The sequence below is a fragment of the Pokkaliibacter plantistimulans genome, from assembly GCF_003194385.1.
Taxonomy (GTDB): Bacteria; Pseudomonadota; Gammaproteobacteria; order Pseudomonadales; family Balneatricaceae; genus Pokkaliibacter; species Pokkaliibacter plantistimulans.
On sequence record NZ_LAPT01000005.1, the window covers coordinates 1 to 57,671 of the forward strand.

At 52.3% G+C, this 57,671-nt stretch carries 48 protein-coding genes and 7 tRNA genes; 7 read left to right on the forward strand and 48 right to left on the reverse strand.

Translation table 11 applies throughout. From position 1 onward, the window contains the following. Positions 1-280 precede the first annotated feature (280 nt). From WH50_RS01615 to WH50_RS01650, 8 genes are all read right to left on the reverse strand, one after another. Positions 281-865, reverse strand: coding sequence for a hypothetical protein (locus tag WH50_RS01615; protein ID WP_110185741.1), 585 nt, complete (start codon positions 863-865; stop codon positions 281-283). Further along, the gene (locus WH50_RS26535) at positions 843-2,351 is read right to left on the reverse strand and encodes a hypothetical protein (RefSeq protein WP_207780132.1); all 1,509 of its coding nucleotides are present in this window, start codon (positions 2,349-2,351) and stop codon (positions 843-845) included. Before WH50_RS26535 ends, WH50_RS01615 begins: the two co-directional genes overlap by 23 nt. Before the next feature lie 390 nt (positions 2,352-2,741). Beyond that, a complete protein-coding gene (locus WH50_RS01625) occupies positions 2,742-3,356 on the reverse strand; it encodes a CHAP domain-containing protein (RefSeq protein WP_207780133.1) in 615 nt (204 codons plus the stop codon). A 198-nt stretch (positions 3,357-3,554) separates the two neighbouring features. Beyond that, on the reverse strand, positions 3,555-4,079 hold the full coding sequence (locus WH50_RS01630) for a HEPN domain-containing protein (protein WP_110185742.1): 525 nt from the start codon (positions 4,077-4,079) through the stop codon (positions 3,555-3,557). 4 nt (positions 4,080-4,083) lie between these two features. Next, positions 4,084-5,235: a GmrSD restriction endonuclease domain-containing protein gene (locus WH50_RS01635; RefSeq protein ID WP_110185743.1), complete on the reverse strand. Its 1,152-nt coding sequence runs from the start codon at positions 5,233-5,235 to the stop codon at positions 4,084-4,086. A gap of 402 nt (positions 5,236-5,637) precedes the next feature. Continuing rightward, the gene (locus WH50_RS01640; protein WP_110185744.1) at positions 5,638-6,678 is read right to left on the reverse strand and encodes a DUF4340 domain-containing protein; all 1,041 of its coding nucleotides are present in this window, start codon (positions 6,676-6,678) and stop codon (positions 5,638-5,640) included. Further along, a complete protein-coding gene (locus tag WH50_RS01645) occupies positions 6,675-9,581 on the reverse strand; it encodes a Gldg family protein (protein WP_110185745.1) in 2,907 nt (968 codons plus the stop codon). The genes WH50_RS01640 and WH50_RS01645 overlap by 4 nt, the downstream gene beginning before the upstream one ends. Next, a complete protein-coding gene (locus tag WH50_RS01650; protein WP_110185807.1) occupies positions 9,571-10,533 on the reverse strand; it encodes an ABC transporter ATP-binding protein in 963 nt (320 codons plus the stop codon). Before WH50_RS01650 ends, WH50_RS01645 begins: the two co-directional genes overlap by 11 nt. A 502-nt stretch (positions 10,534-11,035) precedes the next feature. On the opposite strand from WH50_RS01650, the gene WH50_RS01655 reads away from it, so the two are divergent. Both WH50_RS01655 and WH50_RS01660 read left to right on the forward strand, forming a co-directional pair. Continuing rightward, positions 11,036-11,440, forward strand: coding sequence for a hypothetical protein (locus tag WH50_RS01655; protein WP_110185746.1), 405 nt, complete (start codon positions 11,036-11,038; stop codon positions 11,438-11,440). A gap of 124 nt (positions 11,441-11,564) precedes the next feature. Next, a complete protein-coding gene (locus WH50_RS01660; protein ID WP_110185747.1) occupies positions 11,565-12,092 on the forward strand; it encodes a DUF411 domain-containing protein in 528 nt (175 codons plus the stop codon). Between the two features lie 144 nt (positions 12,093-12,236). On the opposite strand, the gene WH50_RS01665 is transcribed toward WH50_RS01660, so the two are convergent. Both WH50_RS01665 and WH50_RS01670 read right to left on the reverse strand, forming a co-directional pair. Then, positions 12,237-13,316 (reverse strand): tartrate dehydrogenase, encoded by a 1,080-nt coding sequence (locus WH50_RS01665; RefSeq protein WP_110185748.1) that lies wholly within the window; start codon positions 13,314-13,316, stop codon positions 12,237-12,239. A gap of 153 nt (positions 13,317-13,469) precedes the next feature. Continuing rightward, the gene (locus WH50_RS01670; RefSeq protein WP_110185749.1) at positions 13,470-14,192 is read right to left on the reverse strand and encodes a GntR family transcriptional regulator; all 723 of its coding nucleotides are present in this window, start codon (positions 14,190-14,192) and stop codon (positions 13,470-13,472) included. Positions 14,193-14,449: 257 nt separating this feature from the next. Between WH50_RS01670 and WH50_RS01675 the strand changes: the two genes are divergently transcribed. Continuing rightward, a complete protein-coding gene (locus WH50_RS01675; protein ID WP_110185750.1) occupies positions 14,450-15,517 on the forward strand; it encodes an aromatic ring-hydroxylating oxygenase subunit alpha in 1,068 nt (355 codons plus the stop codon). An 11-nt stretch (positions 15,518-15,528) separates the two neighbouring features. Beyond that, the gene (locus WH50_RS01680) at positions 15,529-16,482 is read left to right on the forward strand and encodes a PDR/VanB family oxidoreductase (RefSeq protein ID WP_110185751.1); all 954 of its coding nucleotides are present in this window, start codon (positions 15,529-15,531) and stop codon (positions 16,480-16,482) included. A 111-nt stretch (positions 16,483-16,593) separates the two neighbouring features. Here WH50_RS01680 and WH50_RS01685 read toward each other — a convergent pair whose 3' ends face one another. Beyond that, complete coding sequence (locus WH50_RS01685; protein ID WP_110185752.1) at positions 16,594-18,174, reverse strand: response regulator; 1,581 nt, start codon at positions 18,172-18,174, stop codon at positions 16,594-16,596. 226 nt (positions 18,175-18,400) lie between these two features. Here WH50_RS01685 and WH50_RS01690 point away from each other — a divergent pair, with 226 nt between their 5' ends. Next, positions 18,401-19,324 (forward strand): histone deacetylase family protein, encoded by a 924-nt coding sequence (locus WH50_RS01690; RefSeq protein ID WP_110185753.1) that lies wholly within the window; start codon positions 18,401-18,403, stop codon positions 19,322-19,324. An 82-nt stretch (positions 19,325-19,406) separates the two neighbouring features. Here the strand turns inward: WH50_RS01690 and thiI are convergent, their stop codons facing one another. From thiI to WH50_RS01760, 14 genes are all read right to left on the reverse strand, one after another. Beyond that, the gene (gene thiI, locus WH50_RS01695; protein WP_110185754.1) at positions 19,407-20,870 is read right to left on the reverse strand and encodes a tRNA uracil 4-sulfurtransferase ThiI; all 1,464 of its coding nucleotides are present in this window, start codon (positions 20,868-20,870) and stop codon (positions 19,407-19,409) included. Positions 20,871-21,043: 173 nt separating this feature from the next. Then, a tRNA-Arg gene (locus WH50_RS01700) sits at positions 21,044-21,120 on the reverse strand. Between the two features lie 43 nt (positions 21,121-21,163). Beyond that, a tRNA-Arg gene (locus WH50_RS01705) sits at positions 21,164-21,240 on the reverse strand. A 42-nt stretch (positions 21,241-21,282) separates the two neighbouring features. Continuing rightward, positions 21,283-21,359 (reverse strand) — tRNA-Arg (locus tag WH50_RS01710). A gap of 26 nt (positions 21,360-21,385) precedes the next feature. Continuing rightward, a tRNA-Arg gene (locus tag WH50_RS01715) sits at positions 21,386-21,462 on the reverse strand. Positions 21,463-21,489: 27 nt separating this feature from the next. Further along, positions 21,490-21,566: transfer RNA gene (locus WH50_RS01720), tRNA-Arg, on the reverse strand. A 49-nt stretch (positions 21,567-21,615) separates the two neighbouring features. Continuing rightward, a tRNA-Arg gene (locus WH50_RS01725) sits at positions 21,616-21,692 on the reverse strand. A gap of 6 nt (positions 21,693-21,698) precedes the next feature. Further along, positions 21,699-21,788: transfer RNA gene (locus tag WH50_RS01730), tRNA-Ser, on the reverse strand. Between the two features lie 50 nt (positions 21,789-21,838). After that, a complete protein-coding gene (gene csrA / locus WH50_RS01735; RefSeq protein WP_104156280.1) occupies positions 21,839-22,036 on the reverse strand; it encodes a carbon storage regulator CsrA in 198 nt (65 codons plus the stop codon). A 214-nt stretch (positions 22,037-22,250) separates the two neighbouring features. Then, the gene (locus WH50_RS01740; protein WP_104156281.1) at positions 22,251-23,486 is read right to left on the reverse strand and encodes an aspartate kinase; all 1,236 of its coding nucleotides are present in this window, start codon (positions 23,484-23,486) and stop codon (positions 22,251-22,253) included. A 74-nt stretch (positions 23,487-23,560) separates the two neighbouring features. Beyond that, on the reverse strand, positions 23,561-26,194 hold the full coding sequence (gene alaS, locus WH50_RS01745) for an alanine--tRNA ligase (RefSeq protein ID WP_110185755.1): 2,634 nt from the start codon (positions 26,192-26,194) through the stop codon (positions 23,561-23,563). 221 nt (positions 26,195-26,415) lie between these two features. Then, positions 26,416-26,928 carry a regulatory protein RecX gene (locus WH50_RS01750; protein ID WP_165838270.1) on the reverse strand — a complete coding sequence of 171 codons (513 nt, stop codon included), beginning with the start codon at positions 26,926-26,928 and terminating at the stop codon, positions 26,416-26,418. 2 nt (positions 26,929-26,930) lie between these two features. Then, positions 26,931-27,968, reverse strand: a complete 1,038-nt coding sequence (recA, locus tag WH50_RS01755; RefSeq protein WP_104156284.1) for a recombinase RecA — start codon at positions 27,966-27,968, stop codon at positions 26,931-26,933. An 88-nt stretch (positions 27,969-28,056) separates the two neighbouring features. Further along, positions 28,057-28,557: a CinA family protein gene (locus WH50_RS01760; RefSeq protein ID WP_110185757.1), complete on the reverse strand. Its 501-nt coding sequence runs from the start codon at positions 28,555-28,557 to the stop codon at positions 28,057-28,059. Between the two features lie 190 nt (positions 28,558-28,747). On the opposite strand from WH50_RS01760, the gene mutS reads away from it, so the two are divergent. Together mutS and fdxA are read left to right on the forward strand one after the other, a co-directional pair. Further along, entirely contained in the window at positions 28,748-31,333 is a 2,586-nt protein-coding gene (mutS, locus tag WH50_RS01765; RefSeq protein ID WP_110185758.1) for a DNA mismatch repair protein MutS, read from the forward strand. Positions 31,334-31,375: 42 nt separating this feature from the next. After that, a complete protein-coding gene (gene fdxA, locus WH50_RS01770) occupies positions 31,376-31,699 on the forward strand; it encodes a ferredoxin FdxA (protein ID WP_110185759.1) in 324 nt (107 codons plus the stop codon). 148 nt (positions 31,700-31,847) lie between these two features. On the opposite strand, the gene rpoS is transcribed toward fdxA, so the two are convergent. From rpoS to pyrH, 23 genes are all read right to left on the reverse strand, one after another. After that, a complete protein-coding gene (rpoS, locus tag WH50_RS01775) occupies positions 31,848-32,822 on the reverse strand; it encodes an RNA polymerase sigma factor RpoS (protein ID WP_104156288.1) in 975 nt (324 codons plus the stop codon). 87 nt (positions 32,823-32,909) lie between these two features. Next, entirely contained in the window at positions 32,910-33,764 is an 855-nt protein-coding gene (locus WH50_RS01780) for a peptidoglycan DD-metalloendopeptidase family protein (RefSeq protein WP_110185760.1), read from the reverse strand. Further along, positions 33,764-34,690, reverse strand: coding sequence for a polyprenyl-phosphate transporter (locus WH50_RS01785; protein WP_110185761.1), 927 nt, complete (start codon positions 34,688-34,690; stop codon positions 33,764-33,766). The genes WH50_RS01780 and WH50_RS01785 overlap by 1 nt, the downstream gene beginning before the upstream one ends. 26 nt (positions 34,691-34,716) lie before the next feature. Then, entirely contained in the window at positions 34,717-35,382 is a 666-nt protein-coding gene (locus WH50_RS01790) for a protein-L-isoaspartate(D-aspartate) O-methyltransferase (RefSeq protein ID WP_459536949.1), read from the reverse strand. Positions 35,383-35,460: 78 nt separating this feature from the next. Continuing rightward, a complete protein-coding gene (gene truD / locus WH50_RS01795) occupies positions 35,461-36,498 on the reverse strand; it encodes a tRNA pseudouridine(13) synthase TruD (protein ID WP_110185762.1) in 1,038 nt (345 codons plus the stop codon). Then, positions 36,495-36,779 carry a cell division protein FtsB gene (ftsB, locus tag WH50_RS01800; protein ID WP_104156291.1) on the reverse strand — a complete coding sequence of 95 codons (285 nt, stop codon included), beginning with the start codon at positions 36,777-36,779 and terminating at the stop codon, positions 36,495-36,497. The genes truD and ftsB overlap by 4 nt, the downstream gene beginning before the upstream one ends. 210 nt (positions 36,780-36,989) lie before the next feature. Then, entirely contained in the window at positions 36,990-38,285 is a 1,296-nt protein-coding gene (eno, locus tag WH50_RS01805; protein ID WP_110185763.1) for a phosphopyruvate hydratase, read from the reverse strand. A gap of 135 nt (positions 38,286-38,420) precedes the next feature. After that, positions 38,421-40,049, reverse strand: coding sequence for a CTP synthase (locus WH50_RS01810; protein ID WP_110185764.1), 1,629 nt, complete (start codon positions 40,047-40,049; stop codon positions 38,421-38,423). 169 nt (positions 40,050-40,218) lie between these two features. Continuing rightward, entirely contained in the window at positions 40,219-41,568 is a 1,350-nt protein-coding gene (gene tilS / locus WH50_RS01815) for a tRNA lysidine(34) synthetase TilS (protein WP_110185765.1), read from the reverse strand. Between the two features lie 13 nt (positions 41,569-41,581). Beyond that, a complete protein-coding gene (locus WH50_RS01820; protein ID WP_110185766.1) occupies positions 41,582-42,535 on the reverse strand; it encodes an acetyl-CoA carboxylase carboxyltransferase subunit alpha in 954 nt (317 codons plus the stop codon). Between the two features lie 106 nt (positions 42,536-42,641). Further along, the gene (gene dnaE / locus WH50_RS01825) at positions 42,642-46,130 is read right to left on the reverse strand and encodes a DNA polymerase III subunit alpha (RefSeq protein WP_110185767.1); all 3,489 of its coding nucleotides are present in this window, start codon (positions 46,128-46,130) and stop codon (positions 42,642-42,644) included. Positions 46,131-46,206: 76 nt separating this feature from the next. Further along, the gene (rnhB, locus tag WH50_RS01830; RefSeq protein WP_412053240.1) at positions 46,207-46,800 is read right to left on the reverse strand and encodes a ribonuclease HII; all 594 of its coding nucleotides are present in this window, start codon (positions 46,798-46,800) and stop codon (positions 46,207-46,209) included. Beyond that, complete coding sequence (lpxB, locus tag WH50_RS01835; protein ID WP_110185769.1) at positions 46,797-47,951, reverse strand: lipid-A-disaccharide synthase; 1,155 nt, start codon at positions 47,949-47,951, stop codon at positions 46,797-46,799. Before lpxB ends, rnhB begins: the two co-directional genes overlap by 4 nt. Next, a complete protein-coding gene (gene lpxA, locus WH50_RS01840; RefSeq protein WP_110185770.1) occupies positions 47,951-48,721 on the reverse strand; it encodes an acyl-ACP--UDP-N-acetylglucosamine O-acyltransferase in 771 nt (256 codons plus the stop codon). The genes lpxB and lpxA overlap by 1 nt, the downstream gene beginning before the upstream one ends. Before the next feature lie 2 nt (positions 48,722-48,723). Then, complete coding sequence (gene fabZ, locus WH50_RS01845) at positions 48,724-49,182, reverse strand: 3-hydroxyacyl-ACP dehydratase FabZ (protein ID WP_104156300.1); 459 nt, start codon at positions 49,180-49,182, stop codon at positions 48,724-48,726. Further along, positions 49,169-50,230, reverse strand: coding sequence for a UDP-3-O-(3-hydroxymyristoyl)glucosamine N-acyltransferase (gene lpxD / locus WH50_RS01850; RefSeq protein WP_110185771.1), 1,062 nt, complete (start codon positions 50,228-50,230; stop codon positions 49,169-49,171). The genes fabZ and lpxD overlap by 14 nt, the downstream gene beginning before the upstream one ends. Before the next feature lie 12 nt (positions 50,231-50,242). Beyond that, positions 50,243-50,749: an OmpH/Skp family outer membrane protein gene (locus WH50_RS01855; RefSeq protein ID WP_104156302.1), complete on the reverse strand. Its 507-nt coding sequence runs from the start codon at positions 50,747-50,749 to the stop codon at positions 50,243-50,245. 17 nt (positions 50,750-50,766) lie between these two features. Continuing rightward, positions 50,767-53,127, reverse strand: coding sequence for an outer membrane protein assembly factor BamA (gene bamA / locus WH50_RS01860; RefSeq protein ID WP_110185772.1), 2,361 nt, complete (start codon positions 53,125-53,127; stop codon positions 50,767-50,769). Between the two features lie 41 nt (positions 53,128-53,168). Further along, entirely contained in the window at positions 53,169-54,515 is a 1,347-nt protein-coding gene (gene rseP / locus WH50_RS01865; protein ID WP_110185773.1) for an RIP metalloprotease RseP, read from the reverse strand. 148 nt (positions 54,516-54,663) lie between these two features. After that, positions 54,664-55,467: a phosphatidate cytidylyltransferase gene (locus WH50_RS01870; RefSeq protein ID WP_110185774.1), complete on the reverse strand. Its 804-nt coding sequence runs from the start codon at positions 55,465-55,467 to the stop codon at positions 54,664-54,666. Beyond that, entirely contained in the window at positions 55,460-56,236 is a 777-nt protein-coding gene (locus WH50_RS01875; RefSeq protein WP_459536950.1) for an isoprenyl transferase, read from the reverse strand. Before WH50_RS01875 ends, WH50_RS01870 begins: the two co-directional genes overlap by 8 nt. A 48-nt stretch (positions 56,237-56,284) precedes the next feature. Next, positions 56,285-56,842: a ribosome recycling factor gene (frr, locus tag WH50_RS01880; RefSeq protein ID WP_104156307.1), complete on the reverse strand. Its 558-nt coding sequence runs from the start codon at positions 56,840-56,842 to the stop codon at positions 56,285-56,287. 18 nt (positions 56,843-56,860) lie between these two features. Next, on the reverse strand, positions 56,861-57,595 hold the full coding sequence (gene pyrH, locus WH50_RS01885) for a UMP kinase (RefSeq protein ID WP_104156308.1): 735 nt from the start codon (positions 57,593-57,595) through the stop codon (positions 56,861-56,863). Positions 57,596-57,671: the final 76 nt, after the last annotated feature.

A 57,671-nucleotide genomic window follows, 5' to 3' on the forward strand; every position in this document is an offset into this window, starting at 1 on the left:
ACAACGTGGTGGGTTTACACAACTAGGGGGATCAGGCGGGAAGTACTGACATCTTCAGCCTGATGAATACGCACCCTGAACCGGCAGGCAGTTTCCAATCGCTGCCGACCCCAGATGCTGGGTGCCCACCACAGAGGCTAATCACCCTGTGCAGGCAGGCCGGACTTTGGGCCGAAGGGCATCCGCACCCTTCGGCTTTTTCTGCTTTAAAGAGTCAGATTTCGACTCAGACAGAAGTGACCTTTTAGCTACTTATTGTGCTTGAGTACAAAGAGCGGCTTTACTGCGGTACAGAACAGCTGCTGGCGGCTTCTTCCATGGCTTTGGCGTAGTCCACATAAGTGGCGGGGTCATAGGGAAAGGCATTGATGTTGAAGCTGGATGTTCCATCAAACTCGATATCTTGACCTACTCGTATCGCCCATGGCTGCGCCTGATACTGGGTAACCATATCGTACGAGTGAAATGTGAGATCACTATTCTCGTCCAACCCAGAGTAAAGATAACGCAACCCGTTGTACCAGCCGGGTGTGCTCGTGACGGCGTTAATCACTTCTTTCGCGAGGGTAGTATCCCCCTTGTTTGACGAAGACAAGTTAGTACTGAACGAAATGTCCTTGGCTCTAGACAGCTCCAGCAAAGGCACTGGCAGCGGCTCACGACTGATTAAGCGTGAGTATGAACAGTCAAATACCCACTTGCCGCTTCGCACGTAGTCATCTGCATAAATCACCAAACCATTGCCAAAATCAGTGTTGTATACGCTTGTCATGATCTTGTATCCGTAATTACCCACAACCAATAACACAGGAAGCACGAGAGCACTGCCAATCCAGAAACCTTTATTGCGGTAAAAACTCAACATGTCCTCCTGGAATACCAACGGGGGTGCTACCTGAAATAACAGGGTTAATAGCACCTATAATCTGATAGGTATATTTGCCGTCCTTATGAGTGTCTCCTCGCTCCTTCTTTAACTGATTCCACCTTTTACACCACTCCTCTCCCGGCACTCCGTTATCGCTGATCCTGCAAAGATCACCCAAGCGACGATCCTCAAACGAACCCCAGGTATTTTTGTAGTCCGAACGGCGAATAAAGGCATGCACGGGAATGCTCAGATGGTTGGCCAGCAACTGTGCCAGGCTCTCATTGATATGCGGGAAGAACTGCACGGCCTCTTCAATCTTGTAGTCCGGCAGGTTGCCCATCCCCGTTCGGCAAGCGTAGCTGTCGATATGAGCAGAGGGAGAAAAAGCCTGAGGTGAAATCTCGCTGTAGTTCAGCACATCCAGTGATAGCTGACTGTCCACCGACAGGTCGTAGCCAAAGGCAATACGCTGCGGTACGCCGTGGCTGAAAAGAGACAGCTGCTGAATAGGCGCTTGCTGTCGATCCTGCCCGGAGTTCAGGTAGCGAATCAGTTCTGCCGCGCTTGAAACGGTGACAAAGCCCGCTTCATACAACTTTGCAGAGTCGTGGGCTTTAATAAGCATGGATTCATTGTAAGACGGCGTAAACACCACCAGCGTTCGCGTCATGGCAGGTTGATTGCGCTTAAACTCAGCCAGTTCACGTACCGCCTGACCGATAAACATCATCTTGTTGCCTGAGCTGTTGTCGTGCTGGCTACCAGCTACAGCAATCAGTTCAGGCTTGGGCAGCTTGTTGGCCAAATTCAGCACGGCCTGAGCCGCACCCAGCAGGGCATCGCCGAAGTTACCGTTCTTCAATGCTTCGGCAGCCTGAGATAAGCCGCTGATAGCGACACTGCCTTTACTCAGTGCCTGACTATAAGGGCTCAACTGCGTGGCCAGCTCAAGCAGGCTATCAGCGGGATCAACAGAGCTGGAAGACGAAGCAAAAAGCACATTGACGCCATCAACCAGTGTGCTCTGTACCGGCATGGAGCGGCCTGTCATGCCCAGTACTCCCGGCACCGTGCTGATGGCAACGGCTGGCCCCGGCGTCATATCAGGCTCATAGCCACCAATCTTGCTGCTGGCAAAACAGCCCGGCCCCACCATCGTCGGTAGTGGCTTGTCCTTGAGGGTGATAGCGGCATACCCACGGCCATGACCTTTGGGCGCATTACCCGGCGAAAGAAAAAACAGATGTAACTTGCCCTGATCGACCGCTTCGGCAGCAGCCTGCCCCATCTGTACAACATTGCCACTTTGCGCAGCGCGGCTGCCAATATGGCTCAACGCCTGTGACAGGGACTGACCTGCCAGATCAGGCAAGTTCGTCAGGCGCGCCGAGGGGGCGCGAGCCAAGCCGGTAACACGGCTGGGAGAATCGACCAGCACCAGCAATACGCCGGTCCGGTCCTTAAAGGAAATATGCAACATAGGCAGGCATCATCCATGCAGCCAGGGCTATCCATAAAGCGGAATTGGAAGCAGAAAAATAGGGAAGCAGAATGCCGGTCCTTCGGGAAGTGCCGCATCCTGCTGGCAAAACGGCGAGGAGTGTAGGAAGGGAATTGCTTTCGGGTCAAGGGGAAGGCAGCCCTGTGGCGCTGAACTATGAACAGCCTCGAGCATCCACTTCGCGGGACGGATCCACGAGTATGTCGAGCTGTGAATATTGGCTGACACAGAACTATGAACAGCCTCTCGGAATTTCGGCTTCAAATTGAATTTTTCTCCAAGGGAGTTTCCAGTCGATTTTTTCCATACTTCCTCTGAAACTTAACTTTTACTTGTGGGGTTGTGTAGCTATCCAACACCAAGTTTTTGTTATGTTTGGGCTGGAGTAGGAAGTCTTAGCCAGCCCAACACATGCTTTCCATTGATAACCCAACCGCCATTCTGCTTCTCGATTGTAAATACCGCTCTTGAGGATGCGAAGGGTCCCGGGTTTTGTTGGACTATTTGAATAGTGTTGGGAAATACAGATGAAACAATTGCAACATGACCATAAGGGTTAAGCAATGACGGCGCGAACACTATGATGTCATCAACTTGCGGTTTTGAATTAGACCCATTTTTATACTGAAGCAATCCTCTTTGAGGATTGATAACACCATCGTCTATTTTCGCATTGAAATAATCTTTGGCGTTACCCATCGAGTCAGGCATTTTATGGTTAAATCGCTGGTAATAATACCTTTTAATAAATTCAACACATTGATATTTAATACCTAAATTATAGTTGTCAGATGTAAGGTTACGGCCACTAGAATTATTTACACCCCCATTAAAATAGACTTTAACACCGTTGAAGTCGTCGATAATAAACCCAACGGATATATCACTATTGAGATTTGTCTTTGTAACGTAGTAATAAGTCTCACCTGCCAAAATAGAAAGTAAAATTGGCAAAGTGATTAAGTGGCGTTTTATAAAAAGCACAGATAATTTCTCATCGGCATAATATTATGTAATTTTGTGCTCATAGATAATGAACCCCCAAAATAATAACTTGTAAGATTTCACACCCAAAAACATAACGCCCACAGCAGGAGCTGAATGGAGCAGAGCCAATTTGCGGCATAGTGAATACAGCGGACCGCAAATTGGTGGCGCGTAGTTTTCTGCTGCTGGTTATTATTAGCCGTCGAAATTGAATGTCTTCTCGACATAATCAACAAATCCTAGCGAACCTCTGAAGATTTTATAAATATCCTCATGAGTTTCGTCTATTGAAGCCATAGCAAAATTCGAATGAACTAAAACATTTCTCATGCGACCAAGTGTCATGAACATTTTTTCACTTTCTTTTATATCGTTATTTTTAGAAATATCTTCTTTATGTTTCTGCTTAATCCTCTCGCCAAAATGAGAAAAAAATTTGTTAGCGTTATTTTCCTTCCAATCGAACAATGTGTGATATTGCCTATCAAAGGCCTTCATTTTTAGAAGATTGTAGACCTTCTCATTTCCTTGAACAACGGCATCACAATATGTAGACAACACCGAAATTATTCTATCTTCGAAATAACTAGCTCCGGCAAGAACCAAAACTTTTGCAAATCGTCTATCCGCATCTGACTTTAATGAAATTTCTTTGTTATCCATCAAGAAGTCTGATAGAAGTTTATGCTGATTAAAGTAGCTATCGATAATATTATCCATTTCACTACCCTATTATAGCTTTTGCCCTTCTCAACCTGATCTGCACGTTGTTTGTACTTGCAGTATCAGTCTGAGATGCGTCAATGAATTCTTTGTCGGAAAAAACCATCCGTATTTTTTCAGGATTTAGCTTATTGGTAATCAGCCCTTTATTAGCAAATGCCTGACCTGCCGACGCAGAAAATACAGCTTCAAAGAACAAAGTTGCAAATCGATTCCTTGTTCCAAAGAAAATTCTGGCCGGAAGATCGGACGTCGCATCAAGAAACGAGTAGAACAGCTCTTTCAAATATACTATTTTCTCTTCATTAAGCTGTTTGCAGTTGTTTGAGAACTTATTCAAAAACTTAACCATTGATGGCTTATATGTAGATCCCTCTATTAGCATCGCAAAGCTTCTTAATAAGATTTCAACATCTCTAGTATGCAAATCAGCCTCTGGCGAATCTAATAGCTTCCTCCAACGTTCATCATTATTAATCTTAAAAAGCATGTCGTAAAACTTTGAATGGTATAAACTCGCTCTAATTTCTTGCGGCGTAAGATTAACCCCGCCAGAGTTTAACCTGTTGAATATTTCAAAAACAGCTGAACTGTCATCTTCCGGAAGGTTTTGTTTCACAATAACATTCCTGACCGTCCTCATATCAAATCCGAGTTTCAACTCACCTAACGTCGAATAGTTCAACCCGTGAAATCTATTTTTATGACCGGGAGTTGGGTCAGAAAGCGACAAATTGAATTTTCTAAAGTACTGGTCATCCTCAAGTATTTCTGGCGGTATCTGACCATACTCGCCAAAAATTCGCCTTATTTCGACCCTTTTTTCTTTCCTAGGGAACCTCTGCTTAATGAAATAAAAAATGCTCATGAGCCGTTGCTGCCCATCGATTACTAAGAATCGGTTCCTAGACTCCTCATAAAGAAAAATTTGTGGTATTGGCAGCCCAAGCAGGATTGACTCTATTAATTTCGACGCTCTTCCAATATCCCAAACATAATTTCGTTGAAATCCTGGAATTATTAATGCTCCGGACTCAACAAAATCAAATAACGTTTTTAAGTTAAAATCATTTGGCGACGCAGTCACGTCGTATTCTTTAATTGAACTTTCCTCCGAAAGAGTAGTTTCATCATCGTACCAGTCGTTTTCCATTTTAATTCCTTCCAAAACTTAATTCTTAGTAGTAAAACGCCTTGATCGGCTAACAATCTTTTAATAAGCCCTTCAATCTCATAACAGTTATTAAAAGACATTTAAATCGACAACATATCATAAAAAAGGTATACCTTATTCCATAACTTTCAAGGATAAGGTACTAGACATAGTGATGTCTCTCTTCCTCTTATTGTCCAAAACGACATCATAGTACATAGATGCAGTAGACGGGCCGCTGACTCCTAACCGTACCCGATAAAGTCCTTCATCCTATTCCACTAAGCAACACCTTACCTCCCCAAAAGTCATTCAAAACTGATATAAAACAAAGCCCCGCTACATCGATGTAGCGGGGCTTTGTGGTTTTAGCGTCGGTTAAACGCCTGGTCGATCACACCCTCAGTTGGCGCTCTGAGCCGTCGCTCCATTGTCCGGTGGAGTGGCTGCCGGAGCAGCGGGAACCGGCGCGGCTGGTGTGGCGGCAGCCGTTGCCGTACCGCTGCTGTCCGCTGCGGCGGCTTTGGCGGGCGCGGCCTTTTCCAGCTTGCTCAGGTCTGGCTGTTTGAGCAGATTGGCCGGATATGTGCTGACCTTGAACCACTGCGGCATATCATCGCGGCGGGCATACCAGTCATCGCCACTGGGGCGGAACTGGTAGTGATAGGCCTTGTCTTTCACCGCCAGCGTGGCGACAAAGCCTTCCTTGGACTGGTTCAGGGTGGCAGCCAGTTTGTCGTCCGCCAGCCCGATCACCATCAGCTCTTTCAGCTCGTTGACCAGCTCGTCCACTTTAGGATTGTCGAGGCTGACCGCAGGCTGATTGGTGATCTGCCAGTTGCCCTTGAGGAACTCAAGATTCAGCCCCGGCAGTGTCACCATGGTCGGCTGCGCGGTGACTTTCAGCAGGCTCTTGTCCAGCCAGTCATGGGCATCCGCCGGTGCCTGATAGGCATTGAAGCTGATGTTCATGATGTCTTTATCACCTTCACGGCGGCCGTAAATCTGGCCGTAATGGGGCGAGGTGCCGAGGTACACCACGGCCTCGTCGGTATCCCCTTTCTTCAGCTCGACCTTACGCTCGAAGCCCTTTTCCGCCACCTTGAAGCGGGTTGCCGCTTCGTCGGTGGTGGCCGAGGGCCAGGCGGGTTTCTCCGATACCAGCGTGTCGATCACTTCCTGTATCTGATGCTCATCAGCGGGCAGGTTCAGCTCTTTGACGGTCCAGTGTTTGTCTTTCAGCAGCAGATGGGTGCTCTGCTTGCCATCACTGACCACCAGCTGGTCAATATCAGCCGCTTTGAAACTGAGCCAGGGCTTATTGCCTGCGGCGTTGCTGTCTGGCCAGTAGCTGGCCACGACCAGCCCGGCCTGCACCAGCATGACCAGCGCCAGCCCCGGGACCAGCAGACTTCTTTTCGATGAAGAGGCGGTCTGTTTCATGCTTTTCCTCCCAGCAGCAGGGCCTGATGGCGTGCCAGACGACGACGGCTGCGCACCCGAACGATGGCGAAGATGATCACAACACCCGCCAGCGCCAGGAAGTAGTTGAAGTATTCCAGCTCCTGACGACCGGCATCATCCATCGCGGGCAGTGTGTGGCTGTACTGGCTGCGGGCGCGGATGGCCATCAGGCCGTCTTCTTCCACGCTCCAGTCGACTGCGTTCTGCATAGCGTCTACCGAGTTCATGTAGGTGCTGCCATTGGCGGAGCCGAGCAGCTGCATGACCTGATCATCAAGCAGATGGTTGGAGGCGAAGACGATCAGGCGGGCCGACTCGGGCGAGCGGGCAATAATGCCGCTGAACACCGGTTTGTCCTGCTTGTCTTTAGCGTCTTTGCTGGCTGCGTCAGCTGGCGTAGCGGCGGCAGGTTTGGCGGCTGCGGCCTTGTCATCCTGCTTCAGCAGCGGATTGTCCTTGTCGGCATAGTAGGAGTCGAAGCTGCCGGTGATGGCCACCGCCAGATCTTCGCTGCTGCGCTTGCCTTCCGGCGTGAAGGGAATCGCCTGTCCGCCCTGCACCCGTGGCAATACCTGCGTTTTGTCAGACAGCCAGGATTCCGCCGAGCTGTGCGCCAGCACTGCCACCTTGCGGCTCTGGTTGAGCTTGCTGTCGATGCTGATGGGTGATGCCCAGGGGAAGGTCAGCTGCGGCAGGCCTTCGGTGACGGGCACTTTGGCATCCATGGCGCCGGGGCGCACATCGACAAAGTAGGGATAGTTCATCATCACCCATTCCTGCACCTGCACGCCGCCCAGATCACGGTTGACCGGCATGGGGAACGGCGAGTTATGGGGGTCCATGACCAGATTGGGCTGGATGGTGACGCCGTAGTGCTTCAGCCAGTCTTCCAGACCGGACGTATGCTTGCTGGCTTTCAGGCCGCTCTGGTCGATGCTGATCTCATAAGGTGAGGTGGCCAGCATGACGGTGCCGCCCTTCATCAAGTACTGGTCGATGGCGAAACGCTGCTTGTCGGTCAGGCTGTCAGGGGCCATCACCAGCAGGGATTCCGCTTCGCTCGGCACGATACCGTCTTTGAGATCGGTGGGGATGACATTGTAGTTTTCGCTCAGGTGGCTCTGCAGCTGTTCAAAGCTCAGCCCCTGTCCGGTCATCGGGTTCATCGGTGGTGTCACCAGTGCCACGCTGTGCATCAGGCCACTGCCGAAGTGCTTCACACCGGCTTCCAGCATCTGCTTGATGCCCTGATCGTTGAGGTTTTCCGGCAGTTGCAGTGGCATGCCCTGCTTGCCGTCATCCAGCGTCAGGTAAAAGTAGAACGGCGTAGTGTTGAGCAGGCTGGCCATCATCGGCTTGAAACCCCACTGCTGTTCCATTTTCTTCGCCACAGACGGGTCAGAGTTGGGGTCTACCCAGTGAATATTGAGCTTACCGTCGGCTTTCTTGCTGGCGTCCTGCAGCTGCTTCTGCAGATCGGTTTTGAAGCCAGCCAGTTCTTTCGGCAGGGTGTTATCCGCAGAAACATAGGCAGTCAGGTTCAGCGCATGGGGCAGGCTGGAATACAGATCGCCCTTGGTCTGATAGGCAAACAGCACACGCTTGATGGCGCGGGTGATGTCGTACTCAGGGTTACGCAGCTGCACCTGAATATCGCCCTGGCCCTGCTTGATGTCGATCAGATCCTTGTAACTCAGGGTCTGGAACTCGCCACCGTAGCTCACCACCAGATTGAAGTAGGCATTCACCACCGAGGCCTGATAACGCCCTGACACCTGGAAAGGCACCGGCTTGATGCCGTACTGGCTGGCCGCATCATTGGCCGCCTGCTGATCTTCAGTGGGGTCGATGTCCACCACTTTGACCTTGCCCTTACCGGCAATCTGGTATTCGTTCAGCAGGTCTTTGATCTGCGGCACCAGCGGCGCCAGCAACGGATGGGTGTTCTTGCTGAAGTAGGCTTTGATGATCAGCGGCTCGTGCAGGCGTGACAGGTAGTCATAGCTGGCTTTGCCAAGGGAGAAACGCTGGCCCTGAGTGACATCCAGACGCAGTGAGGTCAGCGGTGCCATCCAGATATTGACCAGCAGCAGGTTGATCACCACCAGCGCCGTACCACGACGCCACAGCGCATGATGCTGATAGCTGCCTGTTGCCGCCCAGCGCTCACGCTCCAGCCCCCACAGGTTAAGGCCGAGGAAAATCACGATCAGGCTCAGGTAGTAATACAGATCACGGGCATCCAGCACGCCACGGGCAATGGACTCGAACCGTGAGCCGGTGCCGATGGCCTTGAAGATGCTCGCCAGCGGCTCGCCCACCCAGTCGGTCAGGGTTGGTGTGCCGATCAGATACAACACCCCGCCAATCAGCGCGGTCAGCATCAGGCTGACGATCTGATTCTGGGTGTGAGCACTGATAAACAGACCCAGCGCCAGATAGGTACCGCCCAGCAGCAGCGTCGCCAGATAGGCTGCCCATACCGGGCCCCAGTCGATGGGCGACAGCATATTGACGGTGAGGGGCAGCGGCAGAGTCAGCACCAGTGCCAGCGCCAGCAACAGCAGGCAGGCAAAGAACTTGCCCAGCACAAACTGCCAGTTGGCTACCGGCAGGGTATGCACAAACTCCAGGGTGCCGGTGCGCCGCTCCTCACTCCACATGCGCATGGTCAGGGCGGCTGACAGGAAGATCAGCAGTACCGGCATCCATTCAAACAGCGGCCGTACATCGGCCAGATTGCGGGCAAAGAAGGCTTCACCCCAGAAGAACACAAACAGGGTGACCGCCGCGAACGCGGCCAGAAACAGGTAGGCAATCGGCGAGGCGAAGAACTGCATCAGCTCCTTGCGCACGATGGCCCGAATCGCATTAGGCTGCATGGCTGACCTCCTCCGTCTTGTTCACTTCACGGAACAGGCTTTCCAGATCACGGCGCTCAGGCGTCAGGCCGTAAAGGGCCGCACCCTGCTCCACCAGCCGCTGTGCCACCTGCGCCGCCAGCCCTTCGGCCTGCGATATGGAACTGTGGTGCGTACCGGCAAAAGGCAGACGATAGCGATGATGACCATTGCTCTCGCCCAGATGCTGATCAGCGGCAAACTGCACCCCGCTCAGGGTCTGCTGCTGCCACTGTGCCGGGGCCATGGAGGTGGTCACCAGCAGGGCTGTCGACTGGTGCAGATGAGACAGCTGTTCATCGAGTATCAGCTCACCGCGGCGCATCATCAGCACCCGGTCACAGATGGCTTCGACTTCCTGCATGATGTGGGTCGACAGCACCACGGTGGCATTCTTCGCCAGATTCTTCAGCAGATGGCGCATGGCCTGCGTCTGCTGGGGATCAAGGCCGTTGGTGGGCTCATCCAGAATCAGTAATTTGGGGTTGTGCAGAATGGCCTGCGCCACGCCGACGCGCTGTTTGTATCCGCGTGACAGGGTGTGAATGGGAGCAAGAACCTTGTCTTCAAGCTCAGTATCCCTGATCGCCCGGCGCACCGCGGCGATAGCATCAGCCCCTTCAAGGTGGCGCAGACGCGCGGCATAGAGCAGGTAATCAGCGACGGTCAGATCAGGGTAGACCGGCAGGTTTTCCGGCAGATAGCCGATCTGCGCCTTGGCATGATCGGGTGCGTCGTCAAACGCCTGCTGGTTGAACCAGATCTGACCGTCGGATGGCTCCAGATAGCCGGTGATCATCTTCATGATGGTGGTTTTCCCGGCTCCGTTATGCCCCAGCAAACCGACGATTTCACCATGACCAATTTGGAACGACACATCGTTGACAGCGACAAAGTCGCCATAACGACGTGACAGGTGCTCGACCTTTATCACCACAAAACTCCTTATGACTGAGGCTGTCGGCCTGACTGTCGCTGTCGGTCTGATGACAGCAGTGCGGCCAACTCGTATTTGTTGTTGATCTCTGGTCTGCCCGCATCACCTGAACAGAGGGTGGCAGCAGGCGTTCACGTTGGCTTTAACAGGTCGTTGAAAATCTATCTGCGTTGCCGAATACCGCGTCAAAAACAGGCTCAAAATGCTCATTTAGTCCACTAAACTCCGCTTTTTCGCCTGTTTTTTCCTTGTCTCGGCTGCCTCGATAACGTTTTTCAACAGCCTGTTAGAGAGTGGCCGGAAGGTGCAGTTCCGCAGGGGCAACAGACTGAAAAAAAGGTCAAGAAGCGTCATCAAACTGCGGTGTGAATGGGGGCAGAAGCAGGATTAATTGCATGAAATGAGGACAAATCGTGACCTGGAACAACGAGGAGGAATAGACCTTCTCCACGACCTTGGCTAGATTAGCGGCTGGCGTTTTCAGACAGCGGGCCGTCGGGTGAAAGCAGGTTTTCGTGCATCCATAGCATCATCGGGGCTACTGAGCCTGATCCTGTCGATTGCGCTGTCTTTCGTGCTCTTGGCTACGTCAGCCATGAGCGGCTCAGCACAGGCAACAGCCCTTCCCGGCGGCCACTGCATCGCTGACTGTCACAGCTCCGCTGCAAGTCACAGCACCGCTGATTACCACAGCACGCCGTGCGCCATAGCTGACCGCAGCCCATCACTCTGTGAACATACCGCCCTGACCACAGACTGCTGTGCGCAAGGCCTGATTGCCCTGCCGATGCGCTGGCACGCGGCCCACCTGCCGCTCGATTCTCCCCTTCGCCCTCAGCCGCTGGACGATGCCCGTTCGCTGATACTGGCGGTGCCGCAACGACCACCCACAGCGCTTTCCTGATCAAACAGACGCACTCGCTCTTATCCCCTGCGAAGCATCAGCCAGACAGGGTGAATAACGCCGAGTGCAAAGATTCTCTCTGCAGCCATGAATTTCGCCTTCTTTTTCTGATCAGGAAATGACTATGCTTTCACGCCACACCAGCGCACGCCCCGCAACCTTCGTGCGCCGCACCCTGCAGCGCCTTTCGGTTATCGCGCTCACCAGCCTGCCCGTGATGGCCTGGGCAGAAGCAGTCCAGCTTGAGGTATTCAAGGATCCACAATGTGGTTGCTGTCAGGCCTGGCTTGAACATATTCAGGGCTTCAACACGGTCGACAGCCAGCTCAGCTTTGCGCCCAGGGTAAATACCACCGCTGACCTCTACGCCACCAAGGACAGACTGGCCATTCCTCCGCGCCTGCGTTCCTGCCACACCGCCGTCGAAGCAGAAAGTGGCTATGTGTTTGAAGGGCACGTTCCGGCCCGGCTGATTGCTCGCTTTCTGGCAGAGAAGCCTGACGCCAGAGGGTTGGCGGTCCCCGGCATGCCGTTGGGTAGTCCGGGAATGGAAATGGGTGAGCGCTTTCAGCCCTATGCGGTCTATCTGCTGAAGAACGATGGCAGCACCGAGGTCTATGCCAACGTGGAGTCGGCGGCTCAGCAGTATTAAGTGAGATGACGGAAGCGTCTTTGCGCTGAAGCACCGGCGGGGGCACAGGTATCCAGACAGTTCTGGATACCTGGCACATCGATACAGGGTGCATGCCGCCCATGTTGTTCATGCACCTGCCGGATACCCGGCTCAGGTATTAACTCAGATACGTTCGGCGATGGCTTTACCTACACTGGTGGTGTCGGCGTCACCGCCCATATCAGGCGTACGCGGGCCTTCCACCAGCACCGCTTCGATGGCCTCAATGATGACGTCATGGGCCTGACGGTAACGCTCATCACCATTACCGATAAAGTCCAGCATCATCGCTCCTGACCAGATCATGGCGATGGGGTTGGCGATGTTTTTGCCGAAGATGTCCGGTGCAGAGCCGTGCACAGGCTCAAACAGAGAAGGCAGATTGCGTTCCGGGTTGAGGTTGGCGGAAGCCGCGATACCGATGGTGCCTGCCACTGCCGGGCCCAGATCAGACAGAATGTCACCAAACAGGTTGGAAGCCACCACCACATCAAAGCGCTCGGGGCTGAGGACAAAACGCGCCGCCAGAATATCAACGTGATAGCTGTCCTGACGTACCTCGGGATACTGGCCCGCCATGGCGGCCACGCGCTCATCCCAGTAAGGCATGCTGATGGCCATGCCATTGGATTTGGTCGCAGAGGTCAGGTGTTTCTTCGGACGGCTCTGGGCCAGCTCGAAGGCATACTTGAGAATGCGGTCAACGCCTTTGCGGGTGAAGGTGGACTGCTGAATAACGAACTCACGGTCGGTGCCTTCAAACATGCGACCACCGACGTTGGAATATTCGCCTTCGGTGTTTTCACGCACCACATAAAAGTCGATGTCTTCCGGCTTGCGATTGGCCAGCGGACAGGGCACGCCGGGCAGCAGACGCACCGGGCGCAGGTTGACGTACTGATCAAAGCCACGGCGGAATTTCAGCAGCGAGTCCCACAGGGAGATATTGTCAGGCACGACGTCCGGCCAGCCCACCGCACCGAAGTAAATAGCATCAAAACCGCGCAGCTGCTCGAACCAGTCATCGGGCAGCATCTTGCCGTGAGCCAGATAGTAGTCCGCGCAGGCCCAATCGAAGTGGCTCCACTGCAGCTGAATGTCGAAGCGTGCGGCGACCTTGTCCAGTACGCGCAGCCCTTCGGGCATCACTTCCTTACCGATACCGTCACCGGCAATCACCGCGATCTTGTGCACCTTGCTCATGGATTTACCCCTGATGAATGACTACGAACGGCTGGTGTCAGCATCGCTGCGCGCTCTTCCAGCCAAGTGGCCGCATCATAGAGCAAAGTATCTGAGCGCCACACCCGGGCAGCGCTTATGTGGTCATAAATGACAATTATTGGATCCAATCATTTATTTTTGTTCTTCGCGCTGAATGACCTTGATGCTGTCTGCCATCCCCGCCGTAGACGCAAACACTTCGGCATAACGCAGCGTGGCGTTGGCGTGCTCACGCATGATCGCCTCCGCTCTTGCCCCCTGACGACTGAGCAGCGCATCAAACACCGCATGATGCTGCATATGAGCAAAGTTAAAACGCCGGAATTCCCGACGCATATCATTGCTGTCCACTGCCAGCGCACTGACCGAGGCAAAAGGCAGATGTTCATTACGCGCCAGCGCCATGGAAACAGCCGGATTGCCGCTGGCCTCGATGATCTGCTGGTGAAAGCGCAGGTTCAGATCGTGGTAAACCTCCAGATCCTCCTCGGTGACATAGCCCTTTTCAAACAGCTGATCACCGTCATCCAGACATTGTCGCAATACCGCCACCGATTTAGCAGACAGCCCGCGCTCCGCGGCCTGCCGTGCAGCCAGCCCTTCCAGCACACCGCGTACTTCAACCGCACCGGCAATACTTTCCGGGCTGATTTCGCGCACGGTATAGCCACGCGCCCCTGCCTTGACCAGCAGCCCTTCCTGCTCCAGCGTCCGAAAGGCAATACGCACTGGCATACGCGACACACCCAGCGCCTCGGCAGTGGGAATCTCCGCCACACGCTCACCTGCGGCCAACTCGCCCGATGCAATCATCTTGCGCAGAGTGATCAGTGCATGCTGACCGGCCTTGCTCATCCTCATTCTCCCTTCACCGCAGCCATCCGGCACAGATGCCGTCAGCCTGTTAGCCATAGCAGATGCGCCGCAGTGTAGCACAGCCATTGCCGGCATCCGGGGCACGGATATGCAGGCGACAACTCCCGTCATTCATCACTGCACACTCACAGCGAACATCTTTTGTACAAAAAACATTTGACGCCGCCTAGGCCACAGCCCTAAATTGGATCCAATAAAACCTTAAACATAACTATAACAATCCGAGGACCACCGTGATGTTCCCCAAAAATGCCTGGTATGTTGCCTGCACCCCCGATGAAGTGGCCGACAAACCTCTTGGTCGCACCATCTGCAATGAAGCCATCGTTTTCTATCGTGGCCATGAAGGCAAAATCGCTGCCGTTGAGGATTTCTGCCCGCACCGCGGCGCGCCGCTGTCCCTCGGCTTTGTGCGTGATGGTGAGCTGGTGTGCGGTTACCACGGCCTGGTGATGGGCTGTGATGGCCACACCCAGTCGATGCCCGGCCAGCGCGTCAGAGGTTTCCCCTGCAACAAGGTTTATGCCGTCGAAGAGCGTTATGGATTTATCTGGGTGTGGCCCGGCGAGGCGGCACAGGCCGACCCGGAGCTCATCCCTCACCTGGAATGGGCCGTCAGTCCGCAATGGGCTTACGGTGGCGGCCTGTACCACATCAATTGCGACTATCGCCTGATGATCGACAACCTGATGGACCTGACCCATGAAACCTACGTGCATGCATCCAGCATCGGTCAGAAAGAGATCGATGAAGCTCCGGTCAGCACCAAGGTCGAGGGTGAAATGGTCGTGACCAGCCGCTACATGGAAAACATCATGGCGCCGCCTTTCTGGCGCGCCGCCCTGCGTGGTAACGGACTGGCTGACGACGTACCGGTCGACCGCTGGCAGATCTGCCGCTTCACCCCGCCCAGCCATGTGCTGATTGAAGTCGGTGTGGCTCATGCCGGTAACGGCGGCTACGAGGCCGATGCCCGCTTCAAGGCCAGCAGCATCGTGGTGGACTTCATCACGCCGGAAACCGATACCTCCATCTGGTATTTCTGGGGCATGGCACGCAACTTCAAACCCGGAGATCAGCAGCTGACCGATACCATCCGTGAAGGTCAGGGCAAGATTTTTGCCGAAGATCTGGAGATGCTGGAGCGCCAGCAGCAAAATCTGCTGCGTCACCCAGAGCGCAATCTGCTCAAGCTCAATATTGATGCCGGTGGCGTACAGTCACGCAAGATCATCGACCGCTGGCTGGCAGCCGAGCAGAGTGCGCTGATTGCCACCGACAAAGTAGCAGCAGGTCAGGTTTGAGGAGCAGGATCATGATTGATGTACGCGTGAGTCTCTGCGCCGATGAAGCGGTGGATATCCGTCGCTTTCAGCTGGAGCCCATCAACAGCACCACCCTGCCCGCCTTTACTGCGGGCGCTCATATCGATGTTCACCTGCCCAATGGTTTAGTCAGACAGTATTCGCTGTGCAATGCCGACAGCGAAAACCATCGCTACGTTATCGGCGTACTGAAAGATCCGGCATCCCGCGGTGGCTCCAACGCCATGCATGAGCTGATCAGGCCGGGTGACGTGATCCGCATCAGCGAGCCGCGCAATCTGTTTCCGCTGGCTGAACAGGGCAAGCGCCATCTGTTATTTGCCGGTGGCATTGGCATCACTCCCCTGCTGAGCATGGCCGAGCACCTGCACCGCCATGATCAACCCTTCGAGCTGCACTATTGCGCTCGCGCCAGTGAGCGCATGGCTTTCCGGCAGCAGCTGCAGGAGGCCGACTTTGCCAGCCGGGTGCATCTGCACTTTGATGATGGCGATGCGCAGCAGAAGCTGGATGCCGCACAACTGCTGGCCAGACCGGATGCAGATACCCATCTGTACGTCTGTGGTCCGGGTGGATTCATGGAACATGTACTGAGCACCGCACGTCAGCAGGGCTGGCCAGAAAGCCAGCTGCATCGCGAGTATTTTGCCGCCGCTCCCGTTGATCATGACGCCGAGGGCAGTTTTGAGGTGGTGCTGCAGAGCAGCGGTGTGATCTATCAGATTCCGGCAGAGCGCAGCATCGTGCAGGTGCTGGAAGCAGCTGGCGTTGATGTACCGGTATCGTGCGAGCAGGGCATCTGTGGCACCTGCCTGACCCGTGTATTGTCCGGAGAGCCGGATCATCGGGATATGTTCATGACCGACGAAGAACACGCTGCCAATGACCAGATGACACTGTGCTGTTCTCGCTCACGCAGCGCGCGACTGGTGCTGGACTTGTAATGGCGACTCATCGCGCACGGTCAGGCATCTGACCAGCCTTCACACTCTTCACACCTTAGCCAGATAGCCGCCCAAGCCGGATATCTGGCTTTTTAATGCCTGGCTACCCTGCTAGACCGCCTCCCACAACAGTTCTCCCAGCGATCCCTGGGGATATTCCTCCAGCTGCAGACTGGCCACCTGCTTGAGATAGTCCAGCCGCTCCTGCTGACTGGCTTCCAGCCGTGACTTCTCCACCGTACGCAGAAATTGTCTGGCCATCTGCAGACGTTTGTCACGCTGATAGGAAGAATCGCGAATCGCCTCAAGATACAACTGGGCAGCATTGAGCAAAGCGTCAGTATGATCAGGCTGCTCACGCAGAATTTGGGTGAAATACTGCATCGCCTTACCCAGATGGCCACTCTCATAGGCATGGCAGCCATGCTGCAGATAGGCGTCAATTTTGGGATTAGTCAACAGTATGTTTGGGTCCGAGGGCACATTCTGCAGCCAGCGCATGGGCGTTTCACCGGGCTGCTGCCAGATATCCAGCTGGTTAAGCTGAACCCCCTGCTCATCTGCCAGTACCCGCGCCTCGTCATGGTATTTTTCGGCCAGCTTGGGCTGCTTGGCTCCCTGATAGAAGTTACCGCGCATAAAGGCGGACTCCGCAGGTAACAGCGGGTCTTTGGGGAAAAAGCGACCAGCTTTCTTGAGTGCCAGGTCGACCTCTTTTTCCACTTCCTGCCAGTTCGCTGTGCCTGACTCCACCTTACAGCGCCCGACATCCACCAGCTGCAGAAACGGCCCCTTGGATTCGTACACTGACCCTTTACCCAGATTGATAGCCTTGTTGAGCGCAGGCTCGGCAATTTCCCATTCCTGCCCGAGATAAGCGCAATAGCCCAGACGCTGATAGCGCAGGACGTTGTATGGGCTGAGGGTAGTGGTCTGCTGCAGGATATAACGCGCCTTAAAATAGTCGCCGCGCGCCATCTCGATCTTGATGACCATGTCATAGGCTGCCAGCAACAACGGATTCTGACAGATCAGTTCGCCGAGAAGCTCCAGCGCCTGATCATATTCGCGCTCCTGCAAAAGGCAGAACGCCTGCATAATTACCGCTTCACGGCGGTGATACTGGGCATACACCCGCGAAAAGACCCGGGCAGCCTGAAAGTAGCGCCGATGCGCCATCAGGATTCGCCCCTTCAGCAACTGGGCCGCACAGTAATAGGGATTGGCTGGCTCGAAGTGATCACAGAGATTGAGTGCTTCTTTGACATTCTGCAACCGCAGTTGGTGCCAGATGGGCTTCAGGGCAATCTGCCGGGCATCTAGGGCATCAAGACGGCGCTTCAGTTCCTGCGCCGAGAAAGGTTTGGTAATGATGTCATCAGGGTAGCTGTCGATCGCATGGACGATCAGATCACGCGAGGTGTCGCTGACCAGCAGCACCCAGGCGGTGCTCTCTGGCAGGATACCCTGATAGCGTGCCTCCTCCAGCAGCTGTATGCCGGTCACTTTGTCACTGTCGTTGTGACTGATGATGATGAAGTCGTAGGGCTGGTGCTGAATATGGCTGAGCAGCGCGGCCGTCGGCGCCAGGGTTTCCAGGTGATCGATGCCCAGGCTGCGCAGCATGCTCTTCATGGTGAAGCGCATGTTGCCGCTGCTATCAACAAACAGCACCTTCTTCTTGTCCAGCATCAAATCAACCCCATTCGTGGTCTTCCCATCCTTACTGGCCGTGATTAACCGCGGCCGACATCAGTCAATCTGACACACCATATCGGCGACAAACAGCAGGACTTTGATAAAAGCAGCCGTCTGCTTTCAACAGATGTCATCACTCTGCCGATACCGTGCGACTTAATGGCTAAGGTACGCGGTAGCAAGTTTCGCTACACTGGCAAAAAAAAACAGGGCACGCCCAATGAGTACCGCGTTTATCAGCCATACCGACTGCGAGCTGCACGACCTTGGCCCGGACCACCCGGAGAGCCCGATCAGACTGAAAGCCATCATGCATCAGCTGAATCGCTCAGGCCTGCTTGGCGAGCTACAGACGCATAATGCCGTTCATGTTTTGCCAGAACAGATCCTGCTGGCGCACACACCACTGCACGTGCGCCGACTGGAGCTGAAGCTGCCACAGGAAGGCGTGATCTGGACAGATGATGACACCGCGCTTTGCCCCAAATCCCTGCATGCAGCAAGTTTAGCTGCAGGTGCCAGTATTTTGGCAACCAACCGGGTGCTGTCTGGCAAAAATCGCAACGCTTTTTGCGCCATCCGTCCACCGGGGCACCATGCCGAGCATAATCTGGCGATGGGCTTTTGCTTCTATAACAATATCGCCATCGCCGCACTGCATGCCCTGCAGCACGAAGCAATCAATCGGGTTGCCATCTTTGATTTTGATGTGCATCAGGGCAACGGTACGGTCGACATCTTTAAAGATAATCCTGCCGTGCTGTTTTGCTCCACCTTCCAGCACCCTTTCTATCCGGGCCGTTATAACGACCTTGAACGCCCGAATATCATTAATTGCCCGCTCCCTGCCTTTGCTGATGGCGAGGCATTTCGTCGTGCCTTCTCAGAGCGATGCCTGCCCGCACTGGAGGCCCATGCGCCTGACATGATATTCATTTCTGCGGGCTTTGATGCCCACTGGAATGACCCGATGGCAGATATGCGCCTGAATGAAGAGGACTATCTGTGGATCACACGCCAGCTTATGGCACTGGCCGACAGGTATAGCCAAGGACGCATCGTGTCGATCCTGGAAGGCGGCTACAACCCGACGGCCCTGGCCTACTCTGTACAGGCGCACCTTGAAGGACTGCTCGGCGGTTAATAGACGTCAGAAAGCAGGTATGCACGCAACAGAAACGAAAACGGGAAGCCTGAGCTTCCCGTTCTGAAAACCGGCAGTCGAATTACTTGCTGCCGTAAACCCCTACATTGACGTGACCTGCATCGTGCAGATACAGCGCATGCAGTTTGCTCATGACACCGCGGTCACAATAGAGCAGGTACTGTTGCTCCTGATCCAGTTCAGGAAAACGCGTACTGAGCTGATAGAAAGGAATATGCACCACTTCGGCATCCAGTGTGAGCGGAGATTTCTCCTGCTCGGTCGGATGGCGAATATCGATCACCACCGCATCTTCTTTTGCCTCGAACTGATCCAGTTCAGCCTGAGGTTTGAGATCCTTCAGCACCTGATCGATTTTCAGCACCTGCGAACGCTCAATGGCCCGGCGGATCACTTCCATATCCAGCTTAGCCTCTTCCTCCAGCACCTTGTCAGGACGTGCCTTCACAGTAGGCCGGTCTGAAATGACACCGCAGTACTCCGGCATGGAAGCCGCCATATCAAAGGTGCCAATAGCCTTGGCCTGATTGATGATGTCCTGCTTGTCAGACACGATCAGCGGACGCACCACCAGACGCTCACTGGCATTGTCGATGATATTGAGGTTAGTCAGGGTCTGACTGGAGACCTGCGCAATGCTCTCACCTGTGACCAGGGTGTTAACGTGCAAACGAGAAGCCACACGATTACCGGCCCGCATCATCATGCGCTTGAGAATAACCCCCATCAGCGAATGATTGACCTTGGTCAGAATCTCAGCCACCACCTCATCAAAGGGAACAGAGACAAAGTAAACCTTGGCCACGGAACCGTATTGCTTCCAGATATGATGCGCAATCTGTCGCACACCGATCTCGTGTGCTGAGCCGCCCAGATTAAAGAAGCAGAAATGCGTCTTGCAGCCACGCTTCATGGTCAGGTAGGTTGCCACCGCAGAGTCGAAGCCGCCGGACATCAACGACACCACATCTTCCTGCGATCCCAGTGGGTAGCCACCCATGCCGGGCTCACGCTCGGTCTCGATAAAGACTTTCTGGTGGCGCACTTCCAGACGCACCTGCACGTCAGGACGACGCAAATCAACAGAACGCGCCTCGGTTAACTGCATCAGTGCACCACCCAGATGCCGCTCCCAGTCCAGCGAGGAGAAATCATGCTGACCCACGCGACGCACTCGCATGGCGAAGCTCTTCCCCTTCAGGCGCTCGCTGTTTGCAGCAACCAGATGGGGAATAATCTCCTCTGCGGTGGTCAGGGGGAACTCCAGCACCTGCTGGAAATAGGCAATACCGGGATTGCGACGCAGGACATCCCGTGCATCCTCAGCAGTGATGGCCGGGTTGTGAATCAGTATCTCAATATAGTCCCAGTGGCTGAGCACTTCCGTCCCGGCACCTTGAGCGACCTGCTCGCCAAGATCCTTGAACTGAATACGCAGATTGGAAGCCAGTCGTTTGCAGAAACGCTGACGCACAGAGCGACTTTTGATGGTGATCTCAGGGAACAGCTTGACGATGAACTTCATGGTATCGAGGCAGTATCTGGTTAAAAAAGCGGCACATTGTATCAGGCTTGAACGCACCTGGCAGCCAAAATTACCGGGATCTGACGATAACCAAAAAGAAGAAACATAAGACAACCAGCTACGAATCAGCTGAAGTCTATAAGTTAGATAAACAGGGAGGATATAAAAAGGAGTGGCGCGCTCGAGAGGATTCGAACCTCTGACCGCCTGGTTCGTAGCCAGGTACTCTATCCAGCTGAGCTACGAGCGCGCAACGTATAACGATGTACAACAGACGGATCACGATGATGAAGTGGCGCGCTCGAGAGGATTCGAACCTCTGACCGCCTGGTTCGTAGCCAGGTACTCTATCCAGCTGAGCTACGAGCGCACAACGATATCATATTGATGTAACACTACACATTCACACTGTTGGCGCGCTCGAGAGGATTCGAACCTCTGACCGCCTGGTTCGTAGCCAGGTACTCTATCCAGCTGAGCTACGAGCGCGCTGCAGTGTAAAACGTTTTCAGTTATGGCGCGCTCGAGAGGATTCGAACCTCTGACCGCCTGGTTCGTAGCCAGGTACTCTATCCAGCTGAGCTACGAGCGCAACACGATAACTGAGACTTGTTTGAGATGGCGCGCTCGAGAGGATTCGAACCTCTGACCGCCTGGTTCGTAGCCAGGTACTCTATCCAGCTGAGCTACGAGCGCTTCAAACTCAAACAAAAAAGGTTTGCTTAACTTCTGCAAACCTTGCACATGGCGCGCCCGAGAGGATTCGAACCTCTGACCGCCTGGTTCGTAGCCAGGTACTCTATCCAGCTGAGCTACGGGCGCTTTGTGTGGCGGAGAGTGAGGGATTCGAACCCTCGATAGAGTTTCCCCTATACACCCTTAGCAGGGGTGCGCCTTCAGCCACTCGGCCAACTCTCCAAACAACGCGGCGAATATTACCGCATTGATTTTAAAAAGAAAAGAAAATTTTACGATTCAGAGGAGCCAGATTCCTGATCCTGTTTTTCTTTCTGAATACGTTGATAAATCTCTTCTCGATGAACAGACACATCCTTAGGTGCATTGACGCCAATGCGCACTTGGTTGCCTTTTACGCCCAATACGGTAACGGTGACATCATCACCAACCATCAGGGTCTCACCTACGCGACGGGTAAGAATCAGCATCTCCGTTCTCCTTACTTGTTTCCTCTGCCATGCGGCTTAGCTCCAGCTCCCGCATTGATTAGACTTAGCTATCGATCCAGACAACTTCAAGCCTAGATGCGGGCATGGAATTGTATGCAGGCCACGCTGACACTGTGAAGTAAAAAACCCCACATTTTTGTAGTGCAGCGTTAACCTGCGTAACGAAAATGCTGACTCGTGATAACAAAAAGTATTATTCAGCGATGGTATCGACTTTATCCAGCTCAAAGGCTGAGTGCAGTGCGCGAACCGCCAGCTCCAGATACTTCTCGGCGATAACAACCGAGACCTTGATCTCAGAGGTGGAAATCATCTGGATATTGATCCCTTCATGAGCCAGTGCAGCAAACATCTTGCTGGCTACACCTGCATGAGAGCGCATACCTACGCCGACGATAGATACCTTAGCGATCTTGTTGTTACCGCTCACTTCTCGAGCACCCAATTCAGCACAAATACGCTGCAGGATATCTTTGGTCTTGTCGAAGTCGTTGCGGTGAACAGTGAAGGTAAAATCGGTGGTCTGATCGGCGGCCACGTTCTGCACGATCATGTCGACTTCAATATTGGCATCGCTCACGGGCCCGAGAATCTTGTAGGCCACACCGGGGATATCAGGCACACCCAGAACAGTCAACTTGGCCTCATCACGGTTAAAGGCAATACCGGAAATGATAGGCTTTTCCACAGTGTCTTCTTCCTCTAAGGTAATCAGGGTGCCAGGGCCATCCGCAAAACTGGAAAGCACACGTAGCGGTACATTGTATTTGCCGGCGAACTCAACGGAACGAATCTGCAGCACTTTCGAGCCGAGACTGGCCATTTCCAGCATTTCTTCGAAGGTAATCTTGTCCAGACGACGGGCTGTATCCACTACACGGGGATCGGTTGTATATACACCGTCAACATCAGTATAGATCTGGCACTCATCAGCCTTGAGCGCAGCAGCCAGAGCAACACCGGTCGTATCGGAACCGCCACGCCCCAGCGTGGTGATACTGCCGTTGTCGTCCACACCCTGGAAGCCAGCAACGATGACAACTCGACCTTCCGCCAGATCCTGACGAATACGCTGATCATCAATATGCTGGATTCGCGCTTTGCCATAGGCACTGTCGGTGCGGATTGAAACCTGGGCGCCGGTGTAGGAGCGGGCAGGCACACCACGCTTCTCCAACGCAATAGCCAGCAAGCCAATAGTGACCTGCTCGCCGGTCGACATAATCACATCCATCTCACGAGTACTGGGCTCGTCGGTAATCGACTTGGCCAGTTGAATCAGACGGTTGGTTTCACCAGACATGGCCGAGACAACGATTACCAGATCATGTCCCTGCTCACGGAATCCTTTTACCTTTTCGGCAACTGCCTCGATGCGCTCCACTGAGCCCACCGAAGTGCCGCCGTACTTCTGCACATACAATGCCATTTTTTTAGTTTTCCCCAACAGGAATGGCCGGAATAAATTCCGGCCTTTTCTTCACAGTTCTAGCAATCGCAACCTCAAAGCTGCGATTCAATCCATTGGGCCGCGTCAATCAGCGCCGCAGGCAAGGCATCAACCTGAGTACCACCACCCTGAGCCATGTCAGGACGGCCACCACCTTTGCCCCCTACCTGCTCAGCAACACGGCGAATCAGGTCACCAGCTTTAACCTTTGCGGTCAGCTCCTTGGTCACCCCAGCTACCAGACTGACCTTGTCATCTTCAACGACAGCCAGCAGCACCACTCCATTACCCAATTTATTTTTCAGCTGATCCAGCAGATCGCGCAGGGATTTGGACTCAACGCCTTCAACCTGGGTAACCAGCACTTTGGCACCCTTGATCTCACGTGCACTGTCCAGCAGCTCATTCCCTGCGTTCGCAGCCAGACGACGTTTGAGTTGGTCCAACTCACGCTCAAGCTGACGATTGCGCTCCACCAGGGCTTCAACCTTATCCAGCACAGCGTCACGGCTGCCTTTCAGCATGGAGCCCAGCCTGCGCAGAGTTTCTTCACCTTCTTCCACGTAACGCAGAGCTTCTTCACCAGTGACAGCTTCAATACGGCGCACACCTGCAGCAACACCGCCCTCCGACAGAATACGGAAAACAGCGATGTCACCTGTACGTTTGACGTGCGTGCCGCCACATAGCTCAAGAGAGAATCGCTCCTCACCTTCACCCATGCTGACAACCCGAACCTCGTCATCGTATTTCTCACCAAACAAGGCCATCGCACCCGCGGCTTTTGCCTCATCGATGTTCATCAGGCGAGTCTGCACCTCTGCATTGGCACGCACCTCAGCGTTAACCAAATCCTCGATACGACGCAGCTCTTCAGGCTTGACCGCTTCAAAGTGACTGAAGTCAAAGCGCAAGCGGTCAGGAGCAACCAGAGAACCTTTCTGCTGCACATGCTCACCCAGCACTTTGCGCAGAGCGGAGTGCATCAGGTGTGTCGCGGAGTGATTCAGCGCTACAGCCTGACGACGTGCTGCATTGACATGGGTAACAACCTTGCCACCTACAGCCAGACGCCCTTCGACCAGCACACCATGATGAAGGAAGAGTTTGCCTTCCTTGGTCGTATCCTTGACCTCAAAACGACCATTTGACCAGGCCAGATAGCCAGCATCACCGACCTGACCGCCGGACTCTGCGTAGAAAGCAGTGTTGTCCAGCACCACAACGCCAGACATTCCTGACTCCAGCGCATCAACGGATTCGCCGGCTGCCAGCAAGGTCACCACATTGCCTTCATCAACCAGCTGGGTATAACCATTGAAATGCGTTTCACCTTCCAGCTTCAGCGCCTGATTATAGTCAACACCAAACTGGCTGGCGGCACGAGCGCGCTCACGCTGAGCTTCCATTTGCTGCTCGAAGCCATCCATATCCAGATCGTAACCACGCTCACGGGCAACATCCGCAGTCAGGTCAACAGGGAAACCATAGGTGTCATATAGACGGAAAATAGTTTCGCCCGGAATCACTGCACCTTCCAGACCCTCGATGGCCTGTTCAAGTAAGCGCATACCCTGGTCTAGCGTCTTGGCAAACTGCTGCTCTTCCTTGAAAATCAGCTGTTCAACATGAGCCTGCGCCTTGGCAAGCTCCGGATAGGCAGAGCCCATTTCCGCAACCAAAGGCGCAACCAGCTTGTGGAAGAAAGGCTCAACGGCACCGAGCTTGTGTCCATGACGGATAGCCCGGCGCATGATACGCCGCAACACATAACCGCGACCTTCGTTGGAGGGCACAACACCATCAACAATCAGGAAGGAACAAGAACGGATATGATCTGCAATCACTTTCAATGAGTGACTCTTGGTGTCCGTAGTACCTGTTACCTGCTCGACAGCAGCCAGAAGGTTCTGGAACAGGTCAATCTCGTAGTTTGAGTGAACATGCTGCATAACGGCAGAAACACGTTCCAGACCCATGCCAGTGTCTACGGATGGGCGAGGCAATGGATGCATCACACCATCAGCAGTACGGTTGTACTGCATGAATACCACGTTCCAGATCTCAATGTAGCGATCACCATCTTCCTCGGGGCTACCGGGAGGACCTCCTGCCACATCAGCGCCATGATCATAGAAAATCTCAGTGCAAGGGCCACATGGACCAGTGTCACCCATAGCCCAGAAGTTATCTGAAGCATAGGCAGCGCCCTTGTTATCACCAATACGTACAATCCGCTCGACGGGAACACCGACCTGCTTGGACCAGATCTCATACGCTTCGTCGTCACTGGCATAGACTGTTACCCAAAGCTTTTCCTTGGGCAGATTCATCCATTCAGGGGCAGTCAGAAACTCCCAGGCAAAATGAATGGCGTCCTGCTTGAAATAGTCACCAAAGCTGAAGTTACCCAGCATTTCAAAGAAGGTATGGTGACGCGCGGTATAGCCTACGTTTTCCAGATCATTGTGCTTTCCACCGGCACGTACGCAGCGTTGCGAAGTGGTAGCACGAGAGTATGAACGGGGATCAGTACCCAGGAACACGTCCTTAAACTGAACCATACCCGCGTTGGTAAACAACAAAGTAGGGTCATTAGCGGGAATAAGTGAACTGCTAGGGACAATTTCATGCCCCTTACTCTTGAAATACTCAAGAAATGCTTGGCGGATTTCTGCGCTCTTCATATATCTGCCTAAAAGAGAAACATCGGCTATCAGTGATCAGCCAGCATCATGACGGCGTTGAGGCCGCCTCACCATCCTGCTTTGGTTGGCCTAGTGCGCTGGGCGGTACTTAGCGGGTTAGTATATCGAGGTAGATCAGGATTAAAACAGCTGGAGCGGAAATAGGAGGAGTTTTTAAAAACGGTGCTAAACAGGGCCAGATATGAGCATAAGCATATTACTCACTCATCCCACTCGTTGATTTTTAGTGCCTGTAACGCTTGCTGCTGCGTAAAGCCACGATAGAGCAGAAAGCGTAACTGCCTGGCCTTTTCTTTAGGTGTATCAGGTAATGCGTCACCAAAGCGACGTGACCTTACTTGACGGGCTTGAGCAAACCAGTCCAGCTCATCTTCCACTTCATGTAAGACATCGGTAGAGAGCACTTTGTGCTTCAGTTCGGCCTTGATACGTTGCGGCCCCTGGCCTTTGGCAATGCCCACCCTGACCGTCGATGCAGATACCCGGTCGTCATTGAGATAACCGAGTTCCTCTAGCCGAGTCAGCACCGCCGTAATCTGCTCCGCGTGCTTCTGAACATCCTCTTCATGGCCGAAGCTTTCTGAAGAAGTATCTTGATGCTCACGCAAGAGTTTGCGCAGAAAACTCTGTAGCCGCCGCTGCAACTCGGCGCGACTATAGTCACGCCGAGACAGCAGAGAAACAGCTTTTTCCAGCAAAGAAGAGGCTTGCACGATCACGCTTCGTCTTCAGCACTTACCTCAAAATCAGCACCTGCATTATTAGGTACGTTCAGCAGACGCTCGCGCAACAGCGCTTCCAGTTCCTGTGCAATTTGTGGATTGTCTTCCAGGTACTTGCACGCATTGGCCTTACCCTGCCCGATCTTGTTGCCCTGATAGGCATACCACGCGCCAGACTTCTCAACCAATCCCTGCTGCACGCCCAGATCGACAACCTCACCCATACGATAAATGCCTTTACCGTATAGAATCTGGAAATCTGCCTGACGGAAAGGCGGTGAAACTTTGTTCTTAACGATTTTCACCCGGGTTTCGTTGCCTACAACTTCATCGCCCTGCTTGATAGAACCCGTACGGCGAATATCCAGACGAACAGAGGCATAGAACTTCAAAGCGTTACCGCCCGTTGTAGTCTCAGGGTTACCGAACATAACACCAATTTTCATACGAATCTGGTTGATGAACACCACCAGGCAATTAGCGTTCTTGATGTTTCCGGTGATTTTACGCAGCGCCTGAGACATCAGACGGGCCTGCAGCCCCATGTGAGAGTCGCCCATCTCTCCTTCAATCTCAGCCTTGGGAACCAAGGCTGCGACAGAGTCAATGATGATCACATCAACTGCGTTAGAGCGAACCAGCATGTCAGCAATTTCAAGTGCCTGCTCACCTGTATCAGGCTGGGAAACCAACAGATCATCAACATTAACGCCGAGTTTTTCTGCATAGATAGGATCAAGCGCATGCTCAGCATCAATAAAAGCACAGGTCTTGCCCTGACGCTGTGCCTGAGCAATGACAGACAGCGTCAGCGTGGTCTTACCAGAGCTTTCAGGGCCGTATATTTCGACAATGCGACCATACGGCAAACCACCGATCCCCAGTGCGATATCCAGCCCCAGCGACCCTGTTGAAACTGCAGGGATCGCCTCACGTGGCTGATCGCCCATACGCATAATGGCACCTTTGCCGAATTGGCGCTCAATCTGTCCTAACGCCGCCGTCAGTGCACGCTGCTTGTTCTCGTTCATTACGTTTTCACCCGGAAAGTACTGTATATATAGTCAGCATTATTCCACACTTTTCTCAAAGCGCAAGCCAGAATTCTCTTCCCTGGTATCACGCCCCATCCAAATGCTCTACCAGACCACGCAACGCGAATTCTACCGTTTGCTGACGTACCTGCCGTCGATCACCGGGGAACATGTAAACCTCAGCCCAGTGCTGCTCACCATCAGCCCATGCAATCCACACCGTACCCACTGGTTTTTCGTCACTACCACCATCGGGCCCGGCGACACCACTGACAGCCACGGCATAACGCGCACCACTACGCACCTGCGCGCCTTTGACCATAGCCAAAACGGTCTGTTCACTGACAGCTCCCTCATGCTCCAGTACCGCAGAAGGAACAGCCAGAAGCTGCTCCTTAGCCGCATTGGCATACGTTACCCACCCAAAGCCAAACCAGCGTGAACTGCCGGGCAACTCCGTCATGGCTTGAGCAATACCGCCACCGGTACATGACTCCGCCGTAGCCACAAAAGCTCCCTGCGCTAAAAGCCGTAACGCTAGCTGCTCAACCAATAGCTCGGTTGGTAAATACTGAGAACCTGACATGGCGCCTACTCCTGACATTACTTGGTTATGCCTGAACATGGCGTAATCTCGCCTAAAAACAAGGAGGAACAGATACTTGCCCTAATTGCCTCAGGATCAAAGTAGAGGTCAGCAGTTCATTTAAGTAGAATCTCGCAGTTCGACATTTCCCTTTTTGGGTAACAACCAGAGACCACAGCCTGCCAACACTATGACTGCACAGAACTCTACAGCTCAGCACACCCCCATGATGCAGCAATATTTACGCATAAAAGCAGAGCACCCTAATGAGCTACTGTTTTATCGCATGGGTGACTTCTATGAGCTGTTTTACGATGATGCCCGCCGCGCAGCCAGGTTGTTGGACATTACGTTAACTGCACGCGGCCAGTCCGCTGGCGAGCCTATTCCAATGGCAGGCATTCCCTACCATGCCGCTGAAGGCTATGTCGCCCGCTTGGTACGTATGGGCCAGTCCGTTGTGATCTGTGAACAGGTAGGCGACCCTGCCACCAGCAAAGGGCCTGTAGAGCGCCAAGTTGCTCGTATTGTCACCCCAGGCACTCTTTCAGATGAAGCTTTTCTGGAAGATCGCCGCGACAATTTATTGGTAGCAGTGTTCAGCCACGATGGCCGATATGGCATTGCCGTCCTGGACGTGAGCAGTGGTCGTTTCAGTGTTATCGAGGTAACTGGAGAGGAGGCACTGCAAGGGGAAATGGAGCGCCTCAATCCCGCAGAGCTGCTCTTGTCTGAGGATCAAAGCTGGCCAGAATGGCTGAGCAAAAGACGTGGCGTGCGCAAAATGCCGCCCTGGCACTTCGAGCTTGATACGGCTTTGCGCCTGCTCAATACCCAGTTTGGCACTCGAAACCTGGAGGGCTTTGGCTGTGCTGATCTGACTTTGGCTCTCGCAGCGGCAGGTTGCCTGCTGCAGTACGCCCGAGACACCCAGCGAACCGCCCTCCCTCATATTCGCGCCATCTCCGCTGAAAACCGCGAAGAGAGCGTTATTCTGGATGCATCGACGCGGAAAAATCTGGAGCTGGAGCGCAATCTCAACGGTGGCAACGAGAACACCTTAGCCAGCATTATTGATCAATGCTGCACGCCTATGGGAAGCCGCATGCTAAGGCGCTGGCTACATCGACCGTTACGAGACCTTGGCCGCCTGACTGCAAGACAAGAGTCTATTCAACTGCTGCTGGATACCTGTTTATGGCAGGTAATCCAGGACATTCTGCGCCCGATTGGTGATATGGAGCGCATTCTGGCAAGGGTCGCATTACGCAGCGCCCGCCCGCGCGATCTTGAAAAGCTCAAGATGAGCCTCGCACAACTGCCGATACTGCAGCATGAACTTTCTCAGGTGGAGAGCGGACTGCTGCATCAACTGGCGTCCGCCATTGGCACCTTCCCTGATCTGGAGAAGTTGCTGCAGCAAGCCGTCATTGAAAATCCACCAGTAGTCATCCGTGATGGTGGCGTCATCGCCCCCGGTTATGACAGTGAACTGGATGAGCTAAGAGCACTGAGTGAACACGCCGGGGATTTTCTGCTCAAACTGGAACAGCAAGAGCGTGATCGCACCGGTATCAATACCTTAAAGGTGGGTTATAACCGGGTTCATGGATACTACATCGAGATTGGCCGTTCACAGTCGGACGATGTTCCAGCCAACTACATACGTCGCCAGACGCTGAAAAACGCCGAACGCTTTATCACACCCGAGCTTAAAGCATTCGAGGACAAAGCCCTCAGCGCCCGAAGCCGCGCACTTGCCAGAGAGAAGGACCTCTATGACCAGCTGCTGGAGACGCTGAATGAGGATCTGGGCCAGCTGCAGGATGCAGCCATGTCACTGGCCGAGCTGGACACCCTGACCAATCTGGCTGAGCGTGCAGAAAGCCTGAATTACTGCCGCCCCAACCTTAGCCATGACAGTCGCTTGCACATCATTGCTGGTCGTCATCCGGTAGTGGAGAGCGTTTCCTCAACGCCTTTTGTTGCCAACGACCTACGTCTAGATGAACAACGGCGAATGCTGATCATCACCGGCCCCAATATGGGGGGTAAGTCTACCTATATGCGCCAGACTGCCTTGATTGTACTTCTCTCCCACATTGGCAGTTTTGTTCCGGCGCAGCAGGCTGAGATTGGTCTTGTTGACCGGATATTCACCCGCATGGGTTCATCGGATGATCTGGCTGGTGGCCGCTCTACCTTCATGGTTGAAATGACAGAAACAGCCAACATTCTCCACAACGCCACCCGCTCCAGCCTGGTACTGATGGATGAAGTTGGCCGTGGCACAAGCACCTTCGATGGCTTGTCACTGGCCTGGGCAGCAGCAGAGTGGCTGGCCAACCGTCAGGTACTCACCCTCTTTGCCACGCACTATTTTGAGCTAACTGCCATGGCTGATGACTTCGATCATGTTGCCAATGTGCACTTAACTGCAACCGAACACCATGACAGCATCATCTTTCTGCACAGCGTGCAGGAAGGTCCGGCTAGCCAGAGCTACGGAATTCAGGTCGCCAAACTAGCTGGGGTACCAGAGCCCGTCATCCGTCAGGCCAGAGAAAAGCTACTGGCTCTTGAAGGCTTGCAAAAACCAACATTGATCAGCATGACTCCAACGAAAGCTGCTGATCATCCGCTACAGGGCGACATGTTCGCAGCCCTGCCAAGCATAGTGGAAGATGCTGTTGCCAAGCTGGATCCTGATGCGCTGACACCTCGTCAGGCACTGGAGCAGCTATACCAATTAAAGGCCCTACTAACCTCAGGTTAACCACTAGAAGACCAGATTACTGAACCGTTAGCGAGACTGACCATGACCTATGTCGTCACAGAAAACTGCATAAAGTGCAAATACACGGACTGCGTTGATGTCTGTCCAGTAGATTGTTTCTATGAAGGGCCAAATTTTCTGGTAATACATCCTGATGAATGTATTGACTGCGGCCTGTGTGAACCTGAATGCCCTGCAGATGCTATTTTTTCTGAAGATGATCTTCCAAAAGACCAGCTCGCCTTTGTCGATCTAAATGCCGAGCTGGCAGAGGTCTGGCCAAATATCTCTGCCCAGAAAGAGCCCCTGGCAGATGCCGATGAATGGAAAGGGAAGCCTGGAAAGCGTGACTTACTTGAACGTTGAAAATGTCGATAGCTGACAGTCAGCAATTAGCAATAAAGGCGGTTGTCTGGCACTAAAAATCTTGACAATCATTCCTGCGCATTTAAGTAAACAGGAAGGCCGCATAAGCGGCCTTCCTGTTTACTCATGACTAACCTTACGTATGGCTTCAGGCGAACAGATCATCTCCGTGCAGACCCTGACGCTCAACGATATCTCTTAGCCGACGCAGCGCCTCAACTTGAATCTGACGTACCCGCTCACGGGTAAGCCCTATCTCTTTACCTACCTCTTCCAGAGTACTCATTTCATAGCCACGAAGCCCGAATCGACGTGCCAGCACTTCACTCTGCTTTTCAGGCAACAGCGACAACCACGTTTCGATAGAACCATGCAGGTCTTTCTGCTGCAACCACGACTCAGGATCAGCAGCCTCCTGGTCAGCCAACGTATCCAACAAGGGCTTATCTGAGTCTGGCGCCATAGTAGAGTCGACTGAAGTGACTTTCTCATTCCAGCCCAGCATTCGCTCCACATCCTCAACAGGCTTGTCGAGATGCACTGCAATCTCTTCGGCTGTGGGTTCATGGTCTAACTGATGAGCCAGTTCACGGGCAGTACGCAGATAGATGTTGAGTTCTTTTACGACGTGGATAGGCAGGCGGATTGTGCGGGTCTGATTCATGATCGCCCGTTCTATCGTCTGGCGAATCCACCAGGTTGCATAGGTAGAGAAGCGGAAGCCCCGCTCTGGATCAAACTTTTCGACAGCCCTGATTAACCCCAGATTGCCCTCTTCAATAAGATCCAGCAATGTCAGGCCACGGTTCAGGTAACGCCGAGCAATCTTCACGACAAGACGTAAGTTGCTCTCGATCATGCGCTTGCGCGAAGCTTCACACCCCCGCAGCGCTTTACGGGAGAAAAATACCTCCTGCTCAGCGGTCAGCAAGGGCGCAAAACCAATTTCGTTCAGGTATAGCTGGGTAGCATCGAGTTGCTTCTTGCTACTACGAGAAGTACTGAGCTCTGGGGGTAAACCCAATCCAGAATACTCTTCTCCGCTATCCACATCGTCCGTCAGCGCTTCCAGCTCCATTTCCTGGACATCTAATATGTCCATTTCCAGATCTTTCTCGATCATCGGCTGCCACCTTGGAGTTGTTATTATTGGCCCCTGAGCATCAGGATGGATAGCGAAAGACTAACAGCTGTAGAAAAAATAGCCAGCCTAACGTTTGGGCAAGTAACTCAGTGGATTCACCGGTTGCCCATCCTGCCTGATTTCAAAATAAAGCATGCCTGACTTAGCTTCTGACTGCCCCATTTCAGCAATCACATCACCACGTTTGACCTTCTGCTGTTCACGCACAAGGACTTTCTGGTTATGTGCATACGCGCTCAGGAACTCCTGATTATGATTAATAATTACCAGATTGACGTACCCTCTGAGCCCGTTACCCGCGTACACAACCACCCCATCTGCAGCGGCACGCACCGGACTCCCCACAATTCCTGCAATATTTATACCCTTGTCGCTATTACGATTTTGTGAAAAGGTGCTGACCACCTTACCAGACACAGGCCATTGCCACGTGAGACCGCTCTTGCTGGTCGCGGTTGGACGGTCATCACCGGCAGCCACGCTGACGGCACGTGAGGGTGACGTTTTACTGCTACCAACCGTACTTCCCTTGCTACTTTTCTCCACATCTTTGCTACTGCTGGTTGATCCTGAAATACCTGTGGAGGTTGAGGCTAGCGGCCGAACGGTAGTGCTTTGCACTCGACCGCCTGACTCTGCACTCACCAGCGTTGACCTGCTCAACTGTAACGTCTGTCCAGGATAGATAGTGTACGGTGCCGGTATGCTGTTCTGACGTGCCAGCTCCTTGTAATCACGACCATAGCGATAGGCGATTGAGTACAGAGTCTCGCCAGTCTTGACCACATGTTTACCGGCAACATCACCCGCATGAGCACGGGCAGAAAGATCGCTGACTGGTGCATATTTGCTGTTGCTAGAGCAGCCTGCAAGCAGCATCAACATCACCAGTACAAAACCTCTTATTGCTATGTTAGACATCAACCACGCGCCTCCTGAACAGAAGCAGCTCTGGACAATCCCAAAACAACCATCACTCCCAGTAACATCAGAGCCACCACCGCGAACGTCATAGGAGCCTGGCCAGTCAATCCTTGATAAGAGTGAGGCAATACACTGTCTTGTAACAAAGGCACAGACTGACCATGACTATCGAGCCGATAGGCTCGGGTAATCTTCCATGGCCACACTTTCCCTAACGAACCCACCATAAAGCCCGTCAAAATCGCCAGAGTCATTGCACGATAATGTTGTAAGCACCAGCTGAGCACACGTGAAAAAACCATTAACCCGGTAACGCACCCACAGACAAAGATCAGGAGCGTCGAGAACTGGAGCTGTTTAACCGCGGACAGGACGGGTTGATAGAGTCCCAAAATAAGCAGTATGAAACTGCCAGAAATGCCGGGCAGGATCATCGCGCAGATGGCTATTGCTCCACCGATAAACAAATTGAAAGATGTTGGAGACAAAGAAAATGCAAAACCCTGAGTTAATATCCAGCCCAGCAGTACACCCAGCACGAGACTCAACAGCGTGTCAGTCCGCCAACGTTCAACTTGACGTGCAATCAGCAAGCAAGATGCCATGACCAGACCAAAGAAAAATCCCCAGATCAATAGAGGATAAAACTCGAGCAGCCAGCTAATACCTTTGGCCAGAGTCAGAATACTGGTCAGTATTCCCGCTAGCAGTACTGCCAGAAATGAACCATTCGCCTCTCGCCAGGTAGCCGGCAAGCCTTTGCGAAATAGTGAGAAAAACAAACGCGGATGGATATTGCGAATGGTCAGCAGTAGCTCTTCATAGATACCGGAAATAAAGGCAATCGTTCCACCAGAAACACCGGGAACAACATCTGCCGCCCCCATAGCCATGCCCTTGAGAAAAAGAAAAATACGTTCCATAAAAGGGATTCATTCCATTAGATCAATTAGCGTAGACGGCCCTTGAGCAGAGGCACAAATCGAACAGGTTCCAGCACTTCTTCATGATATTGGTCTTGTTGACGACGGATACGCCGCAGTGACTGCGCCTCCTGCCCTCCAACCGGAATAACCAGTACGCCACCTTCCGCCAGCTGAGCCAGAAGCTCGTGCGGCACCTGCTCGGCGGCGGCAGTCACCAGAATTGCATCGTAGGGGCCTTTTTCTGGCCATCCGACAGTACCGTCCGAGTAGCGGGGAAACACATTATAAACTTTCAACTGTTGCAGACGCTTGCGGGTCCGCTCATGTAAAGGCCGAATGCGCTCAAGAGTGTATACATGCTCTGCCAGAGCAGCCAACACGGCACTCTGATAGCCTGACCCGGTTCCGACTTCCAGCACCCTTTCTATTCTTCTGGCCCCCAGAATAAGCTCTGTCATTCTGGCGACCACATAAGGCTGGGATAAAGTCTGCTGATAGCCAATTGGCAGTGCGGTATCTTCATAGGCACGATGTGCCAAAGCCTCATCGACAAAAAGGTGCCGTGGGATGCGAAGCATCACATCTAACACCTCCTGGTCGCATATCCCCTGCTCCAGCAAGCGAGCAATCATTCGCTCGCGAGTTCTGGCAGAGGTCATACCGATACCATCCAACTGGAAATCAGTCACTCCTACTCCTGAATACAGATCATTGGGCCCAACTACAGACATCTTTGCCAGCATTCATACCGAGAATGCCCGAGAAAATTATCCAGCATCCGACTGATTATGAACAACGCACAATTCACGTATCACCGAGGTAGCAAATCCACCACGGGGCAAGCTGAAAGACAGACTCAGGCTGTCCTCCCTCAAATCAGACTGAATGTTAACCGGACGTAACTGTAACGCTCGTCGCTCATGGTGAAGGCCGAAAGACTCAAGACCGGTACACCAGGCTAGCCATGGCGATATGACGTTCTGCTCAAATGACTCACAGACACTGCGGCAACCGTATCCCTTACCCCATAGCGGCCCCGTCGGCTCCACTTGCCCCATTGCACACGCACTCAGTAGCTCCTCACTGACCTGCTCGACAATGGATACCGAATTACTCGCTTGATTATAAACTGCCTCCCCCGGCAACAGCGTAGTCCAGGTGCCGAGGGCTATGCGCTCGCTCAGCACTTGATTGAAAATAAAACTCCGCGCCGTAGATAGAAACAACCCACGCTTATAAGGTGATAATCGATCCAGCTCCCCCGCAAATAACCGCTCAACCATCTGCAGGTTATAGCCCTCTCGCCCAAAGCGCTGCTCACCAAAATAATTCGGAACACCTTCAAGGCCAATGCGTTGCAAGCGCTCTGGTAAAGAGCCCAACTCACCTCTCAACTGATGCAGGTGAATCTCAAAATGATTGCGTAGATGCATACCACGTTTCAGCTTGCGACTGTGACGTACACAGCGAAGGATACGCATATTCTCGTGCTGAAAGCCCGCTATATCTGGCATGCTTTTGCCAGGCAGATGAAGACTGAACCACTGACTAGTCCGAGCATTACGATCCTTCATGCCTGAATAGCTGACAGCACGCAGCGGCAACTTGAGCCACTTGGCTAATACTCGTGCAGCATCATCTGTATTGAGTTCCCGTTTTTCAACCCAGACATAAAGGTGTTCGCCCTGCCCTTCAGGCTCAAACCCCAGCTCCTCAATAACTACAAAGTCCTCAGGAGAAACTTTAAGCTGCCCCTGCACTGCTGGCATCGATACGGCATAGCGCCAATCAGGTAACAAACTCATGGCTGCTTTTCTGGCTCCAACAACAAATAATAGGTCTCACCTTCCCGAATCATGCCCAACTCACTGCGTGCCCGCTCTTCAATTGCAGCCATACCTTGCTTGAGATCATCCACTTCAGCTTCGAGTAAATTGTTACGATGCTCCAAACGCTCGTTAAGTTGCCGCTGCTGCTGTATAGAGTCTTTCAGAGCCCAGAGGTCCGGCAAACTCCCCTCTCCCCACCAGAGTCGATATTGCAATCCTGCACAGAGCAGCAACAGGACAAGTACCAGACGCTTCATTTGTTTCGCTTCCCACCGTGTTCATTAGCGCTACGAACACTTCATGCCGCCCTTTATTCAAGCCTGAACAAAGAAGCAGGACAAAATAAAGCCTTATGCTAACCAACCCCCAACCGTCAGGGAAGTAAGTTCCCACTATCAAGTTGCAGGTAACCGTTTTGAAAAAGCAAAAAAAGGGGAGCTCAGCTCCCCTTTTCAATTCAGTCAAACTTATGCCTGACCTTTGATCTCTGAACGACCGCGATAAACAGCTTTGTCGCCCAGCTCTTCCTCGATACGCAGAAGACGGTTGTACTTGGATACACGATCAGAACGGCACAGAGAACCTGTCTTGATCTGCCCGGCCGCGGTACCTACTGCCAGATCGGCAATAGTGGTGTCTTCAGTCTCACCGGAACGGTGAGAGATTACTGCGGTGTAGCCAGCCTCTTTGGCCATTTTGATCGCATCAAGCGTTTCAGACAGCGAACCGATCTGGTTGAACTTGATCAGAATGGAGTTGCCGATACTCTTCTCAATACCTTCTTTCAGGATCTTGGTATTGGTCACAAACAGGTCGTCACCAACCAGCTGAACGCGGGTACCAATCTGCTTGGTCAAAATCGCCCAACCTGCCCAGTCCGACTCATCCAGACCGTCTTCGATAGAAACGATAGGATATTTCTGCGACAGATCGTCCAGATAGTTCACGAAGCCAGCAGAATCAAAGGCCTTACCTTCGCCAGAAAGCTGATACTGACCATCTTTGTAGAATTCAGAAGAGGCACAGTCCAGCGCCAAGGTGATGTTGTCACCCAGCTGATACCCAGCGCGGGCCACCGCTTCCTGAATGACAACCAGTGCTTCTTCGTTGGAGCCCAGATTAGGTGCAAATCCACCCTCGTCACCAACCGCAGTATTCAGGCCGCGCTCAGACAAGACCTTTTTCAGGTTGTGGAAAATTTCTGCACCGTAGCGCAATGCTTCAGCAAAACTTGGAGCGCCTACAGGCTGTACCATGAACTCCTGAATGTCCACGTTGTTGTCAGCATGCTCTCCACCATTGAGGATGTTCATCATAGGCACAGGCATGGAGTACACACCGGGGGTACCGTTGATGTCGGCGATATGCTGATACAGCGGGATATTCCTGGCGGCAGCCGCTGCTTTGGCACATGCCAGAGAAACAGCCAGAATTGCATTGGCGCCAAGGCGGGCTTTGTTCTCGGTACCATCAAGGGCCAGCATGATGTTATCGATTTCACGCTGATTCACCGCATCCTTGCCCAGCAAGGCTGCACGAATTTCAGTGTTGATACCTTTCACTGCGGTAAGAACACCTTTGCCTAGATACCGGCTCTTATCGCCATCACGCAGCTCAAGCGCCTCGCGCGAACCAGTCGATGCGCCAGACGGGGCACAGGCACTGCCAACAGTACCACAAGACAGAATTACATCCGCTTCGACAGTAGGGTTGCCGCGGGAATCCAAAACTTCACGTGCTTTGATATCGACGATTTGAGTCATACCAATGTCTGCTCCCTGTTAAAAGGTGGCTGATAAAATCCGGGGGATACTCACTATGAGTTCCCGGCAAAGTTGTCGAACCAGTCCGATACAGCCAACTCCAGAGGTATTGCCCCTGGAGAGCCCGTTAGTATTTTATTGTTTATCCGAATAGTCCACCGCTGCCTGGATGAAACCTGTAAACAGCGGATGACCATCACGAGGAGTAGAGGTGAATTCAGGGTGGAATTGGCAGGCCACAAACCAGGGATGATCTGGCACTTCAACCACTTCGACCAATGCACCATCCATTGAGCGACCGGAGATGGTCAGACCTGCATCGGTCAAACGCCCCAGATAGTTATTGTTAAATTCGTAACGATGACGGTGACGCTCACGAATGACATCACTACCGTAACATTTGTAAGCGTGAGTACCTTCCTGCAGACGGCACTCCTGCCCCCCCAGACGCATGGTTCCGCCCAAATCAGAGCCCTCGTCACGCACCTCGACTGAACCGTCTTCTGCCACCCACTCTGTAATCAGAGCAACAACGGGATGCGAGCCTTTGGGTTTGAATTCGGTGCTGTTGGCGCCTTCGAGCTTGGCAACGTTACGAGCGAACTCGATGACCGCCACCTGCATTCCTAGGCAGATGCCAAGATAGGGAATACGGTTTTCGCGAGCATACTGCACAGTACGAATCTTCCCTTCCACACCACGCTCACCAAACCCACCGGGAACCAGAATCGCAGAAACACCTTCCAGACAGGATGTGCCTTCACGCTCCACCTGTTCAGAGTCGATATATTTGATGGTGACTTTGGTATTCGCATGCAGTCCAGCGTGCTTGATTGCTTCAATCAGGGACTTGTATGCGTCCAGCAGATCCATGTACTTACCCACCATCGCGATGGTGACCTGATGGGCTGGATTTTGTTCACGATCCACTACCCAATCCCATTCACGCAGATCTGCTTCACCACAGTCCAAGCGGAACTTATCAACCACAATCTGATCAAGCTTCTGCTCATGCAGCATGCGCGGAATAGCATAAATGCTGTTGGCATCAGGCAGACTGATAACAGCTCGTTCTTCGACGTTAGTGAACAAAGCAATCTTACGACGCTCAGGTGCTTGAATAGTCACCTCAGAACGGCATACCAGAATATCTGGCTGAATGCCGATTGAGCGTAACTCTTTCACCGAGTGCTGAGTCGGTTTGGTTTTAGTTTCGCCTGCGGTGGCGATATAAGGCACCAAGGTCAGGTGCATGAAAAGTGCTCGCTCGCTACCCAGCTCCACACGCAGTTGGCGAACGGCTTCCAAAAATGGCAGAGACTCGATATCACCGACCGTACCACCAATTTCCACCAGCGCCACATCGGCCCCTTCAGCACCATCAATAACCCGGCGTTTGATTTCATCGGTAATGTGAGGAATAACTTGAACTGTCCCCCCCAGATAATCACCGCGACGTTCTTTACGCAGCACGTGCTCATATACACGCCCTGTGGTGAAGTTGTTCCGTTGCGTCATATGGGTGCGGATAAAACGCTCATAATGACCAAGATCCAGGTCAGTTTCCGCACCGTCGTCGGTGACAAATACTTCACCGTGCTGGAAGGGGCTCATGGTACCTGGGTCCACGTTGATGTATGGATCCAGTTTGAGCATGGTCACCTTGAGACCTCGAGCTTCTAGAATCGCGGCCAAAGAGGCAGAGGCAATGCCTTTCCCCAATGAGGACACGACGCCGCCCGTGACGAAAATATAGCGCGTCATTGAAAACCTGTACGTTTCTGCGTTGTGGGAATAGAGAGGTGACGATGATGTCATCAAGATGGGACGTCAGGATAACAGAACTACCTCATCCCAACAATGGCAGAATCCCGTCAGACTGAAGCACAATCGAGATGATCAGCACCTTTATGGTGCAAATATAGGCAGCAACTCAGGTGTGTTCACGCTGCCACGTCAACCACCAGCCGCACTCGTCTGCCTGAGCGACCCAACCCTGAGCCGGATGCGTTGCTACTGCCACCAGCTCATTATCACAATACAGCAAAGGTATAAGTGCCCTTTCCCAGGGAGGAATACCACGCCCCTGCAAATAATGCTTCAGGCTTACTTTATGCGCGGCGCCCGCCGGTTGCCATGACTCTCCCCCCTGACGGAAGCGCACTTCCCAGCAAGCCTGAGGATCAGCCCGCACACCACAGCCCTTCACGTCACTAACGATTAACTCGCCGTAAGGTAAGAGAGTTCTGGTTTGCAGCACACGACTTTGCGGAAGAGAAATATTTCCCAGCCATTCGGGAACAAAATAAAGACGCTGCCGATATCGGCGTAATTGCCAGCCTTCCCAGCTCAGCTGCGGCTGTCGATCATCAGCGGCTTCAACAAACTGTGATAGCTTCGCTTTGACAGAGACTGGGGGCGGCAAGGCACCACGGGCCAAAAACCAACAGCGCAGCACATTGAATTGCCTGGACTGACTCAACGCAGCCCATGCAGGTAGCGCTAACGATAAATCAGACGCCAGCCAGTCACACTGACGCATGTCCAACTCCGCCAACTCCTGCAGCAAGGATGAAGCCTCATCACAGGCTTCTATCGAACGCCGTAAACGAGCGTTCAAAGATGGCCAGCGTTGCGCCAAACGAGGCATAATCTGATGGCGCAGATAATTACGGTCATATACCTCTAAGGCATTGCTCGGATCCTCAATGGGCTCCAGCTGCCACTGACAGGCATACTCTTCAAGCTGCCGGCGCTCAATATGCAACATCGGCCGCACCCAATACACCCCATCACTAGTACGCACTTCAGCCATAGCCGCCAGCCCCGTCGGGCCGCTACCACGCATCAGTCTCAGCATCAGCGTTTCACTCTGGTCATCGGCATGCTGCCCTAAAAGCAACACATCACCGGATTTGGCGTGAGCGCTAAAAGCCGCATAGCGTGCATCACGAGCACCGGCCTCAACGTTTGCTGTGGAAACCGCAACGCGAAAAGCACGATAGACAAATCCATAGCCAGCGGCCAAGCGCGCTACCTGAGCCTGCCAAGTGGAAGCTCCTGCCTGCAGACCGTGATTGACATGCCAGACCTCGACAGGGCAATACAGGCAACCACTGCTGACAAGGCGCCAGGTTAGATGCAGCAACACTTGTGAATCCAGGCCACCGCTAACCGCTATTACCAGCCTGCGAGGGGCCAGATGCTTTAGCCCCACCAGAAGCCCTTGCGGTTCAACGGTCTGCCAAGATGAAAAAAGCCGGGTAGACCCGGCTTTTTTCATGGAGGTAAGAAGATTATTCGAAAGAGCCAAAATTCATCAGCCGCTCATAGCGCTGCTCCAGTAGCTCTTCCTGCGTCAGACCGCGTAACTCGTCCAAGGTTTCCTGCAAGGCCAGCTTTAGATTAGCGGCCATCAAGCGAGGATTACGGTGACTGCCACCCAGTGGCTCATCAATCAGACGATCAACGAAACCCAACTCCTGAAGGCGACCCGCTGTCATTCCCATTGCTTTTGCGGCTTCCGAAGCTTTCTCTGAACTTTTCCACAAGATAGAAGCACAGCCTTCAGGAGAGATAACTGAATAGACTGAATACTCCAGCATCAGAAGGCGGTCACACACACCAATAGCCAGAGCACCACCAGAACCACCCTCGCCAATGACAGTAGAAATGATAGGGGTCTTGAGGCGCGACATCACCGCAAGATTGAAGGCAATGGCCTCACTCTGCCCGCGCTCTTCTGCATCAATGCCAGGCCAGGCTCCGGGCGTGTCAATGAAGGTCAGGATGGGCAGGTTAAACCGTTCCGCCATTTCCATCAGGCGCAATGCTTTGCGATATCCTTCAGGGCGAGGCATGCCGAAGTTGCGGCGTACTTTTTCACGTACGTCACGGCCTTTCTGTTGGCCAATGATCATTACCGGCTCGTCGTCCAATCGTGCAATGCCACCAACAATCGCAGCATCGTCAGCGAAGTGACGGTCACCATGCAGCTCATCAAAATCAGTAAAGATGTTCTTGATGTAGTCCAGCGTGTAGGGACGCAGAGGATGCCGTGATAACTGGGTTATCTGCCAGTCACTCAGGTTGGAAAATACCTGCTCTGTCAGGCTGGCGCTCTTTTCTTCCAGCTTGGCAATCTCTTCTGTGATGTTGAAGTCATTGCTGCTGCTCACCAGACGCAGTTCGTCGATTTTAGCCTGAAGATCAGCAATAGGCTGTTCAAAATCCAGATAGTTTGGGTTCATTACTCGTTTCCGCTAATGCAGCCAGCCCCTTGGGGCGTCAATAATGGCTGCCTACCATACGCTTTTCTTGCCTGGGAGTCGAGACACCCCGACCCGCTCAAAATGTTCAACGATAGACCAGTTTCACTGACTGTTTACCCAGCTGAGAAGTCAGGGATAACAGCAGTTCATCCGCTACTTTTACTCGCCAGCTCTCACCACAAACCACAAAAGCCTCAGCCTCCTGCTGCTTGTAATGGATACGAATCTGGTTGCCTTCCTGATCCCGATAGGGAGCAAGCATGGCTTGAATCGCTTGTATCTCGCGAGCCTGCAGTCCTTCACAGGACAGCTTGAGCTCAAGATGCTTGGCATGTCGGGCCCGTGCCTCCTCGATAGAGAGCAAACGCTTGGCACGAACACGCAAACCGCCACTGAAGTCATCCTGACTGACATCACCTTCAATCAGAATGACAGCATCCTTACCTAACACTTCACGATGCTGATGATAGAGCTCACCAAACACCGATACCTCTACCCTGCCAGTACGATCATCCAATGTAACAAATGCAAGGGTCTCCCCCTTTTTGCTTTTCATTGTTCGAACCCCTACCACCAGCCCGGCAAGCAACTGACTTTCACGACTAGGTTTCAGGTCTGCCAGACGCACCTTGACCATGCCTTTGAGCTCATGCTCATAAGCATCGATAGGATGCCCTGTTACGAATAGCCCCAACGTATCTTTTTCACCATTGAGGCGTTCCTTGTCGGGCCACTCCTCCAATGACAAATAGCTGGAGTACAGGGTGTTGTGATCATTGGCCGCAATAACATCACCAAACAGATCAAAGACACCACTGTCAGAGTTACGTGCCTGCTGATCAGCAGCCTGCAGAGCATCACCAATGGCAGCCCAGAGCACCGCTCTGCTCGGACCAAGCTTGTCCAGCGCCCCGGAGCGAATCAACGCTTCAAGCACTCGCTTGTTGAGCTTTTTCGCTCCGACGCGCTCACAGAAGTCAAACAGGTCAGTGAAAGCCCCTCCATTCCGGCGCGCCTCCACGATGGCTTCGATAGGTCCTTCACCCACCCCTTTGATCGCACCCAATCCATAGACGACTTCACCCTTGTCATTCACGGTAAACATGAAGTCGGAAGCATTCACGTCGGGCAATACCAACGCCAGCTTCATGTTGCGGCACTCCTCTATGAGGATGACCACCTTATCCAGGTTATGCATATCCGCAGACAACACCGCGGCCATAAAAGGTGCGGGGTAATGACGCTTTAACCAGGCAGTCTGGTATGACACTAATGCATATGCGGCAGAGTGAGACTTGTTAAAGCCGTAACCAGCAAACTTTTCCACAAGATCGAAGATATTACCCGCCAGATCCAGGCTTATATTGTTGCTGGCACAACCATCAAGAAATACCGAGCGTTGCTTGGCCATTTCCTCCGGCTTTTTCTTACCCATCGCACGACGCAGAAGATCCGCACCACCGAGGGTGTATCCCGCCATCACCTGCGGGATCTGCATCACCTGCTCCTGATAGAGGATGATGCCGTACGTTGGTTCAAGGATGGGTTTCAGCGATTCCAGCTGGTAGTCAGGATGAGGCCAGGCCAGCTCTGCCCGTCCATGCTTACGGTTGATGAAGTCATCCACCATGCCTGATTGCAGCGGCCCCGGGCGGAACAGCGCCACCAAGGCGATGATATCTTCAAAACAGCTGGGGAGCAGGCGCTTGATCAGCTCCTTCATCCCTCGCGACTCCAACTGGAATACTGCTGTGGTGTCGCCTCGTTGCATCAGCTTGTAGGTTTCGCCGTCTTCCAGATCTATACGGGCAATATCCAGAGGTGCCTTGCCCTGCTTGGCATGAATGGCATTGATCGTCTCCAGTGCCCAGTTGATGATGGTCAGGGTACGCAGACCAAGAAAGTCAAACTTGACCAGCCCCGCCTCCTCAACATCACCTTTGTCATATTGGGTGACGAGCCCTGAGCCATCAGCTTCACAGTAAAGTGGGGCAAAATCCGACAACTTGGTGGGCGCTATAACCACCCCACCAGCATGCTTACCAACATTTCGGGTAATACCTTCCAGCTTGTAAGCCATTTCCATTATTTCTTGCGCTTCTTCGTCACCATTGACAAAGTCACGCAGCGCTTCTTCCTGCTCCCAAGCCTTCTTCAGTGTCATCCCCACTTCGAAAGGAATGAGCTTGGACAGTTTATCACCCAGACTAAATGGTCGCCCCTGCACACGAGCAACATCTCGCACCACCGCTTTGGCTGCCATAGTGCCGAAGGTAATAATCTGCGATACCGCATTACGTCCATAACGATTGGCAACGTAGTCGATAACCCGGTCTCGATTATCCATACAGAAATCGATATCGAAGTCAGGCATGGAGACACGCTCAGGGTTGAGAAAACGCTCGAATAGCAGATCGTATTTCAACGGATCAAGATCAGTAATTTTCAATGCATAGGCAACCAGAGAACCTGCACCCGAGCCGCGGCCAGGCCCTACTGGAATGCCGTTGTCCTTAGCCCATTGAATAAAATCCATAACAATCAGAAAGTAACCGGGAAACCCCATCTGATTGATGGTATTGAGCTCAAAATCCAACCGCTCGACGTAAAGCTGCTTTTTCTGTGCGTACTCTGGGTCATTGGCATCCAACAGACTCTGAAGGCGCCACTCCAGACCTTCGTGAGAGATTCGGGAGAAGAAGGAGTTGATTGTCTCGCCTTCAGGGATCGGGTAGTCCGGCAGGAAGTAAGTACCGAGTTGAATGTCAATGCTACATCGACGAGCAATGGCCACACTGTTCTCCAACGCCTCCGGCAAATCGGCAAACAACTCGGCCATTTCATCTGCACTGCGCAGATACTGTTGCTGTGAGTACAACTTTGGTCGCCGCGGGTCGGCCAGCGTCATGCTCTGGTTGATGCTAACGCGCGCTTCATGCGCCTCAAAGTCATCTTCCTTGATAAACACCACATCATTGGTAGCCACCAACGGCACCCGGAATTTTTCGGCCAGCGCAACACAGGCGTGTAAGCAGTTTTCCTCCCCCTTACGTCCAGTACGCTGCACTTCCAGATAGAAGCGATCAGCAAATATGCCTAACCAGAACTGCAACATGCGCTCCGCATCAGCCTGCTTGCCAGCGTTCAAAGCGATACCGATTTCGCCGTATGCACCTGCCGATAACGCAATCAGACCCGCGTTCTTCTCTGTCAGCCATTCGCGCTTGACCACTGCAATCCCATTCTGCTGGTTAAGTTGGAAGCTCTGAGAAATCAACTCCAGCAGATTAGCGTAACCTTGCTTATTTTGGATCAATAACAACATACGAGCGGGAGGCTCACCAGCCACCTCGGCCTCAAGCCAAATATCACAACCACAAATCGGCTTAATTCCCGCCCCCTTGGCAGCTTTATAGAATTTGACGAAAGCGCAGCCATTGGAACGATCAGTCAAGGCAACAGCAGGCATCCCCTTGTCCTTGGAGGCGTTAACCAGATCCTTGACCCTGACCAAACCGTCAACAAGGGAAAATTCAGAGTGGACACGCAGATGCACAAATGCCGGTGTAGTCATGACTAGCCTTGATTATGTTCTGAGTAAAAAGAAGAAGAGTATATCGCTGAAACAGTGCGGCAAGCCTAATTGGCCTCTACGACAGCGTATCCGACAAGAGTTTTTTCACGGGAGCAAAGCTGCGCCGATGTAAAGGCGTAGGGCCGAGGGCTCTTAACGCCTGTAAATGACTGACTGTAGGGTAACCCTTATGCTGTTCAAGCCCATAGCCAGGGTAGATCAAGGCCCACGTTTTCATCGCTCGGTCGCGACTGACTTTTGCCAGAATAGAGGCAGCACTGATCGCTTCGACCTTGGCATCACCACCGACGACAGCCTCACAGGGAATATTCAGTTGAGGGCAGCGATTGCCATCAACCATGACATAATCAGGCTTGATGTGCAGAGCTGCAATCGCACGCTGCATGGCGAGCATGGTGGCATTGAGGATATTCAACTCATCAATTTCTGCAACCGATGCAGAAGCGATAGCGTAGCTTATCGCGTCGACACAAATCTGCTCATAAAGCCGCTCGCGTCGACTTTCACTCAGTTTTTTTGAATCTGCTAATCCAGCAATTGGCTTGTTGGGATCAAGAATCACTGCGGCAGTCACTACATCACCAAATAAAGGACCACGCCCTACTTCATCAATACCGGCAACCAAACCACCAGCAAAGATCATGCTCATCTGCATAACGTGCCTCGCTCGATCAGTAGTCTCTCAATCGTGTCTGCAGCGGTCTCGCCCCCTCCCGCTCGCAACAGATGATGCAAAGCGGTGAACTCCTCTATCAGCGGACCAGAGAAAGGTTCTCTAAGCATGGGTAAAAGCTGCTGTGCGACACGATCAGGAGTCACCTCATCCTGAATCAACTCTGGCACCAGACGTTTACCGGCCAGCAGATTAGGCAAACCGATGTGTGCAACCTTGACCATTCTGCGGGCAATACGATAAGTCAGTGCAGCTAGGCGGTAGGCGATTACCATAGGTCGTTTGTAAAGGGCAGCCTCCAGAGTCACTGTCCCGGATGCCACCAGAAGGGCATTGGATGCAGCCATGCACTGTGAGGCCTGCGCCGTTGCACAGATCCACTGGCCAGGAAAGCCAATGGCGCGCAGCTCTGCCTCGCGTTTCTCATTGGCAGGCACCAATACGACTTGCAACTCCGGCAGTTGTTGCTGACAGAGCTTGGCAGCCTGAATGAAGATCTCACCCAAGCGCTTCACTTCACCACCACGGCTGCCTGGCAGTACACCCAATACAGGTCGATCCGCATTCAACCCAAGCAAGAGACGTGATGATGCCTGCTCTACGGTCAAGGGAATCTGCTCTGCCAATGGATGGCCCACATAGGTAACGGGAATACCTGAACGTTTGTAAAAATCCGCCTCGAAAGGCAGAAGTGTCAGCATGTGATCAACAGCTCTGGCAATTTTCTTCAGCCGCCATTGTTTCCATGCCCATACTGAAGGGCTGACATAATGAACCGTGAGAATTCCCGCCTTGCGCAGCACAACCTCCAGACCGAGATTGAAATCAGGAGCATCGATACCCACAAAGACATCTGGCGGATTTGCCAGCCAATGGTCACGTAGGCGATTTCGCGCCCGAACCAGGCTGAAAAGATGTGGTAACACCTCAATCAGCCCCATAATACTCAGAGCTTCCTGAGGATAGAGGCTTTTAAGACCGGCACTGAGCATTCGCGGACCACCGATACCTTCGAACTCGGCATCAGGAAAGCGCTTGAGAAGAGCTGACATCAAGTCAGCTCCGAGAATATCACCCGATAACTCGCCCGCCAGAATGGCAACGCGCAAAGGTCGAGACACCGACATCAACGAGCAATGCCGCGACTTGCCTGTTGTAATGAATCCAGCAGAAGCTGTATTTCAGGGCAGTCAGCAGTCATTGACTGCAACTCGTCCATGGCCTTATCGAGTGTATTACCTTGGCGATAGACGATTTTGTAAGCCTTGCGCAGAGTCTTCAGCGCGTCGTCCGAAAACTTACGCCGCTTCAAGCCTTCCACATTGATGCCATGAGGCTGCAACGGATTTCCGCTTGCCATGACATAAGCAGGCACATCTTTCAGTACCAGTGAGCAACCACCGATCATGGCATGGGCGCCAATACTACAGAACTGATGCACTCCCGCCATTCCACCCAGAATCGCCCAGTCACCGACCTTCACATGCCCGGCCAGCCCCACCGTGTTAGCCAGGATAATATTGCTTCCTAACCGACAATCATGTGCTACATGCACGTAGGCCATCAAAAGATTGTCATTTCCCAGTTCGGTCAATCCTTCGTCCTGAACGGTACCACGATGCAGCGTACACCCCTCACGAATGACATTGCGGTCACCGATGATCAATCGAGTTGGTTCACCCCGATACTTCTTGTCCTGGCATTCCTCACCAACAGACGAGAATTGAAAGATCTTGTTATCCTTGCCGATGTGACATGGCCCCTTGATAACAACATGTGAGTGAATAACTGTACCTGAGTCTATGGTGACATCAGGCCCGATATAAGACCAAGGACCGACCTCCACATCGGAAGCCAACTGCGCCTTTGGATCAACGATGGCTTGAGGGTGAATCAAAATCAGACTTCCCTTACCGCGCAAGTAATAACAGTAGAAGCAACTTCTTTGCCTTCTACCAGTGCAAAACACTCAAACTTCCAGATATTACGCTTCACCGATAACACTGAAGCATTGAGCTCCAGACGGTCCCCTGGCACCACCGGTCTCTTCAAACGCAGCTTTTCGGTTCCGACAAAATAATAGATCGCACCATCCTCAGGTCGCTTATCAATCATTTTGAAACCGAGAATGCCAGCCGCCTGCGCCATTGCTTCAATGATCAGTACCCCGGGCATAATGGGGTGATCTGGAAAATGGCCATTAAAGAAAGGCTCATTGATGGTTACATTCTTATAGGCACTAATGCGGCTGCCAACAAGTTCACCATCTTCAGAGGGAATAATTTCAACCACTCTATCCACCAAAAGGAAGGGATAGCGATGGGGGAGAAACTCCCGAATTTCGTTAATTTCCATCATCGAGTGAACCTTTATCTTCAGAATTAGAATGCAGCTTTTTTTCCAGCTGCTTAACCCGCTTGGCAATATCATCCAGATTACGGAACCGTGCTACGTTCTTGCGCCATTGCGCATTTGTAGTCAATGCAGTACCGGATGAATACACGCCAGGCTCACGTATCGATGCACTGACAAGGCTCATCCCGGTGATATGTACGTTATCACCAATTTCCAGATGCCCTGCGACACCCACTCCACCGCCAAGGGTACAGTGCTTTCCAATAATGGCACTGCCAGCTATCCCAACGCATCCGGCGATGGCAGTGAAGTCACCAATCTGAACGTTGTGCGCAACCTGGACCTGATTGTCAATCTTGACACCATTACCCAACCGAGTTGGCTCAAGAGCACCGCTATCAATAGTAGTATTGGCGCCAATTTCCACATCATCGCCAATCTCAACACCGCCCAGTTGAGCAATCTTGATCCAACGCCCCTGATGGGGTGCAAAGCCAAAACCATCAGAACCGATGACTGCACCACTGTGAACGAGAACGCCATTACCCAGTCTTACATTGGAATAAAGAGTGACTCGTGCCATCAGATGGCACCCATCACCAATGATGCTTGCAGTCCCCACGGAGCATCCTGCCCCGATGATGGTGTTCGCACCAACCATCACAGCTTCGCCAATAACGACGTTAGCGCCTATCGATGCGCTAGGGTCAATACTTGCACTGCTAGCAATCACCGCACTGGGATGAATACCGGCAGGAGGATTAATATCCGTGACAAACCAGTGAGAAATACGTGCGTAACCAAGGTAAGGATTGGCCAGAACCAGGGCATTGGTTGGACATTTTCCTAACAGATCCTGTCCAATAATGACGGCACCAGCGTGGGTATCCTGCAGATCTTTGGCGTATTTGGAGTTAGCTAGAAAGCTGAGCTGGTCAGCTTTAGCGTTACGGAGAGTAGCCAGCCCCCGAATCGGGAGCTGGCCGTCACCATGAAGATCAGCCCCAAGATGGCTGGCGATCTCACCAAGAGTGAATGTTTTTGAAATCAAACGCAGGTCCCGTTATTTGGACTTATTCAGCAGATCAACCAAGGTCTTAGTCATGTCTGCATCAGGTGCAACATAAACAGTGCCCTGTTTGTTAAGAATGACCTTGATATTCTTCTGATCAATCATCTGACGAATGAGTTTATCCAGCAAAGCCCGGTTATTATCCAAAAACTCCTGCTGGCGATCTGCACGGCCGGACTGAACCTTCTGCTGCAGGAACCGATACTCAGAGACCTTATCCTGCAACGACTGCTCCATTTTGCGGCGGTCAGTGTCTTTCATCACTGAACCATCCTTCTGCAGCTGCTGCTGACCAGACTGAATATCACGAGCCAATCTTTCCAAGCGTCCTTCGCTGTCAGAAAACTCTTTATCCAACCCTTTCATGAATGTCTTGGCACGCTCGGAACTGAATAATGCCTGAGGCACGTCCAGTACAACCACATCAATTGCATGCGCAACAGATGCCAGAGACAGACCCATACCTACGAGCATGGCACTCGCCCAGGTCTTCATCATTTCACTCCTTTAAAAAATCAGAATGTTTGCCCCAGAGAGAACTGGAAGCTTTGCTTACGGTCACCGTCTTGCGCATTCAATGGTTGGGCAATGACAAATGACAGAGGCGCAAATCGCGTGAGCCACACAACCCCAACACCTGTTGAGTAACGAATATCGCCCAGATCAATATTCCGGCTGCAGCTGGAATCAATGCTGCGATCACACTTCGTATCGTAGACGTTACCTGCATCAAGGAAGAACAGACTACGGATAGAGCTCTTATCTTCAAAGTAAGGAACAGGGAAAATGAATTCTGCGGTACCAGCCACTTTCACGTTACCGCCTACAGCATTACTGCTGGTATCGGAGCCATCACATGGAGAATCCGTTCCTTCGATACATGGGGTCCCCTTGGGCCCAACCGATCCAGTCTTAAAGCCACGCAATGAGCTGATACCGCCCAGATAGTAGTTCTCATAGAATGGCAGCTTGGTCTCTCCACCATAGCCATCGCCGTAACCCAAGTTGGTGCCCAAGTGTACGGCATAGCCTTTCTGACCGATGGGCCAATAAATGTCACCCTTGTAGCCAAGTTTGTAATAGTCGAGCGTACTACCAGGCAGAGCCACATCAAGACCAGCACGTTGGTAAGTACCATCTGTAGGCATCAGGGTGTTGTTCAGGCGGTTACGATTCCAAGCGACGCTGCCCAAGAATTCGTTATAGCTGTCACCGTAATTATCCACGTACTTGATAATTTCACGGATCGGAGAAGATCCAAGATCAATACCTACTTTTTCATAGCCAATGGTGCCAGAAATGTTGGAGTCTTCGTCCAGAGGATAACCCAGTGTCATATTGGCGCCGACCTTACTCATCTGGTAATCACTGACATCTTCCTGGTCATAGTCAGTCTTACGATAGTAAACACTGAAGCCTCGCGACACTCCATCGACGGTATAGTAGGGATCTAGATAGTCGATACTATAGTCAGTGCGCACTGAAGAACGGGTCAGAGAAAAGCTTACTTGATTACCTGAACCCAGGAAGTTTTTCTGCGATACATCAAAGCCAAAGATAAGCCCTTCTCCCTGCGCAAAGCCAATAGAGGCTGACAGAGATCCTGATGCCTGCTCTACCACAGAATAGTTCAGGTCGACCTGATCCGAAGTATTGGGAACGGGCGCCATATCAAGGTTAACCTCAGAGAAATAACCAAGGCGTTCAAGGCGCTTCTTCGACTTGTCAACCAGATCAGTATTGACCGGGGCCGCTTCCATTTGCCGCATTTCACGACGCAGCACTTCGTCAGCAGTTACGGTATTACCTGTAAAGTTGATACGTCTTACATAAGTACGGGTCTGAGGATCAATGAAATAGGTGACGTCGACCGTTTTGCTATCGTCATGCACTACCGGCACAGGGTTAACGTTTGCGAATGCAAAACCATCATGCCCCAAACGGCCCTTTAAACGATCCACGTCTTCAGTAATAGTTTTCCGGGAGAACAACTCACCGGACTTAACTTCTACCTGCTTCTCCAGCTCAGCCTGACCCAGGCTCAAATCACCCTCAAGTGACACCTTGCCAATGTTGTACTGATCACCTTCATGAACATTGATAGTGATAAAAACACTCTTTTTGTCAGGACTAATGGAAACCTGAGTAGATTCGATATTGAAATTTACAAAGCCACGATCCTGATAGTAGGAACGTAAGCGCTCCAAGTCGCCTGAAAGCTTCTCCCTTGAGTACTTATCATCATCAGTAAAAAAGGACAGCCAGTTACTAGTACTTAACTGGAACTGCTTAAACAGTTCGTCTTTACTAAAGTGTTTGTTTCCCACGATATTGATGTGAGAAATCTTCGAGACGCTACCTTCCTTGATCTTGATATTAATTTTGACACGGTTATTGGGAGCATCTTCAACGGAAGCGGTTACCTTCGCTCCATATCGACCTTGAGCAAGATACTGCCGCTCTAATTCAGCCTGAATTCTGTCTAGCGTTGCACGCTGAAAAATTTCACCTTCTGCCAGACCCTGTTTCTTCAGACCATCCTTCAATGCATCTGTCTTGAGGACCTTGTTACCTTCTATATCGAGCAAACTGATGGCTGGACGCTCTTTTACGGATACAAAAAGAACGTTGTTTTGGCGTGATATATCAACATCCTGATAGTTGCCAGTAGCAAAGAGACTACGGATCGCAGAAGCCACCCGGCTATCATCTATCGTGTCACCGACGCTGATGCCCATAGCAGAAAAAACGTTGCCCGGGGCGAGGCGCTGCAGCCCTTCGAGCTTGATGTCTTGAACTTTGAATGTGTCAGCCCACAACGCTGTAGACACCCCTAAACAGGCGCCGAAAACCAAAGTGTGTACTAGTCGCTTCATGCTAATCCAGGGCTTCATTGCTCAATTAAATGAGCGCCATATTACAAACGCATCAAATCATTGTACAGAGCCAGCAACATGACACCGCCGAGCACCACCATACCAAAGCGTAAAGAAATCATCTGCACGGTGTCAGATACAGGCTTACCCTTGACCATTTCTGCCAGAAAAAACAGCAGATGACCGCCATCCAGCATAGGAATCGGCAACAGGTTCAGTACACCGAGACTAATACTCAGATAGGCAAGGAAGGAAACAAAACTCTCCAGCCCTGAAGATGCAGATGCCCCCGCAACCTTAGCGATAGTAATCGGCCCACCAAGACTTTCTACGGACATCAAGCCTGAAACCAGCTTACCTACCGATGCAACCATCAGACTGACCATTTCTGATGTCTTGTGAAGCGCCTCGGCAAATGCATCCACGGCACCGTAATGAATGGTTCGCTTCATGGCATCAGGCCAGACAGGCACCTGTGGAGCAGCGCCAATGTAACCAATCACCCGACCATCGACGTCACTGTTCTTACTATGAGGTGTCAATGTCAAACCAAGCTGCTGTGCACCTCTCATCAGGGCAACTTGCATTGACTGGCCGGGATGCCTCTGCACGATATCCACCCACTGACTCCAGCTGGATATTGCAACACCATCAACGCCCAGGATTTTGTCTCCCGCCTTCAGGCCTGCTGCCTCAGCAGCTTGCCCCGGCACCACCTCACCAATAATGGAGTCCCAATGCGGCCGCCAAGGTAACATGCCGATACCATTTAAAAGATCCGGCTCAGCCTCTTTTGCCAGCCATTGTTCAATAGGCAGCTGATAGTGAATACTCTTGCCATCGTTCGCTTTTACATCCAGAGCTACACTGGTAGTTTCCCCGATCAGCGCAGCTAACCGGGTATTTACCTCTTCCCAGCTTCTGACAGCATGCCCATCAATAGCAGTTATTTCTGCATTCACTGGCACCTGCACCAATGCTGCAGGCGAACCCGGAACCACTTCCCCAATCACTGGCACAATAGTCTGAACACCGATGACGAACAGCCACCAGTACACCAGTACTGCAAAGATGATATTGATCATTGGCCCGGCAGCCACAATGGCAAAACGCTGAAAAACAGTCTTGGTGTTAAAGGCAAACGCACGCTCAGACTCCGCGACCTCTCCTTCCCGCTCGTCCAGCATACGCACATAGCCACCCAAGGGAATGACAGCAATACAAAATTCAGTACCATGACGATCATGCCAGCTAAGTAAAGGCTTTCCGAACCCAACCGAGAAGCGCAGCACTCTGACTCCACAGCGACGAGCAACCCAGAAGTGTCCATATTCGTGAATTGTCACCAGGATACCCAAGGTGACGATCAGGGCGATCAGATTCGTCATCGCTCAACCTTTAAGAACCATTACCTACCAGACAGATTTGAGCACCAAATACTGCAATTGGGCAAAAACCGACGAAAAACATCAAACCACCATCCATCGGACTTCATTGAAGTGAGACAAGCTTCAAGCTTACCTGTGCAGTAAAAGATTAAACCCATCCAAGCATCCAGATAGCAAAGACATAGCATGGCAAAGCGGCACACAAACTATCAATACGATCCAGAATACCGCCATGACCAGGCAACAACTTGCCGCTGTCTTTCACTCCCACTGCTCGTTTGCACATGCTTTCAAGCAGATCGCCCAGTATAGATACCAGCACAATCGGCATACTCAGCACCCACAACGAAGCAAAAGACAGAGGCAATATAGACAAGGAAGAAAACACGACAGCTAGCAGACTAACTGTCAGAAAAGCACCGGCAGCGCCCTCAAGGGTCTTACCGGGGCTAACCTGAGGTGCAAGTTTGGTCTTCCCGAAACGTTTCCCGGCAAGATAAGCGCCGGTATCAGCACCCCAAACCAAAAACAACAAATAGATCAGCCAGGAAGCAAAATTGGCTACCGCATTAAGCCAGACCATAGCTACCCATAGCGGAACAAGCACCCACCAACCGATCAGGGTCATGAATCGCCTGGTATGCCAGCCTTGGGCTTGCGGATAACGAACAACCCAGTAAGCCGCAATCAACCAGAACAATACACCAGGGAGCAACAACCATACTTGTACACTCGACAACAGACTTAGCAGTACGAGGCTCCCGCCAATCACTGCTACGTAAGCACAACGGTCGCGCAAATCGCGCATACCCGCCAAAGAACTCCACTCCCAAGCACCGAGTACAACAACCAAACCGGTGAATAACTGAAAGCTCAAGCCATGTAAAAAAAACAATCCCCAGAAGACGATTGGGATCAGACACAGCGCAGTGATTAAACGAGTCTTAAACACCTTTCATGGCCTCTACTTGCTCAGTAGTATGACCAAAGCGCCGCTGGCGCCCAGAGAAGTCAGCAACCGCTTCCAGCAGCTGCTTCTCACGAAAGTCAGGCCAGAGCGTTGGTGTAAAGTAGAATTCCGTATAAGCCATCTGCCACAACAAAAAGTTGCTGATGCGCTTTTCACCACCCGTACGAATGCACAAATCCGGGGCTGGCAGATCCCCCAAACTCACAGCTGCGTTAAAAATATCTTCTGATATATCGTCACACGCCAACTCGCCAGCCTGAACCTGAGCGACTAATTTCTTGCATGCATTAACGACATCCCATTGACCGCCATAGTTGGCAGCCACAGCAAGAACCAGCCCAGTGTTATTGCAGGTTAATGCCTCTGCGCTATCAATCAGCTTGTTAAGCTGCACACCTAAGCGCTCACGCTCACCTACAACCCTGAGTTTGACGTTACTCTTGTGTAATTTTTTGACCTCACGCTCAAGCACATACACAAAGAGTGACATTAACGCATTAACTTCATCTTCTGGCCGTCGCCAGTTTTCACTGCTAAAAGCAAACAGCGTCAGTACCTCGATACCATGCTTGATGCAGGTATCAATGACTGCACGAACTGACTTTACTCCTGCCTTATGACCTGCCACTCCCGGCAGAAAGCGTTTTTTTGCCCAACGATTGTTTCCATCCATGATTATGGCTACATGACGAGGGACTGTACTCAGGGCAACTTCCTTAGACATAGAGAATACGACACTCATGCACTGCATCGTTTGCAGCGTTATGGGTTTGGGGCCAAGCGAGCTCGGCCCTCACCATCAGATCGCCATCAGATCCGCTTCTTTCGACTCGAGATGCTTATCAACATCAGCAATGTATTTGTCGGTCACTTTCTGGATAGCTTCCTCAGCACGACGCTGATCGTCTTCGGAGATTTCTTTCTCCTTGAGCAGATCCTTGATCATCCCATTGGCATCACGACGCACATTACGGATGGCGACACGTGCATTCTCTGCCTCCTGACGCGCCTGCTTGATGTAAGTCTTGCGCGTCTCTTCAGTCAATGGAGGCATAGGTACACGAATAACGTCACCCGTAGTATTCGGATTCAGCCCCAAATCGGAACGATAGATCGCCTTCTCGATTTCCGGGACCAGCTTTTTCTCCCATGGAGAGATCAGAAGGGTACGGGCATCTTCTACAATGACGTTAGCCACCTGGCTCAACGGGGTATCAACTCCGTAGTAACTGACTCGTACCACATCCAGAATCGCAGGTGTTGCACGCCCAGTGCGAATCTTGTTGAACTGGCCTTCTAACGACTCGATACTTTTCTGCATGCGCTGCTCAGCATCGCGTTTGATATCTTCAATCATTATGGTCTCCCGACTTGGTTAACGCGCCACACTGATAAGGGTGCCTTCAGGCCCCCCTGTCACAATGCTGGCCAACGCTCCAGGCTTGTTCATGTTAAATACCCGAACAGGCATGTTGTGATCGCGCGTCAAACAGATAGCTGTAAGATCCATCACGCCTAACTGACGCTCAAGAACTTCATCATAGGTGAGAAAATCGTATTTAGTAGCAGCTGGGTCTTTTACCGGATCAGCAGTATAGACACCATCAACCTTGGTTGCCTTCAATACCACATCTGCCTCAATTTCAATGCCACGTAAACAGGCAGCAGAGTCAGTGGTAAAAAACGGATTACCTGTACCAGCGGCAAATATAACCACATCTCCCTGTTTGAGGGCACGAATCGCGCCACGGCGATCATAATGATCGACCACACCACTCATAGGAATTGCAGACATGACTCGAGTAGCTATATTTGAACGCTCCAGGGCATCGCGCAGAGCCAGGGCATTCATCACTGTTGCCAGCATCCCCATATGATCACCGGTCACACGATCCATTCCGGCAGCATCCAATGCCGCACCACGGAACAAATTCCCGCCACCTACCACTAAGCCTACCTGAACGCCGATCCCGATTAACTGGCCAACTTCCAGCGCCATGCGATTAAGCACTTTAGGATCAATACCAAAGCTCTCATCCCCCATCAGGGCTTCTCCGGAAAGCTTCAGCAGAATACGTTTATATTTGGCTTGATTCTTTTCGGTGGCCATAAGGTCGAGCTCCAGAATACAGATATGTGGTATACACCATATAGACAAAACCGCCGACAACAGTCGGCGGTTTAAA

Coding starts and splice junctions, on each gene's coding strand:
- ftsB (WP_104156291.1), bottom strand. CDS start 36,779: ATGAAGCGTCTGGTACTTGTCCTGTTGCTGCTCTGTGCAGGATTGCAA.
- tilS (WP_110185765.1), bottom strand. CDS start 41,568: ATGAAAAAAGCCGGGTCTACCCGGCTTTTTTCATCTTGGCAGACCGTT.
- WH50_RS01645 (WP_110185745.1), bottom strand. CDS start 9,581: ATGCAGCCTAATGCGATTCGGGCCATCGTGCGCAAGGAGCTGATGCAG.
- WH50_RS01785 (WP_110185761.1), bottom strand. CDS start 34,690: ATGGAACGTATTTTTCTTTTTCTCAAGGGCATGGCTATGGGGGCGGCA.
- WH50_RS26535 (WP_207780132.1), bottom strand. CDS start 2,351: ATGTTGCATATTTCCTTTAAGGACCGGACCGGCGTATTGCTGGTGCTG.
- eno (WP_110185763.1), bottom strand. CDS start 38,285: ATGACTCAAATCGTCGATATCAAAGCACGTGAAGTTTTGGATTCCCGC.
- WH50_RS01875 (WP_459536950.1), bottom strand. CDS start 56,236: ATGCAGTGCATGAGTGTCGTATTCTCTATGTCTAAGGAAGTTGCCCTG.
- WH50_RS01635 (WP_110185743.1), bottom strand. CDS start 5,235: ATGGAAAACGACTGGTACGATGATGAAACTACTCTTTCGGAGGAAAGT.
- dnaE (WP_110185767.1), bottom strand. CDS start 46,130: ATGACTACACCGGCATTTGTGCATCTGCGTGTCCACTCTGAATTTTCC.
- WH50_RS01660 (WP_110185747.1), top strand. CDS start 11,565: ATGCTTTCACGCCACACCAGCGCACGCCCCGCAACCTTCGTGCGCCGC.
- WH50_RS01855 (WP_104156302.1), bottom strand. CDS start 50,749: ATGATGAAGACCTGGGCGAGTGCCATGCTCGTAGGTATGGGTCTGTCT.
- WH50_RS01630 (WP_110185742.1), bottom strand. CDS start 4,079: ATGGATAATATTATCGATAGCTACTTTAATCAGCATAAACTTCTATCA.
- WH50_RS01680 (WP_110185751.1), top strand. CDS start 15,529: ATGATTGATGTACGCGTGAGTCTCTGCGCCGATGAAGCGGTGGATATC.
- WH50_RS01675 (WP_110185750.1), top strand. CDS start 14,450: ATGTTCCCCAAAAATGCCTGGTATGTTGCCTGCACCCCCGATGAAGTG.
- WH50_RS01615 (WP_110185741.1), bottom strand. CDS start 865: ATGTTGAGTTTTTACCGCAATAAAGGTTTCTGGATTGGCAGTGCTCTC.
- truD (WP_110185762.1), bottom strand. CDS start 36,498: ATGAGTTTGTTACCTGATTGGCGCTATGCCGTATCGATGCCAGCAGTG.
- WH50_RS01670 (WP_110185749.1), bottom strand. CDS start 14,192: ATGAGCAAGGCCGGTCAGCATGCACTGATCACTCTGCGCAAGATGATT.
- rnhB (WP_412053240.1), bottom strand. CDS start 46,800: ATGAGCATGATCTTTGCTGGTGGTTTGGTTGCCGGTATTGATGAAGTA.
- fabZ (WP_104156300.1), bottom strand. CDS start 49,182: ATGATGGAAATTAACGAAATTCGGGAGTTTCTCCCCCATCGCTATCCC.
- rpoS (WP_104156288.1), bottom strand. CDS start 32,822: ATGATCGAGAAAGATCTGGAAATGGACATATTAGATGTCCAGGAAATG.
- WH50_RS01780 (WP_110185760.1), bottom strand. CDS start 33,764: ATGTCTAACATAGCAATAAGAGGTTTTGTACTGGTGATGTTGATGCTG.
- rseP (WP_110185773.1), bottom strand. CDS start 54,515: ATGACGAATCTGATCGCCCTGATCGTCACCTTGGGTATCCTGGTGACA.
- WH50_RS01740 (WP_104156281.1), bottom strand. CDS start 23,486: ATGGCATTGTATGTGCAGAAGTACGGCGGCACTTCGGTGGGCTCAGTG.
- WH50_RS01810 (WP_110185764.1), bottom strand. CDS start 40,049: ATGACGCGCTATATTTTCGTCACGGGCGGCGTCGTGTCCTCATTGGGG.
- WH50_RS01685 (WP_110185752.1), bottom strand. CDS start 18,174: ATGCTGGACAAGAAGAAGGTGCTGTTTGTTGATAGCAGCGGCAACATG.
- WH50_RS01820 (WP_110185766.1), bottom strand. CDS start 42,535: ATGAACCCAAACTATCTGGATTTTGAACAGCCTATTGCTGATCTTCAG.
- frr (WP_104156307.1), bottom strand. CDS start 56,842: ATGATTGAAGATATCAAACGCGATGCTGAGCAGCGCATGCAGAAAAGT.
- bamA (WP_110185772.1), bottom strand. CDS start 53,127: ATGAAGCGACTAGTACACACTTTGGTTTTCGGCGCCTGTTTAGGGGTG.
- WH50_RS01665 (WP_110185748.1), bottom strand. CDS start 13,316: ATGAGCAAGGTGCACAAGATCGCGGTGATTGCCGGTGACGGTATCGGT.
- WH50_RS01640 (WP_110185744.1), bottom strand. CDS start 6,678: ATGAAACAGACCGCCTCTTCATCGAAAAGAAGTCTGCTGGTCCCGGGG.
- recA (WP_104156284.1), bottom strand. CDS start 27,968: ATGAACGAGAACAAGCAGCGTGCACTGACGGCGGCGTTAGGACAGATT.
- csrA (WP_104156280.1), bottom strand. CDS start 22,036: ATGCTGATTCTTACCCGTCGCGTAGGTGAGACCCTGATGGTTGGTGAT.
- mutS (WP_110185758.1), top strand. CDS start 28,748: ATGACTGCACAGAACTCTACAGCTCAGCACACCCCCATGATGCAGCAA.
- WH50_RS01760 (WP_110185757.1), bottom strand. CDS start 28,557: ATGTCAGGTTCTCAGTATTTACCAACCGAGCTATTGGTTGAGCAGCTA.
- WH50_RS01690 (WP_110185753.1), top strand. CDS start 18,401: ATGAGTACCGCGTTTATCAGCCATACCGACTGCGAGCTGCACGACCTT.
- pyrH (WP_104156308.1), bottom strand. CDS start 57,595: ATGGCCACCGAAAAGAATCAAGCCAAATATAAACGTATTCTGCTGAAG.
- thiI (WP_110185754.1), bottom strand. CDS start 20,870: ATGAAGTTCATCGTCAAGCTGTTCCCTGAGATCACCATCAAAAGTCGC.
- lpxB (WP_110185769.1), bottom strand. CDS start 47,951: ATGTCGGTGTCTCGACCTTTGCGCGTTGCCATTCTGGCGGGCGAGTTA.
- fdxA (WP_110185759.1), top strand. CDS start 31,376: ATGACCTATGTCGTCACAGAAAACTGCATAAAGTGCAAATACACGGAC.
- alaS (WP_110185755.1), bottom strand. CDS start 26,194: ATGAAGAGCGCAGAAATCCGCCAAGCATTTCTTGAGTATTTCAAGAGT.